The sequence below is a fragment of the Thalassotalea sp. ND16A genome, from assembly GCF_000764205.1.
Taxonomy (GTDB): Bacteria; Pseudomonadota; Gammaproteobacteria; order Enterobacterales; family Alteromonadaceae; genus Thalassotalea_A.
Window position 1 is genome coordinate 1 of the sequence record NZ_JQDZ01000042.1, and the last position, 47,697, is coordinate 47,697.

Here is a 47,697-nt window from a genome sequence, read left to right on the forward strand (position 1 = left end):
GGTCAAGGGGTCAAGGGGTCAAGGAGTCAAGGGGTCAAGGGGTCAAGGAGTCAAGGAGTCAAGGGGTCAAGGGGTCAAGGGGTCAAGGGGTCAAGGAGTCAAGGGGTCAAGGAGTCAAGGGGTCAAGGAAGGAATTAAGGGAAAAAGTAAGTGGTTTTAATTGTTAATGAGATAAGTAAAAGCGTTTGAAATCTATTTCTCTAATGGAGCATGTCATGCGTTGTCTTGGCATGCCAGCTTCCATAAAAACAGCACCGACAGGATTAAAATGGTGCTTGGCAAAATAGCCAACAGCATCCAATGAACTGTTAATATACACTGCTTTTAAATGATTCAGTCGGGCAATATTGATTAGGGTCTGGATAACTTCTTGACCAACAGGGGTATTGCGCTTTGAGATCACCACGCAAATGCGAGAGATCTCACCTTGATTGGTAATTCTGCCGGTAGCTATGGCTTCTTTGGTATCTTCATCTATGACTAATACGTGATAGGCTTGTCTATCATGACAATCAAACTCAACCTCATAAGGAATTCGTCTTTCACAAACGAATACCTTTTCTCGAACAGATTTTAATTGTTGTTTCGCTTGTTTCCAGTCAACTACATTTACTTGATACGACAAAATAATTCTCAACTCTTACAACAACCACTTGTCCCTACTCAAATGTCCAGAGTCCCTTATTTATAACAGTAGTTAACAGTTGCACGTTTTTCAAACAATACAGTGAACTTTTTAAGTTGTCAGAGGTCAAACCTGTCTTGGTTGCCAGCATTCTAGCAAACTCAAGCATGTCATCATCAATCGGGAAACTTTCTCCATTAATAAATAACATATTGTTTTCTGGTTGATTAATTAAAATGCATTTTAATCCCAATACCGGATTAAGTTCTTCACCTTCGGCTAAAATTTCATTAATAAAATCTATGCTCATTGGTTCGGTCGGGATCAATAAATTTAAGGTGTGATGAACTGTGGTTAAATATTTACCCAGAAACTCTTGTATTACACTCGGACTTTGCAGCGCAGAGTTCATAACATTGGTAAGTAAATCTAGATCTGTTGCCGTCAATTGTTCCGGTGTCTTCGTCGCTTGACGTTGGCTATCATCAAACCTTTGTTCAAATAATTGCTGGTCGAGTTGATGATCGGCAAATGCTGAAATCAATTCCTGTGCACTTGGCGCTTGAAATCCAATGGAATAATTCAATGAGTTATCAATTGCTACACCATCATGAGGGTGGTTCGGTGGGATGTAGAGCAGATCACCCGGTTCAGTTATTTCATCAATAATCGGCGTAAAACTCGATACTTGCTTTAAGTCTTCGTGCGGAACGACTTCTTTTAAAGTGTCATCGGGTGCACCAACTTGCCAACGACGTTTCCCTTCGCCCTGTATGATAAATACGTCGTACTGATCTAAATGCGGGCCAACACCACCACCAGGAACAGAGAAACTTACCATTACATCGTCTATGCGCCAATTGGGAATAAATCGAAACGGCTCGACTAGGGCGTCGATGCCATCAACCCAATGGTTCGCAGCTTGCACCAGTAACGTCCAGTTGTGTTCACCAAATTCACTGAAATCTTCAAAAGGACCATGTTTCACATCCCATTTTTGTTCCTTGTTGGCAACGATACGCGATTCAATAAAATCTTCCATCGCAAGGCCAGCAAGCTCATTTGCTTCAACAGGATCGACAAAGTCGGTAAATGCCGCTTTGACTAATAATGGTTTTTTTTGCCAATAGCTGGCCAAAAAGGTTTCAGGGGTTAAATCATTCCAGTGAATTGCATCGATCATAAAAGTAAGTACGGGTAAGAAAATATGGGCACTATTGTAGTTGACTGCGTTAGTAGAAACTAGCACTGATTTTGATAACGCAGGTATGTCTATTTCAGAAAAATCCCCAGGCAGAAGGGGTTATGCACTGCCTGCTTAACATTAAATGCCCGAATAGACTTTGTGTCTATTCGGCAGTTAATCGATATGCTGCTACTTGCGGCCAGTTAAATGTCGATAGTTTGGATCACTCCAACACTTTGGTAACTCTTCACCAGACAAGAACATCAAGTCATTTTTATTAAATTCTTCAGGGTCTTGTAACTCTTCACCTGCCTGGTATCTGCCAGTGATGGTAGAGTGAAATAAATTGGTTAAATCACATATATCACTTACATCCACCATATCGCCATTGCCTCTATGTTTTAAAAACATACATACCTCCTATACCATTTTTATTAAGTATAGTAATAAACAGCAAAAAAGGCGCCGTGGCGCCTTTTAAAATGGTGTTCTGCAGCTGATTAAGCTTAGATTTCGTTGATAAACTCAATGGCACGGCCAATATAGCTCGCCGGTGTCATCGCTTTCAACTCATCTTTGGCGCTTTCTGGCATGTCCAAAGTATCAATGAAGGCCCGCATAGATTCGGCATCAACACGTTTACCACGCGTTAATTCTTTAAGTTTTTCATACGGCTTTTCGATGCCGTAACGACGCATCACTGTTTGAATTGGTTCTGCCAATACTTCCCAGTTTTTATCTAGTTCGTCTAATAATGCTTGCTCGTTTACCTGTAACTTGCTGATACCTTTTAACGTCGACTGGTATGAAATTAATGAGTGAGCAAAACCTACCCCTAAGTTACGCAGTACCGTAGAGTCAGTTAAGTCACGTTGCCAGCGTGAAACTGGTAACTTTTGCGCAAGGTGGTTAAGAATCGCGTTAGCAATGCCTAAGTTACCTTCTGAGTTTTCAAAATCAATCGGGTTAACCTTGTGCGGCATGGTTGAAGAGCCAATTTCACCGGCAATGGTTTTTTGTTTGAAGTGACCAAGGGCAATGTAACCCCAAACGTCACGGTCAAAATCAATTAAAATGGTATTAAAACGCGCTACTGCATCGAATAATTCAGCAATGTAATCGTGTGGCTCAATCTGGGTGGTGAATGCATTCCAGGTAACACCTAAAGACGTTACAAAGCTTTCTGAAAACTCGTGCCAGTTAACTTCTGGGTAAGCAGAGATGTGAGCATTGTAGTTACCGACCGCGCCATTGATCTTACCAAGCATTTCAACGTTGGCAATTTGATCGCGTTGACGTTTTAATCGAACGTAAACGTTGGCCATTTCTTTACCCATAGTACTTGGGCTTGCTGGTTGACCATGAGTACGACACATCATCGGCATTGATTGGTACTCTAACGCCAGAGCTTTAATTTCGGCTAAGATTTCATCCATTACCGGTAGCAATACTAGCTCACGCGAGTCGCTAAGCATTAATGCGTGCGATAAGTTGTTAATGTCTTCGGAAGTACAGGCAAAGTGAATGAATTCCGATACTGCATTTAATTCAGGGAACGCGGCAACTTTTTCTTTTAATAAGTACTCAACCGCTTTAACGTCGTGGTTGGTGGTCGCTTCAATTTCTTTTACTCGCGCGGCATCGGCTTCTGAAAAATCACTTACAATGGCATCTAAAGCCGCACTTGCTTCGGCAGAAAAAGCCGGAACTTCAGCGATTTCAGTCGTTTCAGCAAGTTTTTGTAACCAACGTACTTCCACGGTTACGCGGTATTTAATCAGACCAAATTCACTGAATATTGGACGTAAGGCTTTAACTTTACTGCCGTAACGACCATCTACTGGTGAAATTGCACTAATGCTTGAGAGTTCCATAATTGTTCCTAAATAATATAAGTTTTAGTAATTAAAGGTTCTAATACCAAGTTGACCAATTAATTAGTCAACTTGGTATAGTAATTTGCTTAAATTTGTTTCAAAAATTCTTGGGCTGTAACCACAATCTTACGACGGTTAAATAAAATCGTTCGACGTTTACCGCCCATTTGTCGCCATAATACGGTAGCTCGCACGCCCGAAAGTAACAAGGAGCGTATCCGGTGCTGATTGCCTACTTGTTTTAAAATGTCTGGTTCGCCAGCGATTTGTATTTTAGCGGCTAATGGGCTGATGATGTCGGTATAAATACTGGCCATCGAATTCAGCATGTTTACGCTATCCAAATCATAATGATCGAGTTGACGTTTACATTGTTCAATCCTGGCCCCCAGTTCCGCTAATGTTTGCGACTTACTTTTTAAGCGTCTTTCTAAATTTAATAAACTGACAATGTAACGAGTAAGTTCAGGATCTTTTTTCGGATTGTTATCGCCAAGTTGTGCAACAATCATTAACAAACCATCTTTTAAGTTGGCCAGATCATTACCATAAACATCCAGGGGATTGGCCGGATTTGTATTGGTAATGCTGCTCAGCATTAGTTTTAGCAACTCGTCATCGCAGTGGTTTTTTCTGGCAATGCCCTGAACCATAAACGCTGCCTGACAAATTGCAGCAAAAGTTAGGGTTTGATCTTTTATGCTCATAGTTATTACTTGTTCGCTTTTACTTAACGGATCAGGGTGTCGATAATGCCACCACCTAAACAAACTTCATCTTGATAAAACACCACAGACTGTCCTGGTGTCACTGAACTTTGTTGCTCTAAAAACATAATTTGATAATTATCGTCATCGATACGGCTAATTTTACAGGCAACATCCTGTTGGCGGTAACGGGTTTTCACTGTACATTCAATGCTACTGCCAATGGCAAACTGCGAACGGTTAACCCAATGTAATTGTGAGGCAACTAAGCCTTTCGAAAACAGGCGAGGGTGCTTGTTGCCCTGACCAACAATCAGCACATTGCGTTTCATGTCTTTATCAACGACGTACCAGGGCGCTTCACCCGCATCTTTCAAACCGCCAATATGCAAGCCTTTTCGCTGGCCCAGGGTGTGATACATCAATCCTTCGTGTTTGCCAACTTCAACACCTTCGGCAGTTTCAATAATGCCGGGTTGCGCCGGCAAATAACGGCCAAGAAAATCTTTGAATTTACGTTCACCAATAAAACAAATGCCGGTGGAGTCTTTTTTATTATGAGTGATCAAACCTTCGCGCTCAGCAATGGCTCTTACTTGCGGTTTTTCAATGTTGCCGACAGGGAATAGGGTTTGGCCTACTTGCTTATGACTCAGGGTGTATAAAAAGTAGCTTTGATCTTTGTTAGCGTCTAAACCACGTAACATCGCAAACTTGCCATCATCATCTTCACGGCGCTGTACATAATGGCCGGTAGCAATATAATCGGCACCTAAATCTTCACAGGCAAATTCAAGAAAGGCTTTAAATTTGATTTCTTTATTACACATGATATCCGGGTTTGGGGTACGGCCGGCTTTGTATTCCTCTAAGAAATATTCAAACACATTGTCCCAGTATTCAGCGGCAAAGTTGATGGTGTGTAACTCAATTCCCAGTTTGTCACATACCGCTTGCGCATCTTTAAGATCATCTGCCGCAGCACAATATTCATCGTCATCGTCTTCTTCCCAGTTTTTCATGAAAAGACCTTCAACCTGATAGCCTTGCTCTAACAGCAAGTAAGCAGATACCGATGAATCTACGCCGCCAGACATGCCAACAATGACTCTTTTATCTTGGTTCGCCGCGTTATTTGAAGTGTGGTGTACAGTACTCAAGGACAGTAAATTCCCAGCAGGTGTAAAAATGGCGCAAATTGTAGCATGATTTACTAACGGTGACAGTAAAATTATTGCTTAACTTCTTATAACTTATATGGGCTTTTTAACTTTAAGTAATATTCGAATTTAGTATGGATAACGGGTAGTTATTGCCGGCCAGGAAATCATTCAGACATTGCATCACCAAAGGGCTGCGAATTTGCTCCGCTTTTTTTAACAGTTCTTCTTTGGTTAACCATAACGCTTGAATTATATCACTGTCATTTGGGCTGGTTGGTGCCAATGAATCGAGCTCGGTAACAAAACAAAACCTGAGGAAATACAGCTTTAATGGCTCACTATAATGATAGTAAATACCGCTAATGTAATCTGGCATTACCGTTAACCCGGTTTCCTCAAAAACTTCACGTTGATAGGCACATATCAGGTTTTCACCGGCTTCGATGTGACCGGCCGGTTGGTTATAAACGGTTTTGCCATCGTCAATTTCTTCGACAATCAAAAATTTATCCTGATGGTAGATGATTCCGGCGACCGTAGTATTTGGTTTAAATTGCTCGGTCATAATTGCTTCAACTCATTGCTTAACAGCCGATATTGGCCTGGTTGTAAGTCAGTTAATTGGTATTGGCCAACTGCGGCGCGAATTAGGCGCAAAGTAGGGTGGCCGACATGGGCCGTCATTCGTCTTACTTGTCTGTTTTTACCTTCGGATATGATTATCTCAAGCCAGGTGGTAGGGATGTTTTTACGCTCTCTGATTGGTGGTACACGTGGCCACACATTGGGCTCGGCCATTACCTTGACTTTCGCTGGCTTGGTCATGCCATCTTTGAGTTCTACCCCCCGATTTAACGCTGTTACCGCGGCTTCGCTCGGCTGGCCTTCAACTTGTACCCAATATACTTTACGTTTATTGTTTTTCGGATTGGCTAATTGGTGTTGCAGCATCCCATCGTTAGTTAATACCAATAATCCTTCAGAATCTTTGTCTAATCGGCCAGCCGCATAAACATCAGGTACATCAATGTAATCCTTTAAGGTTTTGCGCTGTTGATCGTCAGTAAACTGAGTGAGGACATCGAAAGGTTTATTAAATAGCAAGATCACTTGTACTGCTGGTTTTTGCTTAATGGAGTTATCATTACCCCCTTGCTTGCTATTTTTTTTATGTTGCCAGGGCTTAGCTGCCGAGCGACTACGGACACTGGTGTTTCTGTGCTTGCTGGAACTTCTGGTGTTAGGCTTATTTGGCAAATTAGACTCGTTTGTTATCCGTTAAAATTTAGTTATTTAAATCACTAATAGTAAGTATTCAACAGATGAATGGCAAAAGCCTGCCGTTCACCTGTATCCGACTATTTTAATCAATGTCATGCTGATATACTACAGCCCGTTTAGAATAAGTACTCCGTTAATTCTATTAGATTTAATGAGCAAAGGTAAGTAATACCAAATTGAACAATTCACTGATCAAATTGGTATGAATTTACGCACTCAGCTAGGTAAATTTAATAAGTCTAGATTAACAATAAATTTACGCCACAGTGAATCGTGGCGAGCATAAAATAGGAAATACAATGACCACTGATAATTCAAAAATCATTTATACCATTACTGATGAAGCACCTGCTTTAGCAACCCATTCATTTTTACCTATCGTAGAAGCTTACACTGCTCCTGCCGGTATTGAAGTGACCACTAAAGATATTTCTTTAGCAGGCCGTATCATTGCTAATTTCCCTGAGTTTTTAACCGAAGAGCAACGCATCGGTGATGCTTTAGCAGAACTTGGTACCTTAGCGAAAACGCCAGAAGCGAACATCATCAAGTTACCAAATGTCAGTGCGTCGATCCCACAATTACAAGCGGCTATCAAAGAGTTGCAAGCGAAAGGTTATGCTTTACCTGACTTCCCTGAAGAAGCGCAAAACGATAAAGAAGCGGCGATTAAAGCTCAGTATTCAAAAGTTTTAGGCTCTGCAGTAAACCCGGTATTGCGTGAAGGTAACTCTGACCGTCGTGCTCCTGGTTCAGTTAAACAATACGCTCGTAACAATCCACATTCAATGGGCGTATGGTCAAGCGACTCAAAATCTCATGTTGCTAGCATGACTGAAGGCGACTTTTACGGTAGCGAGCAATCAGTAACGATTGAAAAAGCAACGTCGGTAAACATTGAGTTAACCGATGAAGCAGGTCAGGTTAGCGTTCTTAAACAAGGTTTAGCGCTGTTAGATGGCGAAGTGATCGACTCTTCATGTTTAACCGTGAGTAAGTTACGTACCTTCTTAGCCGAGCAAATTGCTGTTGCGAAAGAGCAAGGTATTCTATTCTCTTTACACATGAAAGCAACGATGATGAAGGTTTCTGACCCTATTATCTTTGGTCACTGTGTGCAAGTATTCTATGCTGATGTATTTGCTAAATACGGTGAGTTATTTGAAGAACTTGGTGTTGATACTAAAAACGGTATTGGCGATGTATACGCGAAAATCGCTAGCCTTCCAGCGGACAAGCAAGCTGAAATCAATGCAGCATTTTCTGACGTTTACGCCAATAGCCCAGACTTAGCTATGGTTAACTCGGATAAAGGTATCACTAACCTACATGTACCTTCAGATGTGATCATCGATGCTTCAATGCCGGCAATGATCCGCTCTTCTGGTTGTATGTGGAACAAAAACGACGCATTACAAGATACCATTGCTGTTATCCCTGATCGTTGTTATGCCGGTGTTTACCAGGAAACCATTGATTTTTGTAAAAAACATGGTGCTTTTGACCCTACAACTATGGGCAGTGTGCCAAACGTTGGTCTTATGGCGCAAAAAGCTGAAGAATACGGTTCACATGACAAAACGTTCGAAATTGCTGCCAATGGTACAGTTCGTGTAGTTGACGCAGCGGGTACGGTATTAATGCAACATAATGTTGAAGCTGGCGATATCTGGAGAATGTGTCAGGTTAAAGATGCACCAATTCAAGATTGGGTTAAGCTTGCGGTTAACCGTGCTCGTGCTACCGGTAACCCGGCAGTATTCTGGTTAGATGCTAACCGCGCACATGACGCACAAATTATTAAGAAAGTGGAAGCTTACTTACCAAATCACGATACTTCTGGTTTAGAGATCAGCATTTTACCTATGGTTGAAGCAACTCGTTTCTCCTTAGAGCGTATCAAACAAGGTAAAGACACTATTTCTGTTACCGGTAACGTTTTACGTGATTACTTAACCGATTTATTCCCAATTTTAGAATTAGGAACGTCAGCGAAAATGCTTTCTGTTGTGCCATTAATGAACGGCGGTGGTTTGTTTGAAACTGGTGCTGGTGGCTCTGCGCCTAAGCACGTTCAACAGTTTGAACAAGAAAACTACTTACGTTGGGATTCATTAGGTGAGTTCTTGGCACTAGCGGCATCGCTTGAACACTTAAGCGGTTTTGCCAGCAATCCAAAAGCACAAGTTTTAGCCGATACCCTTGATTCGGCAACCGCCACTTTCCTTGCGGAAAACAAGTCTCCGGCTCGTCGTGTTGGTCAAATTGATAACCGTGGTTCTCATTTCTACCTTGCTATGTACTGGGCACAAGAGCTTGCTGCGCAAGATAACGATGCTGAATTAAAAGCGAAATTTGCGGCTCTTGCGGCAACGTTAACAGAAAACGAAACCAAGATTGTTGATGAATTAAACTCGGCGCAAGGCGTTGAAAATCAACTTGGTGGTTACTACCAACCAGTTGCTGAGTTAGCGGCAACAGCGATGCGTCCTAGTGCGACATTAAATGCAGCATTAAGCGCATTATAATTATTGTTAAGCAATAAATAAGTATAAAATAACAGCCACATACAGCAATGTATGTGGCTTTTTTAGCTTCTAGCTTCTAGCTTTTAGCTTTTAGCTTCTAGCTTCTAGCAACGAGCTACTGGCTGTGTATTTGATGAATTCACCTTCGTGTAACAATATCAACTCTGCCCGTAGCCCGTAGCCAGTATCCCGTTGCGATTATTATTTTGTATAGGAACATACTAATCCTGCGGCAGGCAGGGATTGCCTGTCGAGAGGATTTGTGGACGAGAGCGATAACAATGATTTATGTTGTCGTTAAGATTTAGACGGAAAGGACAGCATAAATTATTTTGTTATTTACTGTTGGCGCAAAAAAACATCGCGGTATTTCCAGCACCTAATTTGTCGTAGTTGCGGCTATTCGATCTCTTTGGGAGTTATGCTTGCTGCATGATGCCCTTTGGGCCCTTGGTTAAGCTCATAATCAACAATCTGACCTGCCTTTAATGTACGATAACCGTCCATTTGAATGGTCGAGTAGTGAGCAAAAATATCTTCACCACCTTCTTCTGGACAAATAAAACCAAAGCCTTTGGCGTTGTTAAACCATTTCACAGTGCCGTTTGCCATATGTCATACTTCCTTCTCTATGATTCGGTATTTTGTTATATTTATGTACTCAACCATATTTACACCAATTTGATTAAGTTTTTATTTTTTCAAAATAGTATATTTTTTGTGTCAAAAATTAGTCACTTATAAAAATTTAGATAATTACAGCAAATAGTCAAGGTAAATCGTTGGTTTTTTTTACATTTTTTTACGAAAAGAGTTCTGCAGAACGTCAAGTTAAGGCTATTATTTAAGTATGGGCAAGATAAACGAAGAGATTGAAGGCGGCCAAACGACGCTGGAAGAGGTAAAGGATAAAGTTCAGCGTCCATCCATGTACCGGGTCATTTTATTAAATGATGATTACACCCCAATGGACTTTGTGGTTGACGTGTTAAGCCGATTTTTTCAAATGAATACTGACCAAGCGACACAAATTATGCTAACAATACATTATAAGGGTAAAGCAAGTTGCGGAATTTTCAGTGCAGGAATAGCCGAAACTAAAGTCGCTATGGTTAGCCATTATGCGAAAGAGCACGAGCATCCCTTAATGTGTACCATGGAAAAGGTATAAAACAGGTATAGAAAAAGTAGTGATAAGTAATTTAAATTTTCAGGAGTGTGCCTATGTTAAATAAGGATTTAGAGATTTCATTGAATTTAGCTTTTCGTCAGGCGAAGGATTCACGCCATGAATTTATGACGGTAGAGCATTTGTTGTTGGCATTGCTTGAAAACCCCGAAGCCATTGATGCAATCAATGCCTGTGGTGGTGATTTGACCAAATTAAAAATGGAGCTTCTTAATTTCATTGGTGAAACAACCCCGGTAATTCCCCAGGGGGACGAAGACAGAGAGACACAACCAACGTTAGGGTTTCAACGGGTATTGCAACGCGCAGTTTTTCATGTTCAGTCTTCGGGGAAGACTGAAGTCAATGGTGCCAATGTCTTGGTGGCCATTTTCAGCGAGCAAGAGTCGCAAGCGGCTTACTTTTTGAAAAAATCAGACATTACCCGCCTGGATATTGTCAATTATATTTCCCACGGTATTGCTAAAAATTTGCAACCGGAAGAATTGAATCCTGGTTTAGAGCAACCGGTAAATACCGAAGATGAGTCGAAAAACCTTGAAGCCTATGCGGATAATTTAAATGCCACAGCGTTGAAAGGCGAAATAGACCCGATGATAGGTCGTAATGCGGAATTAAATCGGGCCATACAAGTGCTTAGCCGCAGAAGAAAAAATAACCCTTTGTTTGTCGGTGAAGCCGGGGTTGGTAAAACCGCCATTGCCGAAGGCCTGGCAAAACTTATCGTTGAGAACAAAGCACCCGAGGTGCTAGCCGATGCCACCATTTATTCGCTTGATATGGGCGCATTGCTCGCCGGTACAAAATACCGCGGTGATTTTGAAAAACGGTTTAAATCGTTATTAAAAGAGTTAGAAAAAGACAAGCACGCCATTTTATTTATCGATGAAATTCACACCATAATTGGTGCCGGTGCCGCTTCAGGCGGGATGATGGATGCCTCGAACTTAATTAAACCGTTATTATCTTCCGGTAAATTACGTTGTATGGGCTCAACCACATTCCAGGAATTTAAAACCATATTTGAAAAAGACCGGGCACTGGCTCGTCGCTTTCAAAAAATTGATATTCATGAGCCCAGCATTGATGAAACCACCAAAATTTTGGTTGGTTTAAAAGATAGATATGAATCGTATCACGGGGTGAAATATACCAATAAAGCGTTACGAGCAGCGGCAGAATTATCGGCAAAATACATCAACGACAGATTCTTACCGGATAAAGCCATTGATGTGATTGACGAAGCCGGTGCTAAGCAGCAGCTGGTAACATCATCAAAACGCAAGAAAGTGATCAATATCGGCGATGTCGAAGCTGTGGTAGCAAGTATTGCCCGCATTCCAGAAAAGTCAGTGTCATCGACCGAAAAAGATAACCTGATGAATATTGACAGAAACCTGAAAATGGTAGTGTTTGGTCAAGACGAAGCGATAGACGGTTTAACCTCAGTAATTCGTTTAGGTCGAGCCGGACTTGGTGCGGAAGAAAAGCCAATTGGCTCGTTTTTATTTTCTGGCCCTACCGGGGTTGGTAAAACGGAAGTTACTCAGCAATTAGCTAAGCAACTGGGGGTCGAGTTATTGCGCTTTGACATGTCTGAGTACATGGAAAAACATGCCGTCAGTCGCTTAATTGGTGCCCCTCCTGGTTATGTTGGCTTTGAGCAGGGTGGTTTATTAACCGATGCGGTGATTAAACATCCACACTCAGTGGTGTTGCTCGATGAAATCGAAAAAGCACACACCGATGTTTACAACATACTGTTACAAGTTATGGATCATGGTACCTTAACCGACAATAATGGTCGTAAAGCCGATTTTAGAAACGTGGTAGTGGTATTAACCACCAACGCTGGTGTACAAGAAACGCAACGTCAGTCTATCGGTTTTAAACAACAAGATCACAGTTTTGATGCGATGAGTGAAATAAATCGCGTATTCTCGCCTGAATTTAGAAACCGTCTCGATTCTATCGTCTGGTTCAATCACTTAGAAGGCGAGGTGATTGAACAAGTCGTGGACAAGTTTATCGTCGAGTTGCAAGTTCAACTAGATAACAAAGGTGTGTCTTTAGAGGTCAGCAAAACAGCTAGGATATGGTTAGCTGAGCATGGCTACGATAAGACGATGGGGGCAAGGCCTATGGCAAGGCTTATCCAGGAAAAACTGAAAAAACCGCTGGCCAATGAATTACTGTTTGGTGATTTAATGCAAGGTGGTATTGCCAAAGTTGATGTTGGTGGTAAAGATAAAGACTTGCAGTTAACTTATGAGAAAAAACAGGAATTAGTCTCTCATTAAACTCAGTGAGAATTTTACCTGGTAGTTAAAGTGATTAAACGGGCATCATACCAATGGCAGATGCCCGTTTTTATTTAATTTTATTTAATTTTATTTAATTGTTAAATCGTTATGGCGGTAATTTTAAAATCTAGGTTAACATGTCCACACTGTGGTTATAGCAAAACCGAAACCATGCCAACCAATGCCTGTCTGTATTTCTATCAATGCTGCGGGTGTAACACAGTATTTAAACCGTTAAAAGGGGATTGCTGTGTATTTTGTTCCTACGGCAACGTTAAATGCCCGCCAGTTCAGCAGGGCATTGATTGCTGCCATTAGCTATTAATTGCTTAAAACCACTGCTGAGTCAGACTGTTTGAGCGCATTTTCATGCCAATATTGCCAGTGCATATGCAATACATCTTCCTCTAAGTAAGACGGCTGTAAATAGTCTTTATAGGTATAACGGTAAAATTGGCGGGGCTTATTTGAGTTTACTTCCTGCTCTATCGCAATATAGCCATCATTATGCTTTGTTAGCCATTGGCTAAATTCGTCATTGAAATTTTTACCCGATTCATGAAGCAAGTCTTTATAGCCTTTAAAGAAGTCGGTTTTTAAGTAATGCGCCATTTGATGATATTCAACTCGATGATTTTCATACATAAACCTAACTGCCAGATAACTCCATCGGTAGATCCTGTCGACACCATCTTTATATTCAGTGTTAAAAACATCGAGCAAACTTGGCCACTCTTTCGGCTCAGTTTCATGCAACAATTTAAACGTTCTTGGGTTGCTATCTTCTTTAGAAATATATTCCGCTAAGCCTTCTGACCACCAGACTAAATTGCCAGGGAAATGATTAAAGGTATCGTATTTAACAAAGCGGCCATCGAGGTAATGAACAAATTCATGATTTAAGTTCCACACTGCAAACTCAGGACGCGCCCAAAAATGTTCAAACGAGTAAAAGGTCGCTTCATTGTCAGGGTCTTGAGTGGTACCTTCGATATACATGCCGCCATTATCGGTGTTGATATCAAAAATTAATTGGCCATATTTATTGTATTGCGCGGCATCATCAAAAATAACGACCCGCAATTTGTCATTATAATCATTGGCAACTGGCTGATAATTAGTGGCAAGTTTGTGGTGGAAATTCTTTTCTTGTGAGATTAATTGCTGACACGACTCAGTTAACTGGTCGTTGCTCATCTGTTGCGTCAAAATATAAATTCTTGCTGAACAATCATGCTTGATTGGTAATGCTTGTTCAATGGTTGGCGCAATACAACGGCCTTGCAAGGTGCCTTCTTCACACTCCGATTTTCCTCGAAAGCTGGTAACCACATAGGGAACACTGAATAATTCTTTGATTTGTTGCAAAGACTCAGCGTTTTTAGCATCACGGTTTGCCGCGGTCAGGGCCGTCCAAATTGTGTCATCGAGACTGTCCATCGAAGTTTCACTGGCTAAGGTTACTTTATCATCGTCCAATTGCTGTTGCTGTTGCTGTTCCTCTGAACGTAGGTAGTACTCATTCCAATATTGTTTATTATACAGGTTATAGTATTGAGCTAATGCCCAAAGCGCATGTTTTTTCGGCCAGTTGTCATTGTAGCGAATGGCATTTTTTGCCGTTAAAAATTCAGTCAGCGCTTGTTGTAATTCGCCGCTGCCATGTATTGCCATGGTAAATGCTTGTGCATTTTTTCGACGCGCCTCATAAGGCAAAATTGCCCCGGCTCTAATCACTTCCCATAACGCATAATCAATGGCTTTGTCACCCGCTAAATCAGCATTGGCATATAAATTAATTAACCTGGCTAACGGCTTTACATGATCAGCCGTCTTATCTTGTAAAGCTTTTAAAAAATACAATCGATATAAAGCAACGGCATAGTTCTCATGCAAACGAGCAGTTGTTGCATTGATATCGTAAAACCCTGGCATGTTTTGCAAATTGATCAAAGCGTCATTTACTGTTGTTGCGGTACCTTCAACCCAGTTCTCATCAGGACCAAAACTGCTAAAAATGCGCAGGTAATAGGTGAGTTTATCCAGAGGGGCGCTGTTTAAATTTCCAGCTAACGATTCTGCTGTAATTGCCTCTGCTACATCCTTTAATAAGCCCGTTTGATAATGATCGAATTGCTGATCCCATAGTTGCTCAACATCCGTGTTCAAAATATTTAGCACAGCCTTAGAGTATTCTGCTTGCGTTGAAGCCTTAGTGTGCGGCTCTGTCGAACGGAGGGAACTACACCCTAAAATTATGATGGTGGAAATTGCAACTAAGGTGGTAGTTACTTTGCTGTTCATATAGATATGCCTACAGATTAAATTTAAAATAGCCGCCTCTTGCATACAATATACTTTTAGTACGAATGAATGCAACAGTTATTGGACGAGTAGCTGTTGTTAAAATTCGCGGTTGATTTTTAATTTAAATATAATATACTCGGCTATAGTATATTGTATACAATGCGCTGATGTTACTTGGTATAACTAAAGTACTTTTGTAATTAACGGTAATGTCGTTTCCTCTCCAGTAGCCTTTAGCTGGTAGTAGGGCATGTAATAGCAACAAGAGACGTTTATGAATAAGACTGAGAAAAGCAATAATCTACCACCACAGACGAACAAAAAACGACACGCATTTAGCCTGAATTTCTACGTTGCCAATAGCATGGAAATATTTGAGCGACTCGCCTGGTACGGTTTTTTTACTTTATCTTCATTATATATGACCAGCCCTGCCATACAGGGTGGTTTAGCTTTTTCAGATCAACAGCGCGGTCTACTACAAGGCATGGTGCCGTTTTTATTGTATTTATTGCCGGTGATCACCGGGGCTTTAGCCGATAGTTATGGCTACCGACGAATGTTCATCATATCGTTTTTAATTATGTGTCCATCTTATTACCTGCTTGGTCAAGTATCCTCTTTTTGGCCGTTCTGTGCCGTGTTTATCTTAGTCGCCATTGGCGCGGCCTGTTTTAAACCGGTTGTGGTTGGTACCGTGGCGAAAGTGACCAATGACTCCAATCGCGGTTTAGGATTTGGTATCTTCTATACCATGGTAAATGTTGGCGGCTTTTTAGGACCGCTAGTTGCTGGTTACGTACGAGTGATCGGCTGGGATATGGTTTTTATCATGTCATCGTTATGGATTGCACTGAATTTGCTGCCAGCAATATTTTTATATAAAGAACCCGAAAATGAAGCTTCAGCATTGACAAAAAGCTCACTCACGCAAGTCCTTAAACAAGCACAAATGGTGTTAGGTAATGGCCGTTTTGCATTATTGGTAACGCCAATGATTTTGGGCTTGATGATAGCAGGTACTGGCGCCATAACGTATCAGCAATATCTCTTATCGGCTGCAATTTGGCTGTTCTGTAATCTGCTTTGGGATAAATATTTAACCAGCAGCGTTAGCACGGCCGCAAAGACTACCATTAGCCCATGGTTTAAAACAAAAACCCAAATTGGCAATAAACCGTTTGTCATATACTTACTTATTTTGACCGGTTTTTGGACGATGTATTTGCAGCTATTTGTTACTACGCCGTTATTTATCCGCGATTTCGTCAATACCACAGCCCTGGTAAATTACTTAGAGCAGCTATCACCTCAGTGGCTGGAGTATTTTGCCGGGGTTAATATTGAGCAACTGGCCAGCGCCATCACCCAACAGTTGCACAATAATCCAACCGCAGAGAGTGTTACCACAAACATATCGGCGATATATTTTGACCTGGTCAATTATAAAGTCATGGTGCCAAGGCAAGAAATCATCGCGGGGTTGCACGCGATCGCCGCAAACGATACTACGTCGGCAATAATGGCCGAACAATGGGCCGAAAACTATCGGCAAATTAATCCTGAATACATTGTTAATATCTCATTTGGTTGCATTATTGCCGGTCAAATTATGATCAGCCATTACTGTGCCAAAATAAACCCGTTGCCAGTTATTGTCATCGGCACGGCAATAATCGCCTTGGCGATGCTAATCACCGGTGCCGCCGCAAGTAGTGCCATGTCAGGAGTGATCATCATTATTGCGGTGATTGTTTTTGCTTTTGGAGAAATGATCGCATCGCCTAAATCACAAGAATATGTGGCCACTATTGCACCAAAAGAGCATTCTGCAATGTATATGGGCTATTATTTTGTCTCGATGGCGCTTGGCTTTTTATTTGCCGGACTATTGTCTGGCTGGTCATATGGCTTGCTGGCAAAAACGATGAATCAGCCAATGCTAATGTGGTCACTATTTGCCGGTATTGGTACTTTAACCTGCCTGGCGTTAGTCTGGTTTAACCGGAACTATATAAGATCTGAGAACAACTTTGAAAATTTGGCCGTAGAGAGTGAAGCGACAAGCCAATAATAAACTATATAATTAACAACCATTGCATTCTTAATGTATTTGAAAAGGACCATTATGATAAATATTAGTGCTGAAAAAGTCATCCAAGCATTAGACTATCCACAATTAATCAGCGCCTTGCGACAAGGTTTTGCTGGCGACATTTGTGTACCACAACGCTCACACTTTGATATGGAAAACCCACAGGCGAGCACCGAAACCACGCTTTTGATCATGCCTGCATGGCAAGCCGGTGGATTCGCCGGGGTCAAATTGGTGACAGTAGCACCCGATAACAGTCAAATAAATTTGCCATCAATTCAAGGCAGTTATTTATTGTTTGAGGTGAAAACCGGCCAGCTGCTGTGTACTATGGATGCACCCGCCATTACCGCAAAGCGTACTGCTGCCGCTTCGGCGTTGGCGTCGAGCTTTTTATCGAGAAAAAATTCCAAACACTTGTTAATAGTTGGTACTGGCACCTTAGCACCTGAGTTAATTAAGGCCCACAGCAGTGTCAGAGCGCTGGAAACCGTAACTGTTTGGGGCAGAGACCCAAGCAAGGCACAGGCAGTGATTGAGCAGGTTAAGCATTTAGACCTGAAGTTTAACGTGGTTGATAACCTGGAACAGGCTACCCCTGATGCCGATATTATCAGTTGCGCAACCTTGTCTAAAGAGCCGTTGATTTTTGGAAAGCATCTGGTTGCCGGTCAACATCTGGATATGGTTGGCGCCTACCGACCCAATATGCGTGAAATGGACGATGAATGCTTGCAAAAAGCGAAGATTTTTGTCGATAACGTGCCCGGGGCCACGAAGGAAACCGGTGATATTGCGATCCCGTTACAAAACAAGGTGATCAGTTTAGACGATATCAAAGCCGATTTATTTTCGCTGTGTAAAGCACAAGTACAGTTTCAGCGCAACAAGCAGGACATTACCATCTTTAAATCGGTCGGTCATGCTTTAGAAGATTTAGCCGCAGCTAAATTGGTGTATCAGCATGCGGTCAGCAATGTCGCAGGTTAATTTTTCCACCCTTTCCATAGTAGATAGTGAATATGTCATTATACAAACAACGCAGAGAATTACTGAATCAACAACTTGATCGAAACAGTGTGGTGATCATTGTTGGTAATACGCAAAAAACGCGCAGCAAAAACATTAAATACCATTTTCGTGCTGACAACGATTTGTTTTATTTCAGCGGATTCGCCGAGCCCGATGCCATCGCGGTGTTAAGGCCGGGGCACGAACACCCCTTCGTGCTATTCAACCGCGGAAAAGATGAAGCGGCAGAAATCAACTTTGGCCAAAGGGCCGGTCAGCAAGGGGCAATTCAGCAGTTTCATGCCGATCTGGCCTTTGATGTTTTATCGGTTGAGCAGAATTTACCGCAATTACTCGAACACAGAACGAAAGTATATTACCTAGACGAGCAAGGGCTGTACCAACACCGAATCTTTGACTGGATCAATCAGCAACGCCAAACGACGCCATTCGACAAGATAAAATATCACCGCCAATTGTTACCGTTTGCGCCCATAGTACATAACATGAGAGTGTTAAAGTCGCCGGAAGAAATTGCTAAAATCAAGTTGGCCGTAAAGGCGTCAACACACGCTCATCGAGCTGTTATGAGGCAATTAAAGCCAGGACTTAATGAAGGTCAGCTGGAGGCGACTTTTTTGCGAGAAATCGCCAATCATGGCAGTAAAGAGGTGTGTTATCCATCGATTGTGGCCGGCGGAAATAATGCCTGTTGTCTGCATTACGAAGATAATAATTGCTCATTAGCTGATGGCGATTTACTGCTCATTGATGCTGGGGGTGAATATCAGCACTATTGCAGCGACATTACCAGGACAATGCCGATAAACGGGAAATTCAGTGTAGAGCAAACGCAATTGTATCAATTGGTACTAAATGCCATTGACGAAGCCATTGCCCAACTCAAACCAGGACTGTGTTGGTCGCAAATATACACGACCTGTATGCAGGTTTTGGCACAGGGCTTGATAGACTTAGGCATATTGACCGGCAGCTTTGATGAGGTTTGGCAAAGCGAGAGCTATAAACAGTTTACCATTCACAAAACTGGCCACTTTCTTGGTTTGGATGTGCACGATGTCGGCAGTTATCATGACAATCAGGGACAATGGCTTAAATTGCAGGAAAATATGGTCTTCACCATAGAGCCGGGTATTTATATTCCTCAACATTGCTTAACCGTTGAGGAAAAATGGCGGGGTATTGGCCTCAGGGTGGAAGACGATATCTTGATCACTAAAACCGGCTATGAAAACCTCTCAGCGGCGGTGCCAAGAACCATCAGTGAAATAGAAAGTTTAATGTCCAGCGCTGAAGAGTGATTATTACCTGATCACTAAAACCGGCTATGAAAATCTCTCAGCGGCGGTGCCAAGAACCATCAGTGAAATAGAAAGTTTAATGTCCAGCGCTGAAGAGTGATTATTACCTGATCACTAAAACCGGCTATGAAAACCTCTCAGCGGCGGTGCCAAGAACCATCAGTGAAATAGAAAGTTTGATGGCTGCCGATGATGAGTAATCGTTAAAACATCCATTAGCTTGATTGATTGATTGAAAAAGTTCAGTACCGATATCATGGTACTGAACTTTTTTCCGATTGGCCCTATTGAAATCTTGAGATAGAAAAAGGCTTCAAATCTATGCTGGTGCTTTGTTCCGATATCAGTTGCGCCATCAATTTTGCCGTTTTTGCGCCCCAGGTCAGTCCTAAATGTTGATGTCCAAGCGCCAAATAAACGTTTTCATGTAAAGGTGATTTATCCAATACTGGTAGGGAGTCTGGTAGCGATGGTCTTAAGCCCATCCAGCGATCTTCCTTGTTTTTACTAGGCTCAGCAGTGCTTTTACTGAGTAACGCGTAACTATGCTGTAGCATTTTATCCGCATGTTTGTAGTTTTCTTTGGCTTTAATGCCAGCAAATTCTACGGTGCCGGCCAGACGTAAGCCCTTGCTCATTGGGGTCATAATAAATTTACGCTCAGCTGATGCTACCGGGCGGGTCAGGCTGTGGTTATTACTAAGCATATAGTGATAACCACGTTCCACCTCCATCGGCAATTTTAAATTCAACGGTTTTAGTATCGACTTTGACCAGGCACCCGTAGCGATAACAACGCCATCAAATTGATGACAGAATTGGGCAGTTTTAATATTAACTTTTTGCTTTGCTTCGCTGATGCCGGTAACTTTTTCTTTAATTAAAGTGGCGTTGTTTGCCATAGCCGAATTTGCCAACGCCAGACATAATTCGTAGGGATCGCAGGTATGAGCAACGTCAGGGAAGAATAGTGCGTAATTTACCCGATCTGACAACGTAGGCTCCAATTCAACGAGTTGTTTTTTATCGAGTAACTCAACCTGTACACCACCAGCGAGGTATTTATTAAGATCTTTTTCTATCATCGATAGCGGTGTGTTTTCATACACCAGCAGGCTACCACGGGTTGTTAATAAATGACTGGCATTGGCCTTTGCCAGTAATGGCCGGTAATACTCAATCGCATCTTTATTTAAACTTTGTAATGCTTGATGGTTGTGCTGAAATGGTTTGCTGCGCATATTGCTGATAAATTTTGTCAGCCAGGGCAATGCTTTGAGCATATAGCCGGGTTTAAGCACGATAGGACCTAGTGGGTCGAGCAGCATTTTCGGAATTTGTGGCAAGATAGCGGGATCGGCCAATGGAAACACCTGCTCGGTTGCAAAATGCCCAGCATTGCCATGCGAGCAACCGTTGGCAAAACCCTGATCATCAAAAAATGTCACTCGGTAACCCAACTCTTGTAATTCAAGCCCACAACAAATGCCGACGATACCGGCACCAACAATGGCAAAGTGTTTGTTGTGATTGACTGTTTCTGTTTTATTGGTAGTTTGTTTGTTCATCGTAATAAAAACCCATTTTTAAAGATATCGTCCGGCGTTAATACAAACTCATGTATGCCGGTAATAAAAGCTTGACCGCTTACCCTAGGAATGACCGCTGATTTATCATAGTACTGGCACTGCTGTACGATCTCGACCGTCATTTTGCCACCAACAATACTTTCAATAATTGTCTGGTCGAGATTTAACCCTTCTTTTGCTTGCAGTAGGGCGGCTCTGGCACTTACACCGGTACCGGTTGGTGAGCGGTCTAACTCGCCGTCGGCAAAAATGCATACATGTTTTGAATGGGCCTCTGCTGATATGGTATCGCCAGAGTGAAAAATAACGCCATACAAAAAGCTTAAATCTTTAGCTTCGGGATGGTTGATGCTGTTGTGAGTATTAAGAGTATCGCGTGCGATGATTGCTAGTTTGATCTTACGACCAAAATCAATTAATTGGGCAGTATTATTCCTGCTGCAGCTGATGCCAAGCTCGTCCGCATCAACAAACGCATAATAGGCGCCGCCAAAAGCAATATCGTAGTTTACTTTGCCAATGTCAGCCACGGTTATGGTTTGCGCCAGCGCTTCAACAAAAGCGGGCACATTGTCAAAACTCACTTTTAGCTTTTGCTGTTCATCATGGTAGGCATAAGCACTAATAAGACCTGCTGGAGTATCAATTTTTATGCATTGGCCCGGCTTTGGCATCGCAATCGTGTCAGTTTCAATCAACATTGATACACTGGCGATAATGGCGTGACCACACATACTCGAATAGCCTTCGTTGTGCATAAACAAAATGCCAAACATCGCATCCTTACTACAAGGTTCGGTAAGTATTGCCCCGTACATATCGGCATGACCTCTTGGCTCATACATCAAAAACTGACGATATTGGTCGAAATTATCACTCACATATTGGCGTTTTTCTAACATGCTTGCGCCTTTAATTTCAGGGTAGCCACTAATTACTATCCTTAATGGTTCCCCCTCAGTATGCCCATCTAAAGTTTTTATTGTCCTTATTGTATTGATATTATTAGTTTTTATCTGCATTCATCAGCCCCTAATGTTAACTTTTTGAAAAAGTATCTTGCGAAGAGTTAAAAATTGTATACAATATATTTTAACTTTAGGCCGTTGGCAATCAATATTTCATTAATAGCTGATTGCAAATGCTAACCATAAATTTAGTAAGAGTATAAAGATGAACATAAATTGGCAAGGTGTCTACCCAGCAGTAACCACACAATACTTCGATGACTTATCAATCGACTTTGCTGCGACTCAATATCAATTAAACTAGAGCCAACAGGAACAGGAGAATATAATGATAAAAGGCACCTATAATTGCGTCGACGCTCACACCTGCGGTAATCCGGTGCGGTTGGTAACCTCGGGCCATCCGAATTTGATCGGGCAAACCATGAGTGAAAAACGCCAGGACTTTCTCGCCAACTATGATTGGATCCGCAAAGCATTAATGTTTGAACCTCGTGGGCACGACATGATGTCGGGTGCTTTCTTGTACCCTCCCTGTAGCGAAGAGGCCGATGCCAGTATTTTATTCATTGAAACCTCTGGCTGTTTACCAATGTGTGGCCATGGCACTATTGGCACTGTCAGCGCGGCCCTTGAATGCGGTTATATTAAACCCAAAAATCCGGGTAAATTAGTACTGGACGTTCCTGCAGGGCAAATTCAGGTTGAGTACCAACAGCACCAGGACAAGGTGACTTCGGTTAAATTGTTCAATATTGCCGCCTATTTGGCCCACCAGGACGTAGTGTTAAATATTCCTGGTCTAGGCAATATCACCGTTGATGTCGCTTATGGCGGTAACTACTACGTTATTGTGGAACCACAAGATAATTTTCCTGGCATAGATAAATGGACTGCCGCCGATATTTTGCGCTTCTCACCAATAGTGCGTGAGTATGCCAATAATGCCGTCAGCTGTATTCACCCGGAAGATCCATCAGTGTGTGGTGTCAGCCATGTGCTTTGGACCGGTAAGAGTCAAACTCAAGGATCCGATTCGGCCAACGCCGTGTTTTATGGTGATAAAGCCATCGACCGTTCACCCTGTGGCACTGGCACCAGTGCCCGAATGGCACAACTGTTCGCCAGAGGGAAACTAAAACTGGGTGACAGTTTTATCCATGAGAGCTACATCGGCAGCCAGTTTGTTGGCAAAATTGAGGCGATCACCGAAATCGCTAACGACGACGAAACCATTATTGCAATCAAACCAAGCATTGAGGGTTGGGCCAAAGTATTTGGTAATAACTGCATCACCATAGATGATAATGATCCATATGCGTTTGGTTTTAGTGTTAAATAAAATTTAAAAGACGAGAATAACTGATGACTACAAAAAATCTACCACGTGAACATAACCTTGCTATTGGCGAAAATGGCTGTTTTGACATTAATGTTATGGCACCAGAACCAGCTGCTGAAGCCGTAATAGATGCCACAACCGAAGAAGTTAATAATGCGATTTGCCGAGCCGATGATGCATTCTTTGGTTATAGTACTTTACCGGCAGAAAAAAGAGCAGAGTTTTTAAGGACCATTGCTGAGCAAATATTGTACTTGGGGGATGAGCTTATTGACATGGTTCATGCGGAAACCGGTTTAGCGAGAGCCAGAATTGAAGGTGAACGCGGCCGAACTATGAACCAATTACGTATGTTTGCCTACAATATCAGCGAGCAAGAATTTCAGGGGATCATTGAACCAGCTGATGAGCAACGCCAACCTATGCCAAAGCCGGATACACGTCTAGGCTATTTACCACTTGGTGCCGTTGCCGTATTTGGTGCAAGTAATTTTCCCCTGGCCTTTTCCACTGCCGGGGGCGATACCGCTTCGGCACTCGCGGCCGGTTGTCCGGTTGTGATGAAAGCACACAGTGCACACCCTGGAACGTCGGCTTTAGTGGCATCGGCAATTGCCAATGCGATTGAAATTTGCTCACTTGATCCAGGAGTGTTCAGCCTGATCAAGGGTAAAAATCATCAAATAACCAGTCAAATAGTCACCCACCCGTTAATCAAGGCCGTAGGTTTTACCGGCTCGGAGCGGGTTGGGATGATTATACAAAAGCAAATTAATGAACGCGCCGAGCCTATTCCATTTTATGGCGAGCTCGGCAGTGTAAATCCGCAATTTATTTTGCCTGGTAAGGTTAAACAGAGTCCTTCCGCTATTGCAAAAGACCTGGTAGATTCATTAATGATTGGCCAGGGCCAATTTTGTACCAGTCCAGGATTATGGGTGATTAGTGAAGATGAGCATTATGAAGAGTTTTGTGAGGCAGTGCGCAGTCATCTTGAACAACAAGCTGCTGGGGTGATGTTGACTGCAGGTATCGGCAAAAGCTATCAAAGCAGCGTTGAGCAAAGACAAAACATTGCCGGTGTAGATCTACTCGCGATAGGTCAAAGTGGCGCCATAAATGAGTGTCGTGCCGCCGTCTTTAGTACCGATTTATCAAATTTTAGCAATGAAACCACGCTGCAAGAGGAAGTGTTTGGCTCCTCGGCATTGATAGTACGTTGTCAGGATATTGAGCAAATGTTAATGCTAGTTGAAGTGCTCAAAGGTAATTTAACCGCTGGTATTCATGCAGAAGATGCTGATATCGATAATTCGCAGCGCTTAGCCAATGCTTTAGTTCATAAAGTCGGGCGGTTAATTTACAATCAAATGCCAACTGGCGTTGAAGTATGTGCATCGATGAATCACGGTGGTCCGTTTCCGGCAGCCACTAATGTACAAAGCACTTCTGTAGGCAGCAAGGCAATTGAACGTTTTCGCCGACCAATCTGTTATCAAAATATGCCGCAGCAGCTATTGCCTGAACTTTTACGTGATTGATAATTACCCTCTGTAGGTAAATTTACTAAGCTCGGGATCGCTTCAGTCGATCCCGATTAGTTTAATTAGTTAAAATACCGCTCGATTAATTAATTTTAGTGTATCTTTTATAACAATATCCAATATAATGGATTCATTATGTTTAACTTATTAAAAATTAATTAATTTTATGTCAATAGTATTCAAAACCCGAACACAACTGGTGGTTGAAGCCATAAGAGAAAAAATATTAACTGGCGCAATTAAAGCCGGAGAACCACTAAGACAAGCCGCCCTTGCGACGGAACTAAATGTCAGTCGTATTCCAGTACGTGAGGCATTAGTGCAGCTTGAAGGGGAAGGATTGGTTAGCTTTGAACCACACAAAGGCGCCACCGCTTCAGCTCTTTCCATTGAACAAGTCGAAGAGCTGTTTGAGTTACGGGCACTGCTTGAAACTAATGTCTTAGCAGAATCTTTAAAGCACATTACCGATGAACAATTAACGAAAGCTGGCGATATTCTCAGTCAGTTGGAAGAAGCGTTAGGGGAAGAGGACTCATCTAATAGCTGGAGTGAGTTAAACAGCGAGTTTCATAATTGTTTATATTCCGCTGCAAATCGTCCGCAAACACAAGATATTATTAACACGCTAAATAAAAATGCCGACAGATACATTCGCATGCATTTATTATGGCTTGGAAAAATTGACAAAGCCGAAGTGCAACATCGAGATATATTACACGCGTGTATGCAACGAGATGTGAAAAAAGCGATTAAATTAATGAAAGCCCACATTTTAGAATCTGGTGAAGAAATCAAAGAGTTTTTACAGCAACGGGAAAGCAGCGAAGGGTAACCTTAATACCCAGTTAAAGACCAGGGTTGATGTTAAAATTGTTTTATTTAAAGTTTTTATTTCAGCCATTGATACAAACTAATATAATAATCTTTTCCAATTTCCTCTGGTGTCGTGTTGCACAATAACTTAAAAATATTGCCGGTATTAATGCTAATGGTGATATTCAGTCCATTAGCCATTGATATCTTTTTACCTGCATTACCTACCATGGCGAACGACCTGGCGACCACGCTTACCACTATGCAGTGGAGCATTAGCATATTTTTATTAAGTATGGGCATTGGCCAATTATTCACCGGCCCGTTAACGGATAAATATGGTCGCAAACCCGTTGCCTTGTTTGGCGTATTCATTTATGGCTTGGCGGCATTGTTAAGTGTTTTTGCCAATACCATTGAACTGCATTTATTGGCGAGACTAGCGCAAGGCTTTGGTACTTGTGCTATCGTTGTTGCCGCCTTTTCAATTGTCCGAGATAAATTTGATCCCGTACAAAGTGGCATTATGTACAGTTATTTAAATGGTGTTATTTGCTGCATCCCGGCATTGGCGCCCATTTTAGGGGGCTGGTTAAGCCAGGTCTATGGCTGGCATAGCACCTTTATATTTATGTTCGGCTTCGCCGTTATTGCCGGTATGTTGCTGTTTTATTTGCTTAAAGAAACCAACAATGCGAAAAACAAAAAACAGATCAACCCCTTTGCCATCCACCGATATAAAAGCATTATTATAAACCCGATATTTCAGTTTCATTCTGTGCTAGTGATGTTGTCAATGGCAGTGATCATTGCCTATGTCAGCAGTTCACCTGCGTGGCTAATGGTGAATCTGGCATTAACGGCAAATGATTTCATCTTTTGGTTTAGTCTTAATGCCATCATAAATATTATCGCTTGTGTTACTGCACCCAAGGTATTAACCAAGTATGGTGCCAGTAGAACCATTACCATGGGTATGGTCACCTTAGTTAGCGGCGGCGTTATGATGCTAGTGTTGCAAAGCTGGCAAACCCCGTTCACATTTATGTTTCCGGTGATGTTTAGCTCCATTGGTTTTTCATTCGTGATGGGGACGTGCGCAGGGCAAGCGTTAGCCCCGTTTGGCGACAAAGCTGGCACGGCTTCAGCATTGCTTGGTTTCATCCAAATGAGTGGCTCAGCGGTCATTGTCGGCTTGGTACAATTATTGCCAATTAATATCAGCGAGCAAATCGCCTTACTGATGTTGTCAATATTACCATTATTGGTGATCTGGTTTGTGCCGAGAGTTAAAAACGTAATTATGTAATGAAAAATCGCTACGGGCTACGGGCTGAATTGGTATTGCTACACGAAAGGTGAATTGATCAAATACACAGCCCGTGGCCAGTAGCTCGTTGCTAGAAGCACAACAGAATTAATACCATCCATGGTAATTCTAAGTTAATTCATTCCCTGAATTAAAAAAGCCTCGTAAACGAGGCTTTTTTTTATTTGCTGTTTAGGGCAGGAATATAAATATACCCGATCACCTATATCACAATTATCTGGCGCGGAAAATAATGCGACCTTTTGATAAGTCGTATGGTGTTAATTCAACAGTAACTTTATCGCCAGTTAAAATACGGATGTAGTTTTTCCGCATTTTACCTGAAATGTGAGCGGTAACAACGTGACCGTTTTCTAACTCAACACGGAACATAGTATTAGGTAATGTATCTAATACTGTACCTTGCATTTCAATATTTTCTTCTTTCGCCATTGGGCGTTAAACCTCTAATAAATGTGATAATTCTGGTTCATTTTGGAGTTGAAAATTAACTCACAAAAGCTTTGAACAAGAATATAAAAATTTTCTGCCGAGATAATGCCGAAATCTGAACGATTTGTAAAGGTAATGTGTTATTTATTTTTTATCTGTTCGTTGCCAATTATCATCGACCAGTCTTTCATGGGGATAATACTGTTTTTTATAATTCATTTTTGCGCATTGATCGATTTGATAACCCAGATACAAATAATGTTTATTTAGTTTTTTGCTCAATTCGATTTGTTTTAAAATGGAAAATTTTCCTAATGAACGTTTGTGCAGATCAGGATCGTAAAAGGTATACAAAGCCGATAATGCACCGGGTAAATTATCACATACCGCCACCGAAATTAAGGTGTTGTTTAAATACAACTCTAAAAACAGTTGTTCCACTGTGCTGCTAAAGATGAAACCTTGATATTGCTGACGATTTGCCGGGTACATGGCGCCGTTGCGGTGCACGGTGTTGATGTAGCGTCTATACAAGTCAAAATATTCGTCTTTACCTCCTCGGCATATGCGCATCGATAAATCTTTGTTTACCGCCATAATTCGTTTTTGGCTTCTTGACGGGGCAAACTCGTTAACCGGCAAACGAATGGATTCGCAGCCGCTACAATTTGGACAATGCGGACGATATACTTGCTCACCGCTACGGCGAAACCCGGCCATGAGTAACCGCTGATAGTTTTCACTGGTTAACTCGTTCGAGTTAGTGACGACAATTAATCGCTCTTTTTCCGTTTCAAGGTAATTACATGGAAAGGTTTTGGTTAAGCCAAACTGAAAATATTTTTTCGACTCGCTCATTACTCATTACACCAATATTTATGTTTGCAACCTTCTTGATTGCCAAAATTCTGCTTCGACAGGGCGGTTAACTGCTGTTTGTTGTAAGCTTAAAAATTCGTCTCTGGCGACTTCTTTTACGCCCATACTCTCTAAAAAAGGGTTCTGGATCTGACAATCAATAAACTGTATATCTTTTAAGTTTAGCAAATTAACCAGAGCTATGAGGGCAATTTTTGAGGCGTTGGTTTTTTTATAAAACATTGACTCGCCACTAAAAAAACCATTGATAGCAACGCCATACAGACCGCCAACAAGTTCATCGTGTTGCCAAACCTCAATCGAATGGGCATATCCAAGTTGATGCAGTTGCTGATAGGCCTGGATCATCTCTGGCATGATCCAGGTATCATCATGACGAAACGGTGCGTCAGAACAAGTATCTATTACCCGGGAAAAATCTTTATTAAGGCTTACCGTATAAGGCGATTTGTTGACAAATTTTTGCAAACTGCGATTAACGCGTAAATCACTAATCTTTAAAATTGCTCTCGGGTTTGGAGACCACCAGAGTAGTGGATCAGCTTCGCTGTACCAGGGAAAGATGCCGTTGGCATAAGCTTGAATTAGCCGCTTGGGATGCAAGTCACCACCGGTGGCAATCAATCCATTGGGCTCGATTAAGGCAAATTCATGAGGAGGGAAAGCCAGCTCTTTATCATCTAAGGTGTAAAGATACTGGCTCATAAGTCGTGCTCTTTGGTTAGGTAAGCTATCTAAGCGTTGGAACTTAGGGCATCAAGGTAGCGTTCGGCATCCAGCGCAGCCATACAGCCTGAACCGGCAGAGGTAATCGCTTGGCGATAAATGTGATCGGCTACATCGCCAGCGGCATAAATGCCTTCCAGGCTGGTTTGGGTGGCATTACCACTGGTACCGCTTTGTATGGTTAAGTAGCCATCTTTCATTTCTAACTGACCGGCAAAAATGCCAGTATTTGGTTTATGACCAATGGCAATGAAACAACCAGTTACGTCAATTTCATTGGTTGCATCAGAGGTCGTGTCTTTTAAACGTAAACCGGTTACGCCCATTTGATCGCCTAATACTTCATCTAACGTACGTTCTAAGTGTAAAATAATATTACCGTTTGCCACTTTATCCATTAAGCGCTTGGTTAAGATTTTTTCACTTCTAAATTCGGTACGACGGTGAATTAAGTGAACTTCAGAGGCAATGTTTGACAAATATAACGCTTCTTCAACCGCAGTATTACCGCCACCCACTACCGCAACTTTTTGGTTGCGATAAAAGAAGCCGTCACAAGTTGCACAAGCCGAAATCCCTTTACCCATAAACGCAGTTTCAGACTCTAAACCCAGGTATTGGGCAGATGCACCGGTACAAATAATTAATGCGTCACAAGAATATTCACCAGCGCTGCCTTTCATTTTATAAGGCTTGCTGGAGAAGTCGACTTCATCAATGTGGTCAAAGATGATCTCAGTATCAAACTTTTCGGCATGCTTTTGCATACGTTCCATCAATGCCGGACCGGTTAAGTCATCGGCATCGCCTGGCCAGTTTTCAACTTCAGTGGTGGTGGTTAATTGACCACCTTGTTGCATACCCGTGATCATCACAGGTTTTAAATTTGCACGAGCCGCATAAACAGCTGCGGTATAACCCGCCGGGCCTGAGCCTAAAATAAGAAGAGGGCAATGTCTTACATCACTCATGAAGTGCTCCAAGTATAAGTAATTAATATTTCGATATCTAGTTGATTGGGATTTTAAGCAAATAAAACAAGGGAAACAATAAAAAAAAACGCAGTCATGTTTGACCGCGTTTTTTAAAAAATGCTATTTGTAAACTAAGTGGTACTTATACTCGGCAGGCAGGATGCCTTGAGAGGGGGATTTTTTAGCTTCTAGCAGCGAGCTGCGGGCTGTGCATTTGATGAATTCACCTATCGTGTAACAATATCAACTCTGCCCGTAGCCCGTTGCCAGAAGCGATTAAGCGTTTAATGCAACTTTCGGATCGACATAGTCGAAACCTAAGTTTTCAGCAACTTCACGTACGGTCACTTTACCATTGATAACGTTTAAACCGTTTAAAAAGTGATCATTGCTTAATAACGCCTCTTTATAACCTTTGTTTGCCAGGTTAATGATAAATGGTAATGTTGCGTTGTTTAATGCAAAGGTTGAAGTGCGCGGCACTGCACCTGGCATGTTAGCAACACAGTAGTGTACAACGTCATCAACAATGTAAGTTGGATCGGCATGAGTTGTGGCTTTTGACGTGGCAATACAACCACCTTGGTCAATGGCAACATCAACAATCGCAGAGCCTGGCTTCATGTTTTTGATGTGTTCAGCAGTAACCAGTTTAGGCGCAGCAGCACCTGGGATTAAAACACCACCAATCACTAAATCGGCTTCTAATACGTGATGTTCAAGGGCATCAGCCGTTGAGTATACCGCTTTAATCTTGTTGCCAAATTGTGCGTCTAGTTTACGCAGCACATTGATGTTACGGTCAAGAATGACAACTTCTGCGCCCATGCCTACCGCCATTTGCGCCGCGTTGTTACCAACCATACCGCCACCAATAACAACAACTTTCGCTGGCTCAACACCCGGAACGCCACCTAATAACATGCCACGACCGGCATTTGATTTTTCCAGCGCTTGGGCACCGGCTTGAATCGACATGCGGCCAGCAACTTCTGACATCGGGGCAAGCAGCGGTAAACCGCCTTGATTGTCAGTTACTGTTTCGTAGGCGATACAGATAGCTTTTGATTTGATCAGATCTTCAGTTTGTGGAAGATCCGGGGCAAGGTGAAGATAAGTGAATAAGATTTGACCTTCACGCAACATGGCGCGTTCAACCGCCTGTGGCTCTTTTACTTTGACTAACATTTCAGCTGTAGCAAAGACATCGGCAGCGCTGGATAAAATTTCAGCGCCGGCAGTTTTGTAATCTTCGTCAGTAAAACCAATACCAATACCGGCATTGGTTTCCACAAATACTTGATGGCCGTGGTTAATTAATTCACGAACACTACCTGGAACCATACCAACACGGTACTCATGGTTTTTAATTTCTTTAGGTACACCGATAATCATAATAAATCTCTCAACTGGTTTGTTATTAAATTGATTATTTACGAATAAATAATTAAGTTATTTAGTTTTATTTGTATCTAGTATAGCTAGCTTTTGACCGATTAACTGGTTGTAATTTTTAAATTGCTAGATGAAAATATCGTTAAATGCTAGACTGGCAGTGAATTATATCGCCAGACAAATATTATGAATAAAAAATTAGATCGTATTGATAAAAACATTCTTAATGAATTACAAAATAATGGTCGACTGTCTAATGTTGAGTTATCTAAACGGGTAGGACTAAGTCCAACTCCCTGCTTGGAGCGAGTGAAGAAGTTAGAGCAGGAGAGTATCATTACCGGTTATAGCGCCGATCTTAATCCTAAATACCTTGATGCGGCGCTATTAGTCTTTGTCGAAATCACCTTAAGCCGCAACGCTCCCGATGTTTTTGAAGAGTTTTCAAACGCGGTAATGGCATTAGACGTGATACAAGAGTGTCATTTAGTGTCAGGAAGTTTTGACTTTTTGTTAAAAACCCGGGTATCTGATATGCAAGCGTACCGAAATTTACTGGGCGATACGCTGTTAACCCTACCTGCGGTTAGTGACAGTAGAACTTATGTCGTTATGGAAGAAGTAAAATCTACCAATAATCTTCCTATCACCTATTAGAACTGAGGATCTTGCGGTTAAATTGAGCATTTTAACGGCACCTTATAGATAGATGATGCCATATCCAGATTAAATCGGGGCAAAGTGTTAAATAGCCCGGTTTAGATATGTTATCTAACACTAAAATCTGCTATTTTGCTAATAACGACTAATATACCAGTCTGCATAAGTATTGAGTCACTCAGCGATCGGTAAAAGAGTTTTAGGCCAGGCTTTCATTTTGTACTGTGGTTATTTCACTGAAAAAATGTATAACGCAGCATAAAACTCTTTTAACATCGCCCTTTGGGTGATTATCAAAGACACTATAACTGCAGGAAATTTATAAAAGATAGAATAACTATCTCTTTCAAATTTCATTTGTTCTAGCGCCTTTGATAAGCACTGAGTTGACTATATACTTATGCCGATTGGTATCAGAACAATAATTAAAACAAAAACAATATTATGGATTCAACTTTGGCCAATAAAGAATCAGTAAAATTAACAGGTACCCAGCGTTTACTCGAAGCGGGCCTGATTTTCACCAGTATTTTTTCAATATTTCTTATCATCTCTTTATTCAGTTTTGACCCGGCCGATCCTGGTTGGTCACAAACGGCGTATCATGCCACGGTCAAGAATATGGGCGGGGCACTTGGTGCCTACTTGTCAGATATATTTTTGTTTTCTTTTGGTATTGTCGCTTATAGCTTGCCCTTTGTTATCGCCATTATTGGCTGGTTACTATTTCAACGTATTCATTATTTACTCGACATAGATTTTTTCACTTTAGGGCTGAAATTTATCGGCTTTATGATGTTTTACGTCGGCCTAACCTCAATTGCCAGCATGAATTTTGATGATGTTTACGATTTTTCTGCCGGAGGCATCGTTGGCGATTACATCTCGATTTCGTTAATGCCATATCTAAACTATATCGGCTCTAGTTTATTATTTTTAGTACTAACCTGCTCAGGCTTTGTGTTGTTAACCGGCTTGTCGCTATTAACCATCATTGAATGGATAGGGGCAAAAGTAATTTGGTTGGCTATTTTCAGCAAAAATACGGCGTTCAGTTTTAAACAGCAGTTCAATTCAGCACCGATACCAGCAAATGACGCTAAAACTAAAGATGCCAGTTCCATAGAGAACAAAGCAGCAAAATTAGAGAATCCAACGGTTACCGATGAGGCTACTAGCAACCATAAAAGCAAAGTTGAGCAGCCAATATTTGACAACGAAACCTCACTGGCTGCGCAATTATTTGGCAGTGATCCGGCAACGACGGCAAAACCGTCTGCAACAGATGCCCAAATAGCCCCGGTGTTTAGTGAAGGTTCAACCGATAATGTCCCTGCAATAACTATTGATGACGATGGCTTTGTCGAAATTGATGAGCTGCTTGACGAGCCGATGGTGGGCAATTTTGATGAACAGTTCAGCGAGAAGGAACTCGATGCGGCATTAACTCCGGTAACTAAGCTTGATGTTGCCGACGATGAAGATGAAAAAGTCATCTATCTAAATACCGCCGATAACCGTCAAAAACTACCGTCAGAACTGTTGGCCGAGCGCTATGAAACGATGCCGACGATTGATTTGCTGGACCGTCCCGATAAAGCCAAAAATCCAATCACCCAAGATGAGCTTGATCAGGTAAGCCGTTTGGTGGAAGCGCGTTTACTCGATTATGGCGTACAAGCACAAGTTACCGACGTTTTTCCTGGTCCGGTTATTACTCGTTTTGAACTTGAACTGGCTGCCGGCGTTAAAGTTAGCAAAATCACTAACTTGTCTAAAGATTTGGCGCGGGCACTGTCTACCGCCAGTGTTCGTGTGGTGGAAGTTATTCCGGGTAAATCCGTCATTGGCCTGGAATTACCGAATAAACATCGTGAAATGGTGCGGCTAAGTGAAGTGATTGAAAGTGAAGTGTTCACCAAATCTTCTTCTGAGCTCACCATGGTATTAGGTAAAGATATTGCCGGCGACCCGATTGTTGCCGATTTAGCAAAAATGCCACACTTACTCGTCGCGGGCACGACCGGCTCCGGTAAATCGGTCGTGGTTAACGTAATGATCGTCTCTATGTTGTACAAATCAACACCCGCCGATGTCCGTTTTATCATGATAGATCCAAAAATGTTGGAGCTTTCGGTCTATGAAGGTATTCCGCATTTACTCTCCGAAGTGGTCACCGACATGAAAGATGCCGCCAATGCGCTGCGTTGGTGTGTTGGTGAGATGGAAAGACGCTACAAATTAATGTCGGCGCTTGGGGTGCGTAACTTAAAGGGCTATAACCAAAAGATTTTATCTGCAATTGAAGACGGCACGCCAATTGCCGACCCGCTTTGGAAGCCAGGTGACTCTATGGATGAAACGGCACCATTATTGGAAAAACTGCCAAGCATCGTGGTTGTGGTTGATGAGTTTGCCGACATGATCATGATTGTCGGTAAAAAAGTTGAAGAGTTAATCGCTCGTATCGCACAAAAGGCACGTGCTGCTGGTATTCACCTTATTTTAGCCACACAACGTCCATCGGTTGATGTAATTACCGGCCTTATCAAAGCAAACATTCCAACCCGTATGGCATTAACGGTACAATCGAGAATCGACTCGCGAACCATTCTCGATCAACAAGGTGCAGAACAATTACTCGGTAATGGTGACATGTTATTTTTACCGCAAGGCACTGGCGTACCGATTCGTGCCCAGGGTGCTTTTGTTGACGACCATGAAGTTCATGCTGTGGTAAACAACTGGAAGTCTCGGGGCAAACCCAATTATGTTGCGGAAATATTGTCGGGTGAAACCCATGAAGATAACATGCTGCCCGGCGAACAAGCCGAAAGTGAAGACAGTGAAACCGATGCGCTTTATGATGAAGCATTGATGCATGTCACCGAATCGCGTCGCGCCTCTATTTCTGGGGTACAACGAAAATTCAGAATTGGTTACAATAGAGCGGCGCGAATCATTGAACAAATGGAAGCGCAAGGGGTCGTAAGTACACCAGGCCATAATGGTAATCGTGAAGTGTTAGCGCCACCGCCGGTAAAATCCTAGCGAGCAGCACATTTCGCCAACTAAAATGAGAATAAACTAAGTAGTTATATGAAAGTTTTAACAATTAAACGAGCAATTATTTCCCTGTTATTGCCAGCAAGTATGCTGCTGGCAATGACTCCTTCTGCAATGGCAACTGAGACCAGTACGCGATTAAAAGCAAAGCTAAATGCGGTGCAAGGGTTTAGCGCCGATTTTAACCAGGATGTGATAGATGCCGACGGTAATGTCATTCAAACCGCGACCGGCACCCTGGCAGTGAAACGACCCAACTTATTAAACTGGGAAACCAAAGCACCCGATGAAACCTTAGTGGTTAGCGACGGTGAAACGTTGTGGTTCTATAATCCGTTTGTTGAGCAAGTCTCCGCGTTTAACATCGGCAATGCCGTGACCAATACGCCAATTTTATTACTCACCGGCTTAAATGATAAAGCCTGGCAAGACTACAAGGTTGCGCAAATCAGTAAGGACGAATTTCGCATCGAGTCACTTAGTGAAGATGCGCAAGTGAAAAATTTACATCTGCTGTTTAACAATAATGACCTGGTCAAGTTTACGGTAGAAGATGCTACCGGCCAGCTAAGTCATTTTAACTTAAGCAATGTCATTAATACGCCGCTGCCAGCAGCAGCGTTATTCGAATTTACCCTACCTGAGGGTGTGGATTTTGATGACCAACGATAGCCATTCAATGTCGTTAGATTTTGATCACCAGGATTCTTTTGCGCCACTTGCCGCCCGGATGCGACCGCGTCAGCTCAGTGAATATATTGGTCAAACGCATCTGTTAGCCGATGGCAAACCGTTAAAAATTGCGATAGAGCAGGGGCTTTGTCATTCTCTGATCTTTTGGGGTCCGCCTGGAACGGGCAAAACCACTCTGGCCGAGTTGATTGCTACCTACGCCAACGCCGAAATTGAACGAATATCTGCGGTTACCTCCGGCGTAAAAGAAATTCGCGCGGCTATTGAAAAAGCCAAGCTGACCGCGCAAGCAAAGAATCGTCGCACCATTTTATTTGTTGACGAAGTGCACCGCTTTAATAAATCTCAGCAAGATGCATTTTTACCCTTTATTGAAGATGGCACCATCACCTTTATTGGCGCGACTACCGAAAACCCATCGTTTGAATTGAACCAGGCGTTATTATCAAGAGCGCGGGTCTATCTTTTACAAAAGCTTTCGGATGATGATTTAAACGTCGTCCTTAACCGCGCCCTTAGCGATGTGGAGAGAGGCTACGGCAAGTTTACAGTAAACTTAGCCGAAAAAGCCAAAGCATCATTACTGGCTTTGGCCAATGGCGATGCCCGGCGGTTATTAAACCTGCTGGAAAATTGTTTTGATATCAGTGAACAAACAGAAGAGAATTCTGCCACTGTGGTGTACATCACCCTCGAAATTGTCAATATGGTGGCCGGCGAAAAACAGGCACTTTATGATAAAGGTGGCGACCACTTTTATGATCTGATCAGTGCCTTTCATAAATCGGTGCGGGGCTCAAACCCAGATGCGGCGCTTTATTGGTATTGCCGAATTTTAGAAGGCGGTGGCGATCCGCTCTACGTTGGTCGTCGCTTGCTTGCCATTGCCAGCGAAGATATTGGCAATGCTGACCCGAGAGCCATTCAGTTAGCCATTAATGCCTGGGATACGTATCACCGAGTCGGTCCAGCAGAAGGGGAGCGAGCCATAGCTCAGGCTACGGTTTACATGGCCTTAGCACCCAAAAGTAATGCGGTGTATACGGCCTTTAAAAAGGCAAGAGAGCTTGCCAAAGATACCGGCCACTTAGAAGTTCCGCTGCATCTGCGCAACGCCACATCAAAATTAACCAAAGAGCTGGGCCATGGCAAAGATTATCGCTACGCCCATGATGAACCCGGCGCTTATGCCGCAGGTGAAAATTACTTGCCGGAGTTGATCTCCCATGCCAGTTTTTATCAGCCGACAGACAGAGGCTTAGAAAAAAAGTTAACAGAAAAAATGCAATATTTACAACAATTAGACAATGCTGCCGGTAAAAATCAATATGAATAATGCGATGATTTATTTATTTGTTGCCATTGGTGGCGCCGGTGGCGCCTGTTTACGATTTTTTATTGCCCAATTAGTGTTAAATTCTCTGGGAAAAGGATTCCCTTTTGCCACCTTGATCGTTAATATAACGGGCTCGCTCGTAATGGGTGTATTATACGGATTAATCGAACAAGGGGTGATCGAAGTGGTCTTATACCGAACCTTAATTGGTATTGGTTTTTTAGGCGCCTTCACCACCTTTTCAACGTTTTCATTAGACACTTTGTTGTTACTGCAACAAGGTGAGATAATAAAAGCCATGTTAAACGTTCTCCTTAACGTGCTGCTGTGTGTAATGGCCGCCGGTTTGGGAATGTTTTTAGTAGTAAATAAATAACAAACAACAAGTGACAAATCATGCTTGATTCAAAATTGCTTAGAGCAGACTTAGATACCATCGCCGCAAAATTAGCTGGCCGTGGTTTTACCTTAGATACCGCCACCTTTAACGCCTTAGAAGATGAGCGTAAAGAGTTACAGGTTCGTACTCAGGAACTACAAAGCGAACGTAATAGCCGTTCGAAATCTATTGGCCAGGCAAAAGCTCGTGGCGAAGATATTCAACCGTTATTGGCCGAAGTTGGTCAGTTAGGGGCGAAACTTGATTTAGCCAAAGAAGAGCTAAACGTGTTATTGGCAAAAATCGACAACATCGTCTCGGCAATCCCGAATATTCCTGATGACTCGGTGCCATTAGGCGAAGATGAAGACGATAACGTAGAAATTCGTCGTTGGGGCAGCCCAAAACAGTTCGATTTTGATGTTAAAGATCATGTCGATTTAGCAACGGCACTGGACAAAGGCTTAGACTTTGAAAGTGGCGCAAAATTAAGTGGTACCCGTTTTGTGGTGATTAAGGGCCAAATGGCTCGCTTAAACCGTGCCTTAGGTCAATTTATGTTAGACCTGCATACCGACATCCACGGTTATACCGAAGCTAACGTACCATTATTGGTCAACCACGATTCGCTATATGGCACCGGCCAATTACCCAAATTTGGCGAAGATTTATTCCATACCGATTTAGGTTCGAAAAAATTCTCGTTAATTCCAACGGCGGAAGTACCATTAACCAACCTGGTTCGTGATGAAATAGTCGACGAAGCTGAATTACCAATAAAGTATTCGGCGTTATCCTCATGTTTCCGCTCAGAAGCGGGTTCATCGGGGCGTGACATTCGTGGTTTAATACGTCAGCATCAGTTTGATAAAGTTGAACTGGTACAATTGGTGAAACCAGAAACCTCGTTTGCTGCGTTGGATGAGTTAACCGGCCATGCCGAAAAAGTTTTACAATTGCTCGAACTACCTTACCGTACCGTAACCTTATGTACTGGTGATATCGGTTTTAGCGCAATGAAAACGTTCGATATCGAAGTGTGGTTACCGGCGCAAAATACCTACCGTGAAATATCATCATGTTCGAACATGGGCGATTTCCAGGCACGTCGTATGCAGGCCAGGTATCGTAATAAAGAAACCAAGAAAACAGAATTATTACACACCCTTAATGGCTCAGGTTTAGCGGTTGGCCGTACCTTAGTTGCCGTGCTTGAAAACTACCAACAAGCCGATGGCACAATACTGGTTCCGGAAGTGTTAAAGCCGTATATGGGCGGTTTAACGCAAATTGGTTAAACCATTTAACAAGTTTTGATTGTTTTTAGCTGCTAGCAACGAACTACTGGCCACGGGTAGTGTATTTGATCAATTCACTACCCGTGTAACAATATCAACTCTGCCCTTAGCCAGAAGCGGTTATCGTTTTTCTCGCCAAGCTCAAGGTTATTGAGAAAAATAGCAAGCTCTCCTGCTTGCAGCACTAGCGCCGAATCTACAGGTGAAGGGGTAGTGACGTATTGTTGTCATTATCACTTCCTCCACATGAGCATAATCCTAATAACAACATCATTTTCAATATTTTCATTGTCTTGCCGGCTGCAATAACTTTTCTTTATAATTTAATACTTACCCATTCAACCCCTTTATTCAAGCCGCGGTTGTTCAATTGCTTGTTCCGGTTATTGCCGCGATCGGCGGGATACTGTTTGCGGATGAAACTTTTTCTCTGCGTCTGGCGTTATCTTCGGCAATGATACTGGGTGGTATTCTCGCGGTCATATTGGGCAAACACTACTCCCAGCATCAATCAAAGCATAACAATGGCGTCATTTAGAACAATAATAACCCGAAACAATTCCTAGAAACTATTAAATATATCAGCCTGGTTCAACCGGAAAAATGACAAAAAAACAATCTCAACTATACTTTCAAAACTGTTTAGCAAGATACCAAGTTGATTAAATATCTGTTCATTTTTAATGGTTAAAACGCATAACTACGGCGTTATAAAATTGATAAGTACGTAAGCATGGATGCTGCAGGTAGGGCGACGCAGGATGCCAAAGCCGAGAATAACTACTTACTAAATTTTATATCTTGTATTTATCCGTTTTTCCACATGAAAAAGTAGACCACATACTTAATAAAATTGGTATTACACAAGAAACAGTAAATTAATTAATAAGGAGTTTTTATGAAAACAATTAAACTATTTATATCATTCACACTTATCATGTTTACTAGTGTCGCATTTGCCGATTATGAAGTGTACAAAGATTACGACATTGGTGAAGAGGTGTCCTCGGTAACTACCGTTCGGGTTGATGCCAATATGATGGATGTATATTTAGAAGGCTTAGGAGAAACCTGGGTTACAGCCAATAAAATTGCCAAAGATTTAGGGCAAATAAAGGATTGGCATATTTACGCCAGTGAATTACCGCAAAGTGGCGATTTTAATTTATTGTTAGTGGTAAACTTTAACAGTGGTGCCGACCTTGAGCCGTCGAAAGAGAGATATCAGGCTTTTATGAAAAAATGGAGTGAAGAACAACAGAAGAAGACTCGTGAGATAGTGAAAACTTACCCGGATGTTCGCGAAATCACTGGTGAATATCGTCTACGTGAAATCATGATCAAGTAGTATGAGCATGTAGCGATAAAATGCTCCTCAAAAGGTGATATAAACACATCCATGTGCAATCACCCTCAAAAGGCGTCCTGCCTGTCGGGTATAAACACATCCATGTGCAATCACCCTCAAAAGGCGTCCTGCCTGTCGGGTATAAACACATCCATGTGCAATCACCCTCAAAAGGCGTCCTGCCTGTCGGGTATAAACACATCCATGTGCAAAAAAGGCTATATCTCTATAGCCTTTCCTTTACTAGTCTGCTTGAGTTTTTAATCAAATCATTCCTTAGCAGGTTCGTCTTAACTCTACACCTTTAACGGTTTAAAGGGTAAATCCCTATAGCGTTTCCCCGATGCGGCATACACGGCATTACTTAATGCCGGCGCAAAGGGAGAAACCCCTGGTTCGCCTAAACCTGTCGGTTTCTCATCTGAGTCAACAATATGCACTGTTACCTTGGGCATATCCTTTAAACGCATGACCGGATAATCATGAAAATTTGAATTAACCACAGCACCGTCCCTAAAGGTGATTTCTGTGGCCAGAGCTAATGACATGCCCATCACCACGGCGCCTTCCATTTGGGCAGTAGCGCCATCAGTATTTAACACCTGGCCACAATCGATAGCGCAATCGACATTGAGTACTTTAATGTTATCGCCATCGACTTTGACATGCACCGCCATCGCCACGTAACTTCTAAAACTGTAATGTACGGCTATGCCAATGCCTTCACCTTTGGGCAGTTTCTTGCCCCAACCAGCACCTTTGGCGGCAAGATCTAATACCGCTTTCGAACGCTTGGTATTTTGTTGCTGCTCAGCATTGGTATTGGCGTCATAGATGCTGTGTAAAAATTTCACCGTATCTTGTTGCGCTTTATCAGCCAGTTCATCGGCAAATGTGCCCATGGCAAATCCATAAAATATGGCATACACCGCACGGTACCAGCCAATGCGGGTATGGGCCGGAGATTCACCTGACTCAGAACGATAATTTTTGATGCCAAACGGGTGTTCATCGATTTCGCTGAAGTTGTTCTTTGATGGTCTGCTGACACTGGCATCGAATAGGGTATTAATTGACGGGAAGGCGGCACGGTGCAGCCAGCCGGTGACCTTACCTTGTTCATCCATTGACGCTTGGATATGTTGGGCGTTAATGGAATGATAAAAACCGGTGCGCATATCTTCTTCACGGGTCCAGGTTAATTGCACCGGCGCGTTAATTTTCTCTGAGATCACCGCGGCTTCATGAACATAATCGCATTTAAACTTACGGCCAAATGCACCGCCAGCCATCATCACATGCACATTGATATCTTCAGGTTTACGTTTTAAATACTGCGCCAACACCTTTTGAATGTCAGCCGGGCTTTGCGTTGATGCCCACACCTCACAACTGTCTTTTTGCACCCAAACCACACTGGCATTAGGCTCCATAGGCGCATGACTTAAATGGCCACCGGTATAGGTGGCCGAAAGGGTAGTTGCGGCATTGCTGAACGCTTTTTTAATATCGCCACGCGCTGTGACTAATTGCGCCTCTGTTTCCACATTTTTCACCAACTGCGCTTTGTATTCCTGAGTGTTATAAACGGCGTTGGCACCAAGATCCCACTCTATTTTTAACTGTTTTACCGCTTGTTGCGCGGTCCAGGAATTATCGGCGACAACGGCGACCGCGCCAATGGAACTAAATGGGTGCTTAATTGGTGATATCTCAACGACATCGATAACCCCTGACATTTTTAATGCCTGGCTGTTATCGACTGATTTTAGTTTGCCGCCTAGCACCGGGCAGTGCACAATTGCCGCATACTTCATCCCGGGGAGTTTGGTGTCTACTCCATAAACGCGTTTGCCGACCACCACTTTGCCTTGATCGTGTCTGTCCAGTGCTTTACCGATATATCGATACTGAGATTTACTTTTTAATTTCGGATCGATTGGCACCTCGATGTTGGCAGCAAGAGTTGCTAACTCACCATAACTTAACTTTTGTTGGTTCTGTTTATTGATAACAAAATGATTTTCGGCGTAACAATCACTGGCGTTCACTTGCCATACTTTTGCTGCGGCTAATATCAGCATTTCTTTGGCGGCAGCGCCGGCTTTGCGCATAGGTTCAAACATTTTACGAATACTGGCCGAACCGCCTGTGGCTTGCGAACCAAATTTCGCTTCATTACCGTCCGCTTGTTCGATGGAGACTTTGCTCCAGTCGGCTTCCATTTCATCGGCAACTGCGGCGGGTAATGCCGTACTGATGCCTTGACCCATTTCACACCGACCACAATAGATCAAGGTGTCGCCATTTTCACTTAAGTGAATAAAGGCGTTAGGGTTAAATTCAGCCGCGGCTGAACCTTTGTTGGCGGTGCCTGCAAAAGAGGGTAGTGATACTCCCATTACCAAACCTGATGAGGCGATACCGGCAACTTTTAAGAAATTACGACGTGAGACATTGTCAAAAGCGATGGTTGCGGGTTGCGATACTATCGAGCTCTCTATTGGGTTGGCGTCATAATAAGCCGACATGGCGTCTAATATGTGCTTATTCATCTTACACCTCCTTCGCTAATTCATCGGCAGCAACGCGTATCGCTTTCTTGATCCGCTGGTACGTACCACAACGGCAAATATTGCCTTGCATCGCACTGACAATTTCATCATCGGTAGGTGAGCTATTGGTTGCCAATAAACTCGCTGCATTCATGATTTGCCCAGCCTGACAATAACCGCATTGCGGTACATTGTTCTCTAGCCAGGCTTTTTGTAACGGGTGCTCACCATGTTCAGACAAGCCTTCAATGGTGGTGATATTTTTATTCGCCAAAGTGCTGACCGGGGTAATACAGGAGCGGGTTGCCTGGCCATCAACATGTACCGTACATGCGCCGCACAAGCCATTGCCACAACCAAACTTGGTGCCGGTAAATTCAAGCTTATCGCGTAAAAACCACAACAGTGGCATTTGTTCATCGACATCTATTGGGTATTCAATTCCATTTACGTTTATGGTCTTACTCATAACAACTCCCACGCTTATTGATAGATAGTTAATCTAATATACATGAAAATCATTAAAGTACACCATTGGCGATTATGTAAGAATTTGTGTAAGCATTCATGGCTTCTGGCTACGGGCAGAGTTGATATTGTTATACGACAGGTGAATTCATCAAATACACAGCCCGTGGCCAGTAGCTCGTTGCTAGAAGCTAAAAAAATCCTCCGCAAATTAATGACAGAGTCTTCATCGCATAACCTAGGTTTTTAGATAAATATTTTGTTATATACATCGGGCAGGTTTTGGCAGGCCTGCGATTTTTGTGGCTTGCTTGGCAGGGCCTTTAGGGAACAATCTATATAAGTAGCGGCTGTTGGCTTTTTCTTCGCCAAACTCGGCTTTCAACGCTTTGATTAATGCTCTGATCGCCGGAGACGTTTTGTATTCAAGATAAAAATTACGGACAAAATTTACCACTTGCCAATGATCTTCGGTCAAATTGATATTATCGGCACTCGCGATCACTGGTGCTAATTCTGCACTCCAATCATTAATGTTCAGCAGATAACCTTCTTTATCTGTCTCTATTTGTTGGTTATTAAATGTTATTGCCATGTAATGGTTTTCTCTGCAAGGTTAGTTAACGACACTAATGTTGAAAAGTCAGCGGTTTTTATCTTGCTATTTGTGACCTTTAAGGCCCGTGCATCGAGATGCTCGGTTAACGCAAAAATCTCAATTGTGTCGAGTTGCTGCAATAGCTTAGGATGAGCAATGTTGTAAACTCCATCATCGATAAGAAAAATGCTATCCTGTTCAGTGACTATGCGTAAACACAAATCAAGCTTATTATCGTTAAAAGCGCTGGTGCGCACTATATGTAATATGGTCATACTTTCAGGCTTCAATGGTTAATGGGTCTTAAATTAATCGCTCAAGGGCTAAAACGTTAAAATAACATCTGCTTGTTTAAGAGCGTTAGCAAATTCGGTGTTGCTAACCAGCTTGGCATCACCAAAGGCAAACTCCGTTGATAACTGCCTCTGGCTTAAGCAATCGGCACTGATGTAAATATCTTCAATATCGTAAAAGCCTAATGCTTTAAACGTGGCGATAAAATCTTTTGCGCCAATACTTTCGGCATTTTGCTGGGACTGGGTTTGATAAACCCCGTCGCCGATAAAATACAATGCTACTGGCATCTCATAGCTTGCCAGTATTAACGCCGCATCCAATGCTTCTTTGGCATTGAATTTACTAAAAGTAGCACTGGTGTTCACTATCGCATATTTTTTAACATGATCGGGCATCATAATTGAATAACCTTATCGGCTTTAGTCGTTAACACCACCAGCTCACCCAAGCCCGAGATGGTAAAGTGATCATCGATATTATGGCTAAATGCTGCTTCGTCACTGTCGGTTAAACCGCGGCGCTCACCGGCGGTGATACATAAATGTAGCGGGGTAGCGCTTTGTTGTTGAAATGCCGACCAGGCCAGATTGAGATTCACTTCATCACTGGGAGCTTGCACATATTGATTCGCATTTAACACACCTTCTTGATAAAAGAAGACACCAGTTATGCTATGCCCATCAGCCACCAATTGCCGGGCGAAGGTCAGCGCGGTATAAGTTTTATTATCCGTTGGTGCTGTGGATACTATTAACGCAAAACTACTCAAAACAAAGCCTTTAAAATTACCATGCAGTTATACCAAATTGGTATTTCTTCTCATTGTTGATATCCAAATAGCCAAAAGTAGATAGCGTATAAAGACAAAGGCCCCGCTTTTTAAAAGCGGGGCCTTTTGATTATAAACGATTTTTTACGAATTATTAATCGTCATTTCCGGATAATACTGCTAATAAGTGCAGTAAATGTACGAAAATATTATAAATATTTAAGTATAACGATACGGTTGCACGAATGTAGTTACGCTCACCACCGTGGATGATGCGGCTAGTATCAAATAAGATCAAACCAGACATAACCAAAATGATGCCCGCGCTCACTGCTAATGATAGAGCCGGGATTGCTAAGAAGATGTTAGCAATTGCAGCAACGATAGCAACCAACAGGCCAACCATTAAAAAGCCACCCATAAAGGAGAAGTCTTTCTTACTGGTAAGCGCATACGCCGATAAACCAAAGAATATCAATGCTGTACCACCAAGAGCCTGCATGATTAAAGCACCGCCACCAGGCATTGATGCGTACATGTTAAGCATTGGACCTAACGAGGCACCCATTAAACCGGTGAATGCGAATATCCAGTATATGCCGCTCGCTTTATCTGCTTGTTTATGAACAACAAATAATAGACCAAATGCAGCTAACGTCATTACTAACGCCGCGATATGAGAAAGACCCATGGCCATTGAAATGCCGGCAGTTACCGCACTAAACGCTAACGTCATACCAAGTAACATATAAGTGTTACGTAATACTTTATTGATTTCGATTGCTGAGCTTTGGCTTGCAGCATTAAAATCCATTTGAGATTGCATAAATTTTCCTTAGAAAAAATGAATGTTTATACCAATTGAGTAAACAACTTGATAAAGGTTAGATGGGGTCAATTTGAAAAAATTCAATAAATTTTATTAAAACTTAATCGCTTAACTCAATCACTTTACCTATTTTATATCTTAATATTGTTGCTAGGTAAACCTCTTATCGTGACATATTATGACACATCAAGCGTTAGATTGCTAAAATAATGGCACAAATAAGCGCTAATATTGAGTAATAATTTGTTTCTTTCGGTAACAATTATTGCTCTGACCATTAACTAACCCTGCGGCTTACTATGATGCCGCATTTGCAAGTGGTGTTAATTGGTAGCTATTCATCCTGTTCCTATTTTTCCGCTAACTAATCATAGCCATCAATAACTTCTTGTCTTCTGTAACAGCTCTTACTATGGTCGTTTACTAACCCTGCGGCTTACTATGATGCCGCATTTGCAAGTGGTGTTAATTGGTAGCTATTCATCCTGTTCCTATTTTTCCGCTAACTAATCATAGCCATCAATAACTTCTTGTCTTCTGTAGCAGCTCTTACTATGGTCGTTTACTAACCCTGCGGCTTACTATGATGCCGCATTTGCAAGTGGTGTTAATTGGTAGCTATTCATCCTGTTCCTATTTTTCCGCTAACTAATCATAGCCATCAATAACTTCTTGTCTTCTGTAGCAGCTCTTACTATGGTCGTTTACTAACCCTGCGGCTTACTATGATGCCGCATTTGCAAGTGGTGTTAATTGGTAGCTATTCATCCTGTTCCTATTTTTCCGCTAACTAATCATAGCCATCAATAACTTCTTGTCTTCTGTAGCAGCTCTTACTATGGTCGTTTACTAACCCTGCGGCTTGCATATGCGCATAGACGATGGTGGAGCCAACAAATTTGAAACCGCGCTTTTTCAAATCCTTACTTATTTTATCGGAAATCTCAGAAGTGGCGGGGTAGTCAGATAATGCATCGAAACTATTTACCACAGGTTTATTATCAACGAATGCCCAAAGGTATTTACAAAAGCTGCCAAACTCCTTTTGTATTTCGATAAAGTGTTGTGCATTCGAGATTGCCGATTTCACTTTCAAGCGATTTCGAATGATCCCAGGATTTAACAATAACTGTTCTACTTTGTCATCATCGAACTTTGCCACCGCTTGCACATCAAAATTGGCAAAAAGTTTGCGATAATTTTCTCTTTTCTTTAACACCGTATACCAACTTAACCCCGCTTGTGCCGACTCTAATATTAAAAACTCAAACATAGTGGCATCGTCATGCACTGGTACGCCCCATTCTTTATCGTGATATTGCACATAATCGGCTTTACTTTCATCTAACCAGGGGCAACGACATTTCAGTTCGCGACTATTTTCTACCATTATTATTCCTAATAAAATTCTTTAATGGCTATATTAATCGACTATTTTGCGGAAAAAATCAACGAACTGTGTAAATTTTTAACAAACAAACTTTTTTTTGAAATTAATGCTTTACAACAATTAGCAGAGTCTTTAATATTCGCCCCATCTTGAAGCAAGCATTGTTTTAAGACTTCAGGTGAGATGGCTGAGTGGTCGAAAGCACCGGTCTTGAAAACCGGCATGGGTTTGTAGCCCATCTAGAGTTCAAATCTCTATCTCACCGCCATATTTAGAGAAAAGCCCAATCGAAAGATTGGGCTTTTTTCGTTTAAGGCCAGTGATAAACCCTTAGGGTTTGTAGCCCACTCATATCTTAAGAGTTCAAATCTCTATCTCACCGCCATATTTAGAGAAAAGCCCAATCGAAAGATTGGGCTTTT

At 42.2% G+C, this 47,697-nt stretch carries 43 protein-coding genes and 1 tRNA gene; 19 read left to right on the forward strand and 25 right to left on the reverse strand.

What is annotated here, in order from left to right:
- Nucleotides 1-163: 163 nt before the first annotated feature.
- The 8 genes from ND16A_RS12020 to ND16A_RS11985 all read right to left on the reverse strand — a co-directional run bounded on the left by ND16A_RS12020 (nt 164) and on the right by ND16A_RS11985 (nt 6,815).
- Nucleotides 164-625: a GNAT family N-acetyltransferase gene (locus ND16A_RS12020; protein WP_033077058.1), complete on the reverse strand. Its 462-nt coding sequence runs from the start codon at nt 623-625 to the stop codon at nt 164-166.
- Nucleotides 626-659: 34 nt separating this feature from the next.
- On the reverse strand, nt 660-1,808 hold the full coding sequence (locus tag ND16A_RS12015) for a cupin domain-containing protein (RefSeq protein WP_033077059.1): 1,149 nt from the start codon (nt 1,806-1,808) through the stop codon (nt 660-662).
- A 192-nt stretch (nt 1,809-2,000) separates the two neighbouring features.
- Nucleotides 2,001-2,222: a hypothetical protein gene (locus ND16A_RS12010; RefSeq protein WP_033077060.1), complete on the reverse strand. Its 222-nt coding sequence runs from the start codon at nt 2,220-2,222 to the stop codon at nt 2,001-2,003.
- 95 nt (nt 2,223-2,317) lie between these two features.
- Nucleotides 2,318-3,685, reverse strand: coding sequence for an adenylosuccinate lyase (gene purB / locus ND16A_RS12005; RefSeq protein ID WP_033077061.1), 1,368 nt, complete (start codon nt 3,683-3,685; stop codon nt 2,318-2,320).
- Between the two features lie 89 nt (nt 3,686-3,774).
- Nucleotides 3,775-4,395: a high frequency lysogenization protein HflD gene (gene hflD, locus ND16A_RS12000; RefSeq protein ID WP_033077062.1), complete on the reverse strand. Its 621-nt coding sequence runs from the start codon at nt 4,393-4,395 to the stop codon at nt 3,775-3,777.
- 23 nt (nt 4,396-4,418) lie between these two features.
- The gene (gene mnmA, locus ND16A_RS11995) at nt 4,419-5,492 is read right to left on the reverse strand and encodes a tRNA 2-thiouridine(34) synthase MnmA (protein WP_052072977.1); all 1,074 of its coding nucleotides are present in this window, start codon (nt 5,490-5,492) and stop codon (nt 4,419-4,421) included.
- 175 nt (nt 5,493-5,667) lie between these two features.
- Nucleotides 5,668-6,123, reverse strand: coding sequence for an NUDIX hydrolase (locus ND16A_RS11990; protein ID WP_033077063.1), 456 nt, complete (start codon nt 6,121-6,123; stop codon nt 5,668-5,670).
- A complete protein-coding gene (locus ND16A_RS11985) occupies nt 6,120-6,815 on the reverse strand; it encodes a pseudouridine synthase (protein WP_033077064.1) in 696 nt (231 codons plus the stop codon). The genes ND16A_RS11990 and ND16A_RS11985 overlap by 4 nt, the downstream gene beginning before the upstream one ends.
- 323 nt (nt 6,816-7,138) lie before the next feature.
- Between ND16A_RS11985 and ND16A_RS11980 the strand changes: the two genes are divergently transcribed.
- Entirely contained in the window at nt 7,139-9,367 is a 2,229-nt protein-coding gene (locus tag ND16A_RS11980) for an NADP-dependent isocitrate dehydrogenase (protein ID WP_033077065.1), read from the forward strand.
- A 399-nt stretch (nt 9,368-9,766) separates the two neighbouring features.
- Here the strand turns inward: ND16A_RS11980 and cspD are convergent, their stop codons facing one another.
- Nucleotides 9,767-9,979, reverse strand: a complete 213-nt coding sequence (gene cspD / locus ND16A_RS11975; protein WP_033077066.1) for a cold shock domain-containing protein CspD — start codon at nt 9,977-9,979, stop codon at nt 9,767-9,769.
- Nucleotides 9,980-10,217: 238 nt separating this feature from the next.
- Here cspD and clpS point away from each other — a divergent pair, with 238 nt between their 5' ends.
- From clpS to ND16A_RS21665, 3 genes are all read left to right on the forward strand, one after another.
- A complete protein-coding gene (gene clpS / locus ND16A_RS11970) occupies nt 10,218-10,538 on the forward strand; it encodes an ATP-dependent Clp protease adapter ClpS (protein WP_033077067.1) in 321 nt (106 codons plus the stop codon).
- A gap of 53 nt (nt 10,539-10,591) precedes the next feature.
- Nucleotides 10,592-12,856, forward strand: a complete 2,265-nt coding sequence (gene clpA, locus ND16A_RS11965) for an ATP-dependent Clp protease ATP-binding subunit ClpA (RefSeq protein WP_033077068.1) — start codon at nt 10,592-10,594, stop codon at nt 12,854-12,856.
- Between the two features lie 111 nt (nt 12,857-12,967).
- Nucleotides 12,968-13,177: a GDCCVxC domain-containing (seleno)protein gene (locus tag ND16A_RS21665; RefSeq protein ID WP_081945520.1), complete on the forward strand. Its 210-nt coding sequence runs from the start codon at nt 12,968-12,970 to the stop codon at nt 13,175-13,177.
- Between the two features lie 3 nt (nt 13,178-13,180).
- Here the strand turns inward: ND16A_RS21665 and ND16A_RS11960 are convergent, their stop codons facing one another.
- Nucleotides 13,181-15,163, reverse strand: a complete 1,983-nt coding sequence (locus tag ND16A_RS11960; protein ID WP_033077069.1) for a collagenase — start codon at nt 15,161-15,163, stop codon at nt 13,181-13,183.
- Between the two features lie 277 nt (nt 15,164-15,440).
- Here ND16A_RS11960 and ND16A_RS11955 point away from each other — a divergent pair, with 277 nt between their 5' ends.
- Genes ND16A_RS11955 through ND16A_RS11945 form a run of 3 tightly spaced genes read left to right on the forward strand, consistent with a single transcriptional unit; the run spans nt 15,441 to nt 19,594 of the window.
- Nucleotides 15,441-17,240, forward strand: a complete 1,800-nt coding sequence (locus ND16A_RS11955) for an MFS transporter (protein WP_081945521.1) — start codon at nt 15,441-15,443, stop codon at nt 17,238-17,240.
- A gap of 54 nt (nt 17,241-17,294) precedes the next feature.
- Nucleotides 17,295-18,251, forward strand: coding sequence for an ornithine cyclodeaminase family protein (locus ND16A_RS11950; protein WP_033077070.1), 957 nt, complete (start codon nt 17,295-17,297; stop codon nt 18,249-18,251).
- Between the two features lie 32 nt (nt 18,252-18,283).
- Nucleotides 18,284-19,594 carry an aminopeptidase P N-terminal domain-containing protein gene (locus ND16A_RS11945; protein WP_033077071.1) on the forward strand — a complete coding sequence of 437 codons (1,311 nt, stop codon included), beginning with the start codon at nt 18,284-18,286 and terminating at the stop codon, nt 19,592-19,594.
- Between the two features lie 284 nt (nt 19,595-19,878).
- Here the strand turns inward: ND16A_RS11945 and ND16A_RS11940 are convergent, their stop codons facing one another.
- Nucleotides 19,879-21,162, reverse strand: coding sequence for an NAD(P)/FAD-dependent oxidoreductase (locus tag ND16A_RS11940; RefSeq protein ID WP_033077072.1), 1,284 nt, complete (start codon nt 21,160-21,162; stop codon nt 19,879-19,881).
- Nucleotides 21,159-22,205, reverse strand: a complete 1,047-nt coding sequence (locus ND16A_RS11935; protein ID WP_033077073.1) for a proline racemase family protein — start codon at nt 22,203-22,205, stop codon at nt 21,159-21,161. The genes ND16A_RS11940 and ND16A_RS11935 overlap by 4 nt, the downstream gene beginning before the upstream one ends.
- Nucleotides 22,206-22,479: 274 nt before the next feature.
- Here ND16A_RS11935 and ND16A_RS11930 point away from each other — a divergent pair, with 274 nt between their 5' ends.
- From ND16A_RS11930 to ND16A_RS11915, 4 genes are all read left to right on the forward strand, one after another.
- Nucleotides 22,480-23,493, forward strand: a complete 1,014-nt coding sequence (locus tag ND16A_RS11930; RefSeq protein WP_033077074.1) for a 4-hydroxyproline epimerase — start codon at nt 22,480-22,482, stop codon at nt 23,491-23,493.
- A gap of 23 nt (nt 23,494-23,516) precedes the next feature.
- Nucleotides 23,517-25,034: an aldehyde dehydrogenase (NADP(+)) gene (locus tag ND16A_RS11925; protein WP_033077075.1), complete on the forward strand. Its 1,518-nt coding sequence runs from the start codon at nt 23,517-23,519 to the stop codon at nt 25,032-25,034.
- Nucleotides 25,035-25,203: 169 nt separating this feature from the next.
- Nucleotides 25,204-25,872, forward strand: coding sequence for a GntR family transcriptional regulator (locus ND16A_RS11920; protein ID WP_033077076.1), 669 nt, complete (start codon nt 25,204-25,206; stop codon nt 25,870-25,872).
- Nucleotides 25,873-25,989: 117 nt separating this feature from the next.
- Nucleotides 25,990-27,162 carry a multidrug effflux MFS transporter gene (locus ND16A_RS11915; protein ID WP_235282027.1) on the forward strand — a complete coding sequence of 391 codons (1,173 nt, stop codon included), beginning with the start codon at nt 25,990-25,992 and terminating at the stop codon, nt 27,160-27,162.
- Nucleotides 27,163-27,396: 234 nt separating this feature from the next.
- On the opposite strand, the gene infA is transcribed toward ND16A_RS11915, so the two are convergent.
- The 5 genes from infA to ald all read right to left on the reverse strand — a co-directional run bounded on the left by infA (nt 27,397) and on the right by ald (nt 31,589).
- Nucleotides 27,397-27,615: a translation initiation factor IF-1 gene (gene infA, locus ND16A_RS11910; protein WP_011043571.1), complete on the reverse strand. Its 219-nt coding sequence runs from the start codon at nt 27,613-27,615 to the stop codon at nt 27,397-27,399.
- A 144-nt stretch (nt 27,616-27,759) separates the two neighbouring features.
- Nucleotides 27,760-28,473, reverse strand: coding sequence for an arginyltransferase (locus tag ND16A_RS11905; RefSeq protein ID WP_033077077.1), 714 nt, complete (start codon nt 28,471-28,473; stop codon nt 27,760-27,762).
- An 18-nt stretch (nt 28,474-28,491) separates the two neighbouring features.
- Nucleotides 28,492-29,199, reverse strand: a complete 708-nt coding sequence (gene aat, locus ND16A_RS11900) for a leucyl/phenylalanyl-tRNA--protein transferase (RefSeq protein ID WP_033077078.1) — start codon at nt 29,197-29,199, stop codon at nt 28,492-28,494.
- 29 nt (nt 29,200-29,228) lie between these two features.
- Nucleotides 29,229-30,191 (reverse strand): thioredoxin-disulfide reductase, encoded by a 963-nt coding sequence (gene trxB / locus ND16A_RS11895; protein ID WP_033077079.1) that lies wholly within the window; start codon nt 30,189-30,191, stop codon nt 29,229-29,231.
- A gap of 279 nt (nt 30,192-30,470) precedes the next feature.
- Nucleotides 30,471-31,589 carry an alanine dehydrogenase gene (gene ald / locus ND16A_RS11890; RefSeq protein ID WP_033077080.1) on the reverse strand — a complete coding sequence of 373 codons (1,119 nt, stop codon included), beginning with the start codon at nt 31,587-31,589 and terminating at the stop codon, nt 30,471-30,473.
- A gap of 186 nt (nt 31,590-31,775) precedes the next feature.
- Here ald and lrp point away from each other — a divergent pair, with 186 nt between their 5' ends.
- The 7 genes from lrp to ND16A_RS11855 all read left to right on the forward strand — a co-directional run bounded on the left by lrp (nt 31,776) and on the right by ND16A_RS11855 (nt 40,369).
- A complete protein-coding gene (lrp, locus tag ND16A_RS11885; RefSeq protein WP_033077081.1) occupies nt 31,776-32,246 on the forward strand; it encodes a leucine-responsive transcriptional regulator Lrp in 471 nt (156 codons plus the stop codon).
- A 447-nt stretch (nt 32,247-32,693) separates the two neighbouring features.
- A complete protein-coding gene (locus ND16A_RS11880) occupies nt 32,694-35,300 on the forward strand; it encodes a DNA translocase FtsK (RefSeq protein WP_052072979.1) in 2,607 nt (868 codons plus the stop codon).
- Between the two features lie 48 nt (nt 35,301-35,348).
- On the forward strand, nt 35,349-35,987 hold the full coding sequence (lolA, locus tag ND16A_RS11875) for an outer membrane lipoprotein chaperone LolA (RefSeq protein ID WP_033077082.1): 639 nt from the start codon (nt 35,349-35,351) through the stop codon (nt 35,985-35,987).
- A complete protein-coding gene (locus tag ND16A_RS11870; RefSeq protein WP_235282031.1) occupies nt 35,974-37,344 on the forward strand; it encodes a replication-associated recombination protein A in 1,371 nt (456 codons plus the stop codon). Before lolA ends, ND16A_RS11870 begins: the two co-directional genes overlap by 14 nt.
- The gene (gene crcB, locus ND16A_RS11865) at nt 37,337-37,720 is read left to right on the forward strand and encodes a fluoride efflux transporter CrcB (protein WP_033077096.1); all 384 of its coding nucleotides are present in this window, start codon (nt 37,337-37,339) and stop codon (nt 37,718-37,720) included. The genes ND16A_RS11870 and crcB overlap by 8 nt, the downstream gene beginning before the upstream one ends.
- A 20-nt stretch (nt 37,721-37,740) precedes the next feature.
- Entirely contained in the window at nt 37,741-39,021 is a 1,281-nt protein-coding gene (serS, locus tag ND16A_RS11860; RefSeq protein WP_033077083.1) for a serine--tRNA ligase, read from the forward strand.
- 898 nt (nt 39,022-39,919) lie between these two features.
- Complete coding sequence (locus tag ND16A_RS11855) at nt 39,920-40,369, forward strand: hypothetical protein (protein WP_033077084.1); 450 nt, start codon at nt 39,920-39,922, stop codon at nt 40,367-40,369.
- Between the two features lie 296 nt (nt 40,370-40,665).
- Here the strand turns inward: ND16A_RS11855 and ND16A_RS11850 are convergent, their stop codons facing one another.
- The 8 genes from ND16A_RS11850 to ND16A_RS11815 form a co-directional block, all read right to left on the reverse strand.
- On the reverse strand, nt 40,666-42,924 hold the full coding sequence (locus ND16A_RS11850; protein ID WP_235282038.1) for a xanthine dehydrogenase family protein molybdopterin-binding subunit: 2,259 nt from the start codon (nt 42,922-42,924) through the stop codon (nt 40,666-40,668).
- A 1-nt stretch (nt 42,925) separates the two neighbouring features.
- Nucleotides 42,926-43,393 carry a (2Fe-2S)-binding protein gene (locus ND16A_RS11845; protein WP_033077085.1) on the reverse strand — a complete coding sequence of 156 codons (468 nt, stop codon included), beginning with the start codon at nt 43,391-43,393 and terminating at the stop codon, nt 42,926-42,928.
- Between the two features lie 261 nt (nt 43,394-43,654).
- A complete protein-coding gene (locus ND16A_RS11840; RefSeq protein ID WP_033077086.1) occupies nt 43,655-43,987 on the reverse strand; it encodes a TusE/DsrC/DsvC family sulfur relay protein in 333 nt (110 codons plus the stop codon).
- Entirely contained in the window at nt 43,978-44,265 is a 288-nt protein-coding gene (gene tusB / locus ND16A_RS11835) for a sulfurtransferase complex subunit TusB (RefSeq protein ID WP_033077087.1), read from the reverse strand. Before tusB ends, ND16A_RS11840 begins: the two co-directional genes overlap by 10 nt.
- Nucleotides 44,266-44,313: 48 nt before the next feature.
- Nucleotides 44,314-44,685 carry a sulfurtransferase complex subunit TusC gene (gene tusC, locus ND16A_RS11830; protein ID WP_052072980.1) on the reverse strand — a complete coding sequence of 124 codons (372 nt, stop codon included), beginning with the start codon at nt 44,683-44,685 and terminating at the stop codon, nt 44,314-44,316.
- Nucleotides 44,682-45,056 (reverse strand): sulfurtransferase complex subunit TusD, encoded by a 375-nt coding sequence (tusD, locus tag ND16A_RS11825; RefSeq protein WP_033077088.1) that lies wholly within the window; start codon nt 45,054-45,056, stop codon nt 44,682-44,684. The genes tusC and tusD overlap by 4 nt, the downstream gene beginning before the upstream one ends.
- 154 nt (nt 45,057-45,210) lie before the next feature.
- Nucleotides 45,211-45,882, reverse strand: a complete 672-nt coding sequence (locus ND16A_RS11820; RefSeq protein ID WP_033077089.1) for a Bax inhibitor-1/YccA family protein — start codon at nt 45,880-45,882, stop codon at nt 45,211-45,213.
- Between the two features lie 793 nt (nt 45,883-46,675).
- Nucleotides 46,676-47,275, reverse strand: a complete 600-nt coding sequence (locus tag ND16A_RS11815; protein ID WP_033077090.1) for a DNA-3-methyladenine glycosylase I — start codon at nt 47,273-47,275, stop codon at nt 46,676-46,678.
- A 177-nt stretch (nt 47,276-47,452) separates the two neighbouring features.
- Between ND16A_RS11815 and ND16A_RS11810 the strand changes: the two genes are divergently transcribed.
- Nucleotides 47,453-47,543, forward strand: a tRNA-Ser gene (locus ND16A_RS11810).
- Nucleotides 47,544-47,697: the final 154 nt, after the last annotated feature.

Coding starts and splice junctions, on each gene's coding strand:
- ND16A_RS11905 (WP_033077077.1), bottom strand. CDS start 28,473: ATGAGCGAGTCGAAAAAATATTTTCAGTTTGGCTTAACCAAAACCTTT.
- lolA (WP_033077082.1), top strand. CDS start 35,349: ATGAAAGTTTTAACAATTAAACGAGCAATTATTTCCCTGTTATTGCCA.
- ND16A_RS11930 (WP_033077074.1), top strand. CDS start 22,480: ATGATAAAAGGCACCTATAATTGCGTCGACGCTCACACCTGCGGTAAT.
- trxB (WP_033077079.1), bottom strand. CDS start 30,191: ATGAGTGATGTAAGACATTGCCCTCTTCTTATTTTAGGCTCAGGCCCG.
- ND16A_RS21665 (WP_081945520.1), top strand. CDS start 12,968: ATGGCGGTAATTTTAAAATCTAGGTTAACATGTCCACACTGTGGTTAT.
- ND16A_RS11850 (WP_235282038.1), bottom strand. CDS start 42,924: ATGAATAAGCACATATTAGACGCCATGTCGGCTTATTATGACGCCAAC.
- ald (WP_033077080.1), bottom strand. CDS start 31,589: ATGATTATCGGTGTACCTAAAGAAATTAAAAACCATGAGTACCGTGTT.
- cspD (WP_033077066.1), bottom strand. CDS start 9,979: ATGGCAAACGGCACTGTGAAATGGTTTAACAACGCCAAAGGCTTTGGT.
- ND16A_RS11820 (WP_033077089.1), bottom strand. CDS start 45,882: ATGCAATCTCAAATGGATTTTAATGCTGCAAGCCAAAGCTCAGCAATC.
- ND16A_RS11955 (WP_081945521.1), top strand. CDS start 15,441: ATGAATAAGACTGAGAAAAGCAATAATCTACCACCACAGACGAACAAA.
- tusC (WP_052072980.1), bottom strand. CDS start 44,685: ATGATGCCCGATCATGTTAAAAAATATGCGATAGTGAACACCAGTGCT.
- ND16A_RS11980 (WP_033077065.1), top strand. CDS start 7,139: ATGACCACTGATAATTCAAAAATCATTTATACCATTACTGATGAAGCA.
- ND16A_RS11950 (WP_033077070.1), top strand. CDS start 17,295: ATGATAAATATTAGTGCTGAAAAAGTCATCCAAGCATTAGACTATCCA.
- hflD (WP_033077062.1), bottom strand. CDS start 4,395: ATGAGCATAAAAGATCAAACCCTAACTTTTGCTGCAATTTGTCAGGCA.
- ND16A_RS11935 (WP_033077073.1), bottom strand. CDS start 22,205: ATGCAGATAAAAACTAATAATATCAATACAATAAGGACAATAAAAACT.
- ND16A_RS11990 (WP_033077063.1), bottom strand. CDS start 6,123: ATGACCGAGCAATTTAAACCAAATACTACGGTCGCCGGAATCATCTAC.
- ND16A_RS11920 (WP_033077076.1), top strand. CDS start 25,204: ATGTCAATAGTATTCAAAACCCGAACACAACTGGTGGTTGAAGCCATA.
- infA (WP_011043571.1), bottom strand. CDS start 27,615: ATGGCGAAAGAAGAAAATATTGAAATGCAAGGTACAGTATTAGATACA.
- ND16A_RS11815 (WP_033077090.1), bottom strand. CDS start 47,275: ATGGTAGAAAATAGTCGCGAACTGAAATGTCGTTGCCCCTGGTTAGAT.
- ND16A_RS11845 (WP_033077085.1), bottom strand. CDS start 43,393: ATGAGTAAGACCATAAACGTAAATGGAATTGAATACCCAATAGATGTC.
- mnmA (WP_052072977.1), bottom strand. CDS start 5,492: ATGTCTGGCGGCGTAGATTCATCGGTATCTGCTTACTTGCTGTTAGAG.
- ND16A_RS11940 (WP_033077072.1), bottom strand. CDS start 21,162: ATGAACAAACAAACTACCAATAAAACAGAAACAGTCAATCACAACAAA.
- clpA (WP_033077068.1), top strand. CDS start 10,592: ATGTTAAATAAGGATTTAGAGATTTCATTGAATTTAGCTTTTCGTCAG.
- tusB (WP_033077087.1), bottom strand. CDS start 44,265: ATGACCATATTACATATAGTGCGCACCAGCGCTTTTAACGATAATAAG.
- ND16A_RS11840 (WP_033077086.1), bottom strand. CDS start 43,987: ATGGCAATAACATTTAATAACCAACAAATAGAGACAGATAAAGAAGGT.
- clpS (WP_033077067.1), top strand. CDS start 10,218: ATGGGCAAGATAAACGAAGAGATTGAAGGCGGCCAAACGACGCTGGAA.
- ND16A_RS11880 (WP_052072979.1), top strand. CDS start 32,694: ATGGATTCAACTTTGGCCAATAAAGAATCAGTAAAATTAACAGGTACC.
- ND16A_RS12010 (WP_033077060.1), bottom strand. CDS start 2,222: ATGTTTTTAAAACATAGAGGCAATGGCGATATGGTGGATGTAAGTGAT.
- lrp (WP_033077081.1), top strand. CDS start 31,776: ATGAATAAAAAATTAGATCGTATTGATAAAAACATTCTTAATGAATTA.
- serS (WP_033077083.1), top strand. CDS start 37,741: ATGCTTGATTCAAAATTGCTTAGAGCAGACTTAGATACCATCGCCGCA.
- ND16A_RS11855 (WP_033077084.1), top strand. CDS start 39,920: ATGAAAACAATTAAACTATTTATATCATTCACACTTATCATGTTTACT.
- ND16A_RS11945 (WP_033077071.1), top strand. CDS start 18,284: ATGTCATTATACAAACAACGCAGAGAATTACTGAATCAACAACTTGAT.
- ND16A_RS12015 (WP_033077059.1), bottom strand. CDS start 1,808: ATGATCGATGCAATTCACTGGAATGATTTAACCCCTGAAACCTTTTTG.
- ND16A_RS11925 (WP_033077075.1), top strand. CDS start 23,517: ATGACTACAAAAAATCTACCACGTGAACATAACCTTGCTATTGGCGAA.
- crcB (WP_033077096.1), top strand. CDS start 37,337: ATGAATAATGCGATGATTTATTTATTTGTTGCCATTGGTGGCGCCGGT.
- ND16A_RS11870 (WP_235282031.1), top strand. CDS start 35,974: ATGACCAACGATAGCCATTCAATGTCGTTAGATTTTGATCACCAGGAT.
- ND16A_RS11960 (WP_033077069.1), bottom strand. CDS start 15,163: ATGAACAGCAAAGTAACTACCACCTTAGTTGCAATTTCCACCATCATA.
- purB (WP_033077061.1), bottom strand. CDS start 3,685: ATGGAACTCTCAAGCATTAGTGCAATTTCACCAGTAGATGGTCGTTAC.
- aat (WP_033077078.1), bottom strand. CDS start 29,199: ATGAGCCAGTATCTTTACACCTTAGATGATAAAGAGCTGGCTTTCCCT.